A 57,671-nucleotide genomic window follows, 5' to 3' on the forward strand; every position below is an offset into this window, starting at 1 on the left:
TCGAACCCTTCCATATGGAACGCATGCAGTCAGTATGCCCACCCTGTTAGCCGGCTAACGCCTCGACCTGGAAAAAAAGGGGGTACCCGCTGCCGAGCTGGCGCTAATCGTTCGGCTTCCTTCCGGTCACGCACCAGGTTGCGACGCGGCCCGCACCCTTAACCTCGATCGTTCCGCGGGCGACGCAATCGAATTCATCGTTGACGAGATCGAAGGTACTGCGGGTGATTTGAATGACGCCGCTTTGCCCGTGCGACTCCATGCGACTGGCCATGTTTACCGTCCCGCCCCAGAGGTCGTAGATGAATTTTCGCTGGCCGATGACGCCCGCGACCACCGGGCCGGAATTGATACCGATGCGGAACGCGAGCCTTCGCCCGCCGAACGTCCGCCGGCCGACCTCGGCCTGCATGTCGAGCGCGAAATTCACCAGGGCCTGGGCGTGATCGCCACGCGGACGCGGTACGCCGGAGGCCACCATGTAGCAGTCACCGATCGTTTTGATCTTCTCCAGACCGTACTTGTCGACGAGCGCATCGAAGCACTGGAACACGTCATTGAGGAGCTCGACAAGGCTGAGCGGCACCATGGTCGCCGCCATCGGGGTGAACTCGACGATGTCGGCGAACAGGATGCTGGCGTTGTCGTAGTGGGCGGCGATCGCGCGCGGTTCCGTCTTCAGCGCCTCGGAGATCTCCTTCGGCAGGATGTTGAGCAGCAGCATCTCCGAGCGTTCCTGGAAGAAGTTGCGGCGACGGACGAAATAGTGCAGAAGGCCGAACGAGATCACGATTACCGCGCCGACGTTGAGCACGAAGAACAAGGTGACGAAGCCCTCGGGCAGATTCGCCGGGGCCAGATGCGGCTGCAGCAACGCGGTAGCGACCAGTAGCGCGACGAAGCCCGCGATCCAGACCAGTGTCCGCCTGGGCTCCTCGAGTAGGAGCGATCCCAGCGGGCATAGTGCGGCCCAAATGATGACGACGCTGGACTGCCGGAAGCCGCCCAGCGCGAGGCACACCAGCCACGGCAAGATCAGGACCAGCAGTAACTGGGTGAAACGATAGGTTGCGAGCTTGCGGGTCCACCCGAAGACGGCGGTATTCAGCACGGTGAAGACCGAATAAAACGCCGGAATCGCTGCGGCCAGCGGGACATGCGCCACCAGGTAGACGACGCTCCACAGCAACGTCAGCGGCACCGTTCCCGCGAATAGCGCGACCGCGAGCCGCTTCTGCAGAGCCATCTCGTCGGTGTCGGTCACTGCCGCACCGATGCGCCCCGCCCACGCGGTCAGACCATTGGCACCACTCGGACTCCCAGCCACCACACCCATGCGCATCGAAGTCCCTCCTAACGCCGCTCGATCGACCTGGCCGGCGACGCCGCGGCCGCAGCCAGCGCCGTGCGATCGGGTAGATCGGCGCCGGCGCGCGCGACGGTCAGCGCCGCGGACAGCGTCGCCGTCTCCAGCGCGGCGGTGAGCGCGTCAAGCCCGATGCGGTCGAGTGCGGCTCGCCGGTCGGCGCCCAACAGGTTCAGTTCCCAGAGCGTGTCGAGCAGCCCCACCATGAAGGCGTCGCCGGCGCCGACGGTGTCAACCACCCGAACGGGCCTGGCGGCCACTTGCGCCCGGCCCTGGGAGCAGAACGCCACCGCACCCCGGTCGCCCATCGTGACGGCGACGATCGCGGGTCCAGACGCCAGCCAGGTCCGGGCGGTCCATTCGGGCTCGTGCTCGGGATCGACCCAGCGCAGGTCGTCCGCACTGGCCTTGACGATGTCGCTGCGTTCGACCAGATGCACGATGCGTTCGCGGGCCAGATCCCGGTCCGCGATCAACGACGGACGGACATTGGGGTCGAACGTGACCGTGGCCGACACGCGATAGGTGTCGAGCAGCGCCGCGACCGCCAGGCAGCCCGGTTCGCGCACGGAAGCGATCGAGCCGGTGTGGACCAACAGCGGTGGCCCGACTTCGGGTGTTCCGGAAAGCCGCCATTCCAAGTCGAACGTGTAGGCCGCCGACCCGTCGTCGGCGATCGTCGCCACCGAGGTCGGCGTGCGGGAAGCCGAGGTGCTTCCCGAAACAAGGTGTGCGCCAGAGGCTTCGACGTAATCAACGATGCGCCGGCCGGCTTCGTCGTCGCCGATGTGGGTCAGGAAATCGATGCCGCGCCCGAGCCTGGCCAAGCCGACGGCGACGTTGAGCGGGCTGCCGCCGACGTGCTCGGCAGCCCCGACGGTGTCGATCAACGCCTCGCCGATCACCAGCCCGCGGGTCATCGCGCTAACGCCTGCAGCGTGGCTCGCGCCCCGTCGCGGTGCAACGAGTCCAGGGCCCAGCGGTATGCGGCCACGAACCGTGGCTCACACGCCAAATCCCCGAAGACAGCGGTGTTTTCGATGAACGCCGTCGGGTGCTCCAGCTGCAACCGTGCCAGTGGCACCAGCGATTCGGCTAGTTGGTCGACGATCTCGATCGGTTCGCCACGCTCGTCGACCGTCTCGGCGTAGCGGGCCCAGCTTGCGACCGTCGCGGCCGCCAGCCGGATCGGCCCGTCGGTGCGCAGGTTGTCGCGGATCACCGGCAGCAGCCAGGTCGGGATGCGATCCGAGGAGTAGGCGCACAACCGCGCCACGGTGTCACGCAGTCCCGGGTTGGCGAAGCGCTCGATGAGCGTTCGGGTGTAGGCACACAGGTCGATGCCGGGCACGGGTCGCAGCGTCGGAATGGCTTCGGAATCGAAGTAGGCGAGCAGGAACTCGGCGAACAACGGGTCGCGAGCCGCCTCGTGGACCATGCGGTAGCCGCAAAGCCACGCGAAATAGCACAGACACTGGTGACCGGCATTGAGCAGCCGTAGCTTCATCGACTCGTACGGTTCCACATCATCGACGAGCAGCACACCCGCCTCGTCCAACGGTGGTCTGCCGTCGGCGAAGTCGTCCTCGAGGACCCAGGCCGCGAACTCCTCGGCCACCACCGGCCACCGGTCGGCGACGCCGTAGTCGCGTTCCACCGTGGCGATGATGTCGGGTGTCGTGACCGGCGTGATGCGATCCACCATCGAACACGGGAACCGGGTCGTCTCGTCGATCCAATCGGCCAGGCCCGGCCGCAACAGTTGGGCGTGGGCCACGACGGCTCGGCGCGCGACGTCCCCGTTGGTTTCGATGTTGTCGCACGACACGATCGTCGGCGCGGCGATGCCGCGGTCGCGGCGGCGGGCCAAGGCCTCGACGATCAGCCCGAAAACCGAATCGGGGTCCCTTGCCCGGTAGCCGCCCTCGGTGATGGTCATCGAGATGACGCGGGTCGTCGGCGCGGCCAGCAGCTCGATCGTCGCCTGCGGGTCATCGGGCGCATAGCGGTAGTCGACGATCGAGCCGATCACCCGCGCGTCGCGGCTGCCGTCGGTGTGCTCCAGGATCAGCGTGTACAGGCCGTCCTGGGCGCGCAGCACGTCCCTCATCCGGCGGTCCTCCGGCAGCACCCCGATTCCGCAGATGCCCCACTCTCGTGCCAGACCCCGCCGCAGCAAGCTATCGATGTACATCGCCTGATGCGACCGGTGAAAGCCGCCGACGCCCACATGCGCGATGCCGACCTGCACGCCGTCACGGTCATAGGACGGCGTCGCGATCGACAGTTGTCCCAGGGTGGCGCTCCTCAGCGGAACCACAATGTCGACGGTACCGACCCAAGCCGCCGAAGACGTACGTTGAAACCATGGGTGCGCAGGCGCGGGTCAAGCTGACCAATGCCGACAAGGTGCTCTACCCCGCCACCGGAACCACGAAGGCCGACGTCTTCGACTACTACACCCGCATCACCGAGGTGATGCTGCCGCACATCGCCGGGCGCCCGGCAACCCGCAAGCGCTGGCCCAACGGCGTCGAGCAGGACTCGTTCTTCGAGAAACAGCTCGCATCGTCGGCGCCCGACTGGTTGCCGCGCGCCAGCGTGACGCACCGGTCCGGAACCACGACATATCCGATCATCGACAGCCCCGACGGGCTGGCGTGGATCGCGCAGCAGGCGGCGCTCGAGGTGCACGTGCCGCAGTGGCGGTTCGTCGCCGAGTGGACCCGAAGCAAGGCCGTGGGGGCACCTCCCGCTCGCGGGGGAGAGCTCAGGCCAGGCCCGGCCACACGATTGGTGTTCGACCTCGACCCGGGCGAGGGCGTGACGATGGCCCAGCTTTGCGAAGTGGCGCACGCCGTGCGGGATCTGATCGCCGACATCGGGCTCACCACGTTTCCGCTCACCAGCGGCAGCAAGGGACTGCACCTCTACACACCACTGGCCGAGCCGGTCAGCAGCAGAGGCGCCTCGGTGCTGGCCAAACGTGTTGCGCAGCAACTGGAAAAGGCGATGCCCAAGTTGGTCACGTCGACGATGACCAAGAGCCTGCGGGCCGGCAAGGTGTTCCTGGATTGGAGCCAGAACAACGGCGCGAAAACCACCATCGCGCCCTACTCGCTGCGCGGGCGCGAACATCCGACGGTCGCGGCGCCGCGCACGTGGAAGGAACTCGAGGACCCCTCGGTGGGCCAACTGCGCTACGACGAGGTGCTCGAACGCGTGGCCCGCGACGGCGATCTGCTGGAGGCCCTCGATGTCGACGCGCCCGTCGGCGACCGGCTGAGCAAATACCGCAGCATGCGGGACGCGTCGAAGACTCCCGAGCCGGTGCCGGCTGGAAAACCCGTTACCGGCCAGGGTAATTCGTTCGTCATTCAGGAGCATCACGCCCGCCGGCTGCACTACGACTTCCGGCTGGAGCGAGACGGGGTGCTGGTGTCCTGGGCGGTGCCGAAAAACCTGCCCGAGACCACGTCGGTAAACCATCTCGCCGTGCACACCGAGGATCATCCGCTGGAATACGGCTCGTTCGAGGGCAATATCCCCAAAGGCGAATACGGCGCCGGCAAGGTGGTGATCTGGGATGCCGGAACCTATGAGGCCGAGAAGTTTCTCGACGACGAGGTCATCGTCAACCTCCACGGCAACCGGATCTCCGGTCGCTACGCGCTGATTCAAACCAACGGCGACCAGTGGCTGGCGCACCGCATGAAGGACCAGAAGGTCTTCGACTTCGACGCGATCACCCCGATGCTCGCCTCGGAGGGTTCGGTGGCCGCCCGCACGGCCGGCCAGTGGGCCTTCGAAGGCAAATGGGACGGATACCGGCTGCTGGTGGAGGTAGATCACGGCGACTTGCGGATACGGTCCCGACGCGGCCGCGAAGTCACCAAGGAATATCCTGAATTACGTTCGCTTGCAGCCGATCTGGCCGATCATCACGTGGTGCTGGACGGCGAGGCCGTCATTCTGGACGAGGCCGGGGTCCCCAGCTTCCACGGGATGCAGAACCGGGGTCGTGGTTCCCGCGTCGAGTACTGGGCGTTCGACTTGCTCTACCTCGACGGCCGCTCGCTGCTGCGAGCGCGCTACCAAGACCGGCGAAAGCTGCTGGAAATCCTTGCGGGCGCGGGCAATCTGATTGTTCCCGAACTCCTGCCCGGCGACGGCGCCCAGGCCCTCGAGCACTCACGCAAGCACGGCTGGGAGGGTGTGGTCGGGAAGAAACGTGACTCCACCTATCAGCCGGGCCGGCGTTCGGCGTCGTGGATCAAGGACAAGAACTGGAACACCCAGGAAGTCGTCATCGGCGGCTGGAAGGCCGGGGAGGGCGGGCGCAGCAGCGGCATCGGCTCGCTGCTGATGGGCATCCCCGGTGACGGCGGTCTGCATTTCGCGGGCAAGGTCGGCACCGGGTTCACCGAACGCGACCTGGTGAGCCTGAAGAAGACGCTCGCGCCGTTGCATACCGGCGAATCGCCCTTTGACCCGCCGCTTCCCAGGAGCGAAGCGAGGGGCGTGACGTACGTCGAGCCGGTCCTGGTCGGCGAGGTGCGCTACAGCGAGTGGACACCGGATAACCGGCTGCGCCAATCGAGTTGGCGCGGGCTGCGGCCGGACAAGAAACCAGATGAGGTGGTACGCGAATGAAATGGGTGACGTATCGAGGTGACGACGGTGAGCGCACCGGGATCCTTTCCGGCGACGCGATCCACGCGATGCCGCCGGGCGTCACGCTGCTGGAGCTGATCGGGCGCGGCGCCGACGGGCTGCGGCAAGCCGGCGAGGACGTGCAGCGTTCACCGGCGGCGGTGGTACAACTGGCCGACGTGACCTTGGCGGCACCGATCCCGCGCCCACCCTCGATCCGCGACTCGCTGTGCTTTCTGGACCACATGCGCAACTGCCAGGCCGCGCTGGGCGCCGGCCGGGTGCTCGCCGACAGCTGGTACCGCATCCCGGCGTTTTACTTCGCCTGCCCGGCAACGGTTTTAGGTCCCTACGACGACGCACCGAGTGCGCCCGGTAGTGCTTGGCAGGACTTCGAATTGGAGATCGCCGCGGTCATCGGCACCGGCGGCAAGGACTTGACCGTCGAGCAGGCCGAACGGGCCATCATCGGCTACACCATCTTCAACGATTGGTCGGCCCGAGACCTGCAGCAGCTGGAAAGCCAGCTGGCGATCGGGCAGGGCAAGGGCAAGGACAGCGGAGTCACCCTTGGCCCCTACCTTGTGACGCCCGACGAGCTCGAGGGATACCGCCACCCCTCCTCTCCTGGCAGGCTCGATCTGCAGGTGAGCGCCCTGGTGAACGACACCGTGATCGGCTCCGGGTCCACCGCCCAAATGGATTGGAGCTTCGGTGAAGTCATCTCCTACGTGTCACGCGGGGTGACGCTGCGTCCCGGCGACGTCATCGGCTCCGGCACCGTGCCCACCTGCACACTGGTCGAACACCTCAACCCGACGGCACTGGAATCCTTCCCCGGCTGGCTGCACGACGGCGACGTGGTGACCCTGAAGGTCCAGGGGCTGGGGGAGACCCGACAAACGGTGCGTGCCAGCGGCGCACCCCACCCACTGCCCGCCCGGCCCAACCCGGACGCCAAAGCCGCACCGCGCCGGGTAAACCGGGCGCCGGCCCGGGTGCCCTACACGCGCGGGCTGCACGAGGTCGCAGAACGCGTCTGGACGTGGACCCTGCCCGACGGCGGCTACGGCTGGAGCAACGCCGGGCTGGTCGCCGGCGACGGCGCCTCATTGCTCGTCGATACCCTGTTCGATCTGGCGCTGACCCGCGAAATGCTCGACGCGATGCAGCCCATCACCGATCGAGCGCCCATCTCCGACGCCTTGATCACGCATTCCAATGGCGACCACACGCACGGCAATCAGCTGCTCGACGAATCGGTGCGGATCATCGCCGCCCGGGGCACAGCAGACGAGATCGCGCACGGGATGGCGCCCGAGATGCTGGCCATGGCGCAGACCGCCAACCTCGGCCCTATCGCGACGCCGTACACGCGAGACCGCTTCGGGCACTTCGACTTCAGCGGCATCAAGCTGCGCAACGCCGACCAGACGTTCGAGGGCGACCTGACCATCGAGGTCGGCGGCCGGGAGGTCAATCTGCTGAACCTGGGTCCGGCTCATACTGCCGCGGATTCGGTGGTGCACGTGCCCGACGCCGGGGTGCTGTTCGGTGGGGATTTGCTGTTCATCGGCTGCACCCCGATCGTGTGGGCCGGACCCATCGCCAACTGGATCAGGGCCTGCGACGTGATGATCGCGATGGACGCACCCATCGTGGTGCCCGGCCACGGGCCGGTCACCGATCCCGATGGAATCCGTGCCGTCCGTGGCTATCTCGCGCACGTCGCCCAACAGGCCGAGGCCGCCTACTGCAAGGGCATGTCGTGGTCCGAGGCCGCCGACACCATCGATCTCGGCGAGTACGCGACGTGGCTGGACGCCGAGCGCGTCGTCGTCAACGTCTATCAGCGCTACCGCGAGCTCGACCCCGACACCCCGCAGTTGGAGGTCATGGCGCTGTTGGTGATGCAGGCCGAGTGGCTCGCCAAGCGCACCTAGAACCTACCGCTAGGCCTTGACGGCCCGCATGAAGCTGAGCGTGGCCGCCGCGCCGTGCTCGGAGTCCTCCAGTTTCGGCAGGCCGGCGGCGGCGAAAAGGTCGGCGAGGGTGGCTGTGGTCGCGTCCCACCCGTCGGCGCGCAGCTGCGCGGCGACGTCGGTGTGCTCGCCCGGGTAGGTCAACGCCGCGATGTCCATGTCGAGGCCCTGCCTTCGCCAGCCCTCGGTCGCGCGCCGCGAATGCTCCTGCGCCTCCTCCGACGACCCGGCGACTTGCCCGTAATCGGCGGCGAACCTGCTGCCCGTCGCGCTGAGCCCAATGATGTTGTCGAGCAGCCGGACTTCGGCCTCGGGCGGCAGGAAACCGATGAGCACCCCCTCGGCGAGCCAGGCGGTGGGCGCGCTGGGGTCGTGGCCGGCCTGCCGCAGCGCCGCGGGCCAATCCTCCCGGAGATCGATGCCCACCGCGCGGTGCTCGGCGGTGGGAGCGGCGTTGAGCCGAGACAGCGTCGCCGCCTTGAACTCGATCACCTCGGGCTGATCGATCTCGTACACCGTCGTCCCGGCCGGCCACGCGAGCCGATAGGGCCGGGCATCCAACCCGGACGCGACGATGACGACCTGGCGCACGCCCGCCTCGCCGGCGTCGGCGAAATAGTCGTCATAGAAGCGGGCACGAGCGGCGAACGTGTCGACCATCCTCGGAAAACCAACGCCGCCTTCGGACTCGATGGCATCCATCTCGCCGGCGGCGATCCGCGTGAACACGTCGATCCCGACCGCGCGCACCAGCGGCTCGGCGAACGGGTCATCGATCACGGGACTCGGACGTTTGGTCGCGGCGGCCCGGGCGGCGGCGACCATGGTCGCGGTGGCTCCGACACTGTTGGCCAAGTCCCACGTGTCGCCTTCTGTTCGTGCCATGGCTGCTCCTTCTGTGCGACGGCGAAACCAGGGTAGGCCTCGCCGGTAAATAACCATGTCGCATACGGTTTGGATATGTCAGCAGTAGAACTGGAAACGCTCGAGGACAATATCGCCTGCATCACCCTGAACCGGCCTGAGCGGCTGAACGCCATCGACGGATCGCTGATCGACGGCGTGGACCATGCCCTGGATGTCGTCAGCGGCGGCGAATTTCGGGTCCTGATCCTCACCGGTGCCGGACGCGGATTCTGCGCCGGCGCCGATCTGAGCGGCACTGGCCAGGCGTGGACCAAGCCGGCGAGCCCGTCGACGCCCCCGTTCAAGGTCAACTACGACTCCCAGGTTCGCCTGGCCAATCTGTTCACGCGGCTATACGAGCTCGACGTCCCGGTGATCGCGGCGGTGAACGGCGTGGCCGTCGGGGGTGGGCTGGCGTTCACATTGGTCAGCGATATCCGGGTCGCTTCCGAGCAGGCACGATTCGGTTCGGTGTTCATCAAGGCCGGCTTCTCGTCGATGGACATGGGCACCAGTTACCTGCTGCCGAAAATCGTCGGCGCCGGCGTCGCGCGGGAGCTGATGCTCACCGGCCGGATCATCGACGCCGCCGAGGCCTATCGCATCAAACTGGTGCACGAAGTGGTGGCGCCCGACGCGCTGATGCCCGCGGCCCTGGAGCTGGCCCGCTCGATCGCCGCGAACAACGCTTATGGCGTGTGGCAGACCAAGATTGGGCTCAACGCGGCGCTGGACGCGCCGAGTTTGCGGCACGCCATCGAGCTGGAGAATCGAACCCAGATCCTGTCCGGTTTCACCAACAATCCGCTCGAGGCCGCCAAAGCGCACATGGAGAAGCGAGCCCCGACGTGGGATCCCCTGTGACATTTGGCGGCGGCCCGCTTCGCCCGGCTTCGCCGCGCTCGCGACCGCCGCTGTGATGGCTAGACTTTCGCGATCACGTTCTCGGCGAACATTTCCAGGTTGCGGATCTTGGTGTCCAGCGGTTCGGTGTCCTTGCCCATGATGTAGGGGATGCGGAAGCCGACGATGACGTCGGTGACGCCCTTGTCCTCGAGTCGCTTGATGCCGTCCGCGGTGTAGGCGTCGACCGAGATCACGTGAATCTCGAACGGCCCGGTCTGGCCCGCTTCTTCGCGGAACTTCTTGAGCTTCGCCAATAGATGGTCGAGTTCCTCGGGGTCGCCCCCGCCGTGCATCCAGCCGTCCAGGCGCGCCGCGCGCCGCAGCGCCGCGTCGGCGTGCCCGCCGATCAGGATCGGAATGGGTTTGGTGGGCGCCGGCGTCATCTTGGTCTTGGGGATGTCGTAAAACTCGCCGTGGAATTCGAAGTACTCACCGGTGGTGAGGCCCTGAATGATCTCGATGCACTCGTCCATTCGCTTGCCGCGCTTGGCGAATGGGACTCCCAGCAACTCATAGTCCTCGGGCCACGGGCTGGTGCCCACGCCAAAGCCCACCCGGTTGTCGGTCATTGCGGCCAGCGACCCGATTTGCTTGGCCACCAGCGCCGGTGGCCGGATCGGCAGCTTGAGGACGAAGAAGTTGAACCGCAGGGTCGACGTCACCGCGCCCAAGGCCGACGTCAGGACGAAGGTCTCGATGAACTCCTTGCCATCCAGGAACTCACGGTTGCCGTCGGGTGTGTAGGGATACTTCGAGTCGGATTCGAACGGGTACGCGATGCTGTCGGCGATCGTCATGGCGTGGTAGCCGGCCGCCTCGGCCGCCTTGGCCAGGGGGATGTAGTACCTAAAGTCCGTCATCGCCTCCGCGTAGGTAAACCGCACGTCATCCGCCTTCCATGAGAGGACCGTCACACGACACTAGAACGTGTTCTAGTTCTACCCGCGCTCGGGTCCGCGGACAAGGCGCGACGAGGCCGCCTAGAGCTGGTTCTCGGGGCCAATGACCGCCCACACCGTCTTGCCGGTGGAGGTGGGCGTGCTGCCCCACGCGCGCGACAACGCGTCGACGATGGCCAGGCCCGACACGTCGATTCCCTGGTCCGGCGACGGCAGCCGCAGGGCCGGCGTGGTGCTGTCGTCGGACACCGCGATTGTTGCCGTCGCTCCGTCGGTCTCGATCCGCATCAGCGGGACGCTGCCGGTGTGTTCAAGCACGTTTTCGATGAACACGTTGACAACCACCAACGCGACCGGGATGAGCTTGGACTGCGACCACGCGGTGAGCCATTCCCGGACCAGCCGGCGCGATTCGCGCAGGCTGGTCAGGTTCGCGGGTAGCTCGGCATCGGCGCGTCGGAGCGGGAGACGGGTGAGCCGATCGAGCGCTTTCATCGCCGCCTTCTCGGTCGAGTACACCGGCATGAAGGACGCGACCCCGCTGCGGGTGACCGCCTCGCGGGTCGCGCGATGAGCACACACCAGCACGACAGGGACCTCGGGCTGGGCCTCGAGCTGCCAGCGCGCACCGATAAAGGCCGACAGGGCCGATTCCTCGGGCACCTGAAGTGCGGTGATGTCGACGACGACGGCGGAAGGCTTGTCGAGCGTGGCCTTCGTGATGCTGTCGCGCAGCGGCGCGGAGTTGCCGGAGTCGAGAACTCCCTCGATGGTCAGCACGGCCACCGATTTCTCCGCCCGCGCAGCAACCGTCAGCGAGTTCGGAGACTCAGCTTCCGCACTCACCGCCCCCACCCCTTTCCGCGCCCGGGTCTATTTTCACTGACTGCGATCTGTGAGCAAGTCAGGTGCGAATGGGTGTGTCCCGATCGCGATCGGGTTCCCAGCGTGGTGGGGTGATCCGTCCCAGCCCAGGGCGAGGCAGCGAGGTGCACGCGAGTGGGATCCGCCCCCCGACCCCACCCGTGCGAAGCATCGCCTGCCACCACGCCAAACATTCTCTTTTGTCCCGCCGCCTGCCGCAGCACACTTCCCCGCGGAGCCGCCTATCGAGGCGGCCAAACCCCCCGTTTGGGTCAGTTCAGACTCTGCGGTTTACCCACGCGTAAAAGTTCGTAAACCCGAAGCTTGCAGCTACTGCGGGTACGGCGGAGCGCCGACCCCGGCGACTGAGTGAGTGCCCCACGGTGTCCGTTCGACGATGCGCGCGGCCGCGCTGCGCTCGCCCACCGTCACCGTCACATTTCGCGCCTTGAGCGCCTCGACCGGCAGGGATTGGGCGGGGAGACTGAAAACCGTCCCCTGCCAGTGGTAATGGCCGTCGATCGGGTCCAGGTGGCCGGTCAGGTGGACGCGGACCGGATGGCTGGTGCCGGCGATCGTCAGCGTCGCCGCGCCGTCGTAGGTCTCGTCGTCGCCGGCGCCCGATGACAGGTCGAACGCCGACATCACCGGGAAAGACGGCGCGGGTGCGAGATGGACTCGCTCGTTGAACACCTGCTGGCTGCTGCGAAGCACTTCGATGCGGGTGCTCGCGGAGTGCTTCATGAGCCGTACGCACTCGGCGACGTAGCGTGCCTGCGCGCCGGCATCGGGGCCGGCGACGAAGAAGTAGTTCGGGAAGCCGTGAATGGCGACTCCCTGGAACGGCTCCATGCCGTCGTGCCACGCCTGCCGGATGGTCAGCCCGCCGGCGCCGACCAGCGCCGTAATCGTGTTTCGGTCGGGGACCGCGAAACCGGTGCCGTAGATGATGGCGTCGGCGCGGTGTTCGGCACCGTCGACGGTCCGGACGCCCGACGGGGTGACGGCGCCGACCGCCGATTTCACCAGCGCGGGCCTGGCACGGCGACGTAGCCACCGCTTGACTCGCGTTGTCGGCCACGGCATCCCGTCGACAATCCGGCGCGGCGGGTGCGCGAAAACGGTGACCGAGGCCGCCGCTGCGATCAACTCCCCGATGCGGTGACCCGCGGTGGCGTCGGTGCCGATGACCGCGATGCGCTTGCCGCCTGGATCGAACCCGGAATCCCATTGCGCCACATGGAAAGACGTTCCCCGGAACTCGTCGCGCCCGGCGAGCTCGGGTACCCACGGGACGTATCCCGGTTCGTGGGCCGCGATGACGATGCCACCGTGGAAGATCTCGCCGCAGGTTGTTCGCAACTCCCAGGTGTGGGCGTCGTCGTCGAACACCGAACCGATGACTTCGCGGCCGGAAAGCAGCAGGCCGTCCAGGGCCGCCGGCCAGTCATGCGGTGCGTCCGGTGCGCAGTCCAGCAGCACGATGTCGGTGATTCCCGCCGCCAGCAGTTCCGTTGCGGCGCACCGGCCGCGAACTCCGGCGCCGACGACGACGACGCGCGTTCGGCTCACAGAAACTTGGTGCGCCGCCAGGCGCGGCGCGCGATCGGGCCCATCAGGCCGACCTCGGTCAAAAACGCCGCGAGCGGAGCGAACCCGGCGACCTGCATTTCGTAGCGGTGCGGGCTGCTGCGCGCGGTCGAGCGCGCCCGTTTGGCATCCAGGCCCGCCCGCGCATACGGGACCGGGTTGCTGAACAGGTAACGGAAGAAGTAGCCACCGAGCCCATTGATGTTGGCCATGAACCACTTGTTGATCCGGGGCATCTCCTGGACCCGTTTGCGTGCGCCGTCGCGCGCGAACTGAATATGCCGGGCTTCTTCGGTGACGTGAATTCGCATGAGCCGCTGGATGATTGGTTGCAGCTGCGGGTCGTCCATCATCTGCCGCTGCAGCGAGTCGAAGATTTCCTCCCCGATCAGCGCGGCCACCCACAGCATCGAGCCGCGCTGGAATGCCAGCGGCAAAGCGTTGATGACGATCCGGTGCACCCATCGCGGGCGCACCGGCCTGGCGCCGATGCGCTCGATGGCCTTGCCGAACATGACCATGTGGCGGGTCTCGTCGCCCAGCTCGGTCAGCTTGTAGTGCGTGGACCGGCTGGTCGGGTCCTCGTGCAGGATGGTGCGCAGCAGCGCCTGGTTGAGCATGTTCTCGAACCAGATCCCGGCGGACAACGTGTTGACCAATTCCTGGCGCGACAACTCGATTTGTTGTTCGCGGGTCATCTCGTCCCACATCGGCGTGCCGTACAGCGACACCAACCGGGGCGGCAGATAGAACTTGTCCGGGTCCAGCGGGGCATCCCAGTCGATGTCGACGACGGGCTCGTAGGACTTTTTGACGGAGCCCTTCAGCAATCGGTCCGAGAATTCTTCCCGACTTGGCCCGGTGGGCTTCACCGCAGTGGTCATGGCGCTGATCCCTTCGTTGGGTTTTCAGACGGTACCCATGGTACCGGGTACTCGCGGTCTCGACTAGGCCCTTCGGGTTTCGATTCGGTTGACTGGCCTCGTGGGTCGGCATCTTCACGTGATCGGCATCGGCGTCGGAAACCCGGACTACCTGACAATTCAGGCGATCGAGGCGCTCAACGACACGCAGGTGTTCTTCGCGATGGACAAGGGCGAAGCGAAAAGCGACCTGGTGGCGCTGCGGCGGCAGATCTGCACGCGGTTCATCCGCGAGCCGGGCTACCGCTTCGTCGAGCTTGCCGATCCGAAACGGTCGACCGATACCGACTACCGGGACGCGGTGTCCGAATGGCACGCGGCGCGCACCCGGATCTGGGCCACGGCCATTCGCACCGAGCTGGGACCCGACGGTGTCGGGGCCTTCCTGGCCTGGGGGGACCCGTCGCTGTATGACAGCACGCTGCGCATCCTCGGCGCGGTCGCGGCCGAGATGGACTTCACCTTCGACGTCATTCCGGGAATCACCGCGGTGCAGGCGCTGACGGCCCGGCACCGCATCCCGCTCAACGAGGTCGGCGAACCGGTTCTGATCACCACCGGAAGGCAGCTGCGCGCACACGGTTTCTCCGGCTCGGCGGTGGTGATGCTCGACGCCGACTGCTCGTTTCTGCAATGCCCGCCGAACACCGCCATCTGGTGGGGCGCCTACCTCGGCACCGGGGACGAACTGCTGGTCGCCGGCACCGTCGGTGAAGTCGGGACGCGCATCGCGGAGCTGCGGGCCGAGGCCCGCGCGCGGCACGGCTGGATCATGGACACCTATTTGCTGCGGGCCTCCGGCTGGCAGACTTGACGCGTGCCCGAACTTCCCGAGGTCGAAGCGCTCGCCGACCATCTGCGCCGCCATGCCGTCGGTTTGACGGTCGGCCGCGTCGACGTCGCTGCGTTGTCGGTGCTGAAAACCTTCGACCCGCCGACGAGCGCGCTGCACGGCCGGACCGTTGCCGGGGCCGGGCGGTGGGGCAAATACCTTGGCCTGCAGGTCGACGAGTTGTTCTTGATCACCCATCTGTCGCGCGCGGGATGGCTGCGGTGGTCCGACAAGTTGGCCGCGGCGCCGCTGCGACCGGGCAAAGGACCGATCGCGTTGCGTGTGCACCTCGGCGACCCGGGTAGCGCGCCGGGTTTCGACCTCACGGAGGCCGGGACCCAGAAGCGACTGGCCGTGTGGCTGGTTGAGGACCCGCGGCAGGTGCCGGGGATCGCCGCGCTCGGCCCGGACGCGCTGGAGCTGGGCGCCGACGACCTGGCCGGGGTGTTGGCCGGCAACACCGGCCGGATCAAAACCGTCATCACCGATCAGAAGGTGATCGCCGGCATCGGCAACGCCTACAGCGACGAAATCCTGCATGTCGCCAAGATCTCGCCGTTCGCCACCGCCGGAAAGCTCACGAGCGAGCAGCTCACCGCGTTGCACGACGCGATGGTGTCGGTCCTGACCGACGCGGTCGCCCGGTCCGTCGGCCAGGGGGCGGCCACCCTCAAGGGGGAGAAGCGGTCCGGATTGCGGGTGCACGCGCGAACCGGGTTGCCGTGTCCGGTATGCGGCGACACCGTGCGCGAAGTGTCGTTCGCGGACAAGTCCTTTCAGTACTGCCCGACCTGCCAGACCGGCGGCAAGGTGCTGGCGGACCGGCGCCTGTCACGGCTGCTCAAATAATTCTGGCCGAGCGTCGACTTGTTGTGCCAAAAACCCGCTTTTGAGCCCAACAACTCGACGCTGGGCGAACACTCGATATGCTGCGCGGGTGACTCGCCAGAAGATTCTCATCACCGGCGCCAGTTCCGGCCTGGGCGCCGGGATGGCGCGTTCCTTCGCGGCCAAGGGTCGTGACCTGGCCCTGTGCGCCCGGCGCACCGACAGGCTCGACGAGCTGAAAGACGAACTGGCCCAACAGTATCCGGGCATCAAGATCGCGGTCGCCGCGCTGGACGTCAACGACCACGAACAGGTGCCCAAGGTTTTCGCCGAACTCAGCGATGCACTCGGCGGCATCGACCGCATCATCGTCAACGCCGGCATCGGCAAGGGCGCCAAGCTCGGGTCGGGCAAGCTGTGGGCGAACAAGGCGACCATCGAGACCAACCTGGTCGCCGCGCTGGTGCAGATCGAAACGGCGCTGGAGATGTTCGCCAAGAGCGGATCGGGGCATCTGGTGCTCATCTCCTCGGTGCTGGGCAACAAGGGCGTGCCCGGCGTCAAAGCCGCCTACTGTGCGAGCAAAGCCGGGCTGACCTCGCTGGGCGAATCGCTGCGCGCCGAGTACGCCAAAGGACCGATCAAGGTCACGGCGATCGAGCCCGGCTACATCGAATCGGAGATGACGGCCAAGTCGGCGAGCACAATGCTGATGGTGGACAACGAAACTGGCGTCAGGGCACTGGTCGACGCCATCGAGCGCGAGCCGGGCCGGGCCGTCGTGCCGCGGTGGCCCTGGGCGCCGCTGGTGCAACTCATCCGGGTGCTGCCGCCCCCGCTGACCAAGCGATTCGCCTAGTCCGCGTCAGCTGGTGCGGCCCCGTTCGGTGCGATAGCGGCGGACGAGCGCATCGGTCGAGCTGTCCGACTGCGGCTCAGGGGAACCGTCGCCGGTGAGCACCGGAAGCAGAGCCTTGGCCTGCGTCTTGCCCAGCTCCACGCCCCATTGGTCGAACGAGTCGATTCCCCAGACCACGCCCTCGGTGAACACCTGATGCTCATAGAGTGCGATCAGCTGACCCAGCACCGACGGCGCGAGCCGGTCCGCCAGGATCGAAGTCGACGGCCGGTTGCCGGGCATGACCTTATGCGGCACGACGTCGGCGGGTGTGCCTTCGGCGGCGATTTCTTCGGCGGTCTTGCCGAACGCCAGCACCTGGGTCTGGGCGAAGAAGTTGCTCATCAACAGGTCGTGCATGCTTCCGGTGCCTTCGACTGTGGGGAGGTCGTCGAGCGGCTGGCTGAAGCCGATGAAGTCGGCCGGCACCAATCGGGTGCCCTGGTGCAACAGTTGATAGAAGGCATGCTGGCCGTTGGTTCCCGGTTCGCCCCAATATATTTCGCCGGTGTCGGTGGTGACCGGCGTGCCGTCGGCGCGGGTCGACTTGCCGTTGGATTCCATGGTGAGCTGTTGCAGATAGGCCGCGAAACGCGCCAGGTCGTTGGAATACGGCAGCACGGCACGCGATTGCGCGCCCATGAAGTTGGAGTACCACAAACCGATGAGGCCGAGCAGCGCCGGAGCGTTGGACTCCAGCGGGGCGGTCTTGAAATGCCGGTCCACGATGTGGAATCCGGACAGAAAATCAGCGAAACCTTGCCGGCCGATGGTGGCCATCAGCGACAGGCCGATCGCCGAATCGACCGAATAGCGGCCACCGACCCAGTCCCAGAACCCGAACATGTTGTCGGTGTTGATGCCGAAGTCGTCGACCAAGCGCTTGTTGGTGGAGACGGCCACGAAATGTTTTGACACCGCGGCGTCGCCGAGGGCGCTGGTCAGCCAGCGGCGCGCTGCGGTCGCATTGGTCAGCGTCTCCAGGGTGGAGAACGTCTTGGACGCGACGATGAAAAGTGTTGTGGCAGGGTCTAGATCGGCCAATTTCGCGATCAGGTCCGCGGGGTCGACGTTGGACACAAAGCGCGCCGAAATACCGGCGTCCACGTAGTGACGCAACGCCTGATACACCATCACCGGTCCCAGGTCCGAGCCACCGATGCCGATGTTGACGACCGTCTTGATCCGTTTCCCAGTCGCCCCGGTCCATTCGCCGCTGCGCAGCCGATCGGTGAAGTCGCCCATCGCATCCAGCACGGAGTGCACGTCCTCGACCACGTTTTGGCCGTCCACCACCAGCTCGGCGTCGCGGGGCAGCCGCAGCGCGGTGTGCAACACCGCGCGATCCTCCGAGGTGTTGATGTGTGCGCCGGAAAACATCTGGTCGCGATGCTCCTCGAGGCCCGCCGCGCGGGCCAGATCGAGCAGCAGCCGCAGCGTTTCCCGGGTGATGCGGTGCTTGCTGTAGTCGATGTAGAGGTCGCCCACCGCGACGGTGAGGTCGCGGCCGCGATCGGGATCTTCGGCGAAGAACTGGCGAAGGTGGGTCTGTCCGATTTGGTCGTGATGCCTGCGCAGGGCTTCCCACGCCGGGGTGGCGGTGATGTCGGGGATCGTTCGCAGGGAGGTCATGGCTCGACCCTAATGCGGCGTTGGGGGACCAGCCAGGTGCCCGCGTCCGCCGCTAGTGGCCGAGCCGGCCCCTACCCAGTCGCAGCAACAGCATTGCCAGATCCTTGCCGTCGGGACCGAGCTCGCTGTAGCGCTCGATGACCTTCATCTCGCGGCTGTGCACCAGCCGGGTTCCGCCGGACGCCATCCGGACCTTGCCGATCGCCTGCGACACTTCGGCACGACGCTTCACCGCAGCGAGGATCTCGGCGTCTAACCGGTCGATCTCTTCGCGCAACTCGTCGATGTTGTCGAGTTCTTCCGCTTCCAGCATGTTCATCTCTGCAAACTCCGCCTTCTCGTGATGTGGGGGTTCTGGTCTCATCCGGTATCAGGCCTCACAAAAGAGACGAGCCCCGAATCCGGAAGCGGACCACGGGGCTCTGCGACGGCAGCTAGACCACGGGCACCGCTAGCGGGTACCCATAGAAAAATCGACGACGCGCGTTGAGCACGAGACCGAGTCTAGCCAATTAGGGGCGGACCCGTTGCAAAAACCCATGTAAATGCCCTCCGCAAACCCCCGAGACGCGGGATTGGACCCCCCGGGACGCGCCCGGTTGCGGCCCGGCGAAAAAGATCGCTCGGACGGGCCGGACCGGACCGTTCACGTCGGCGGTCGGCGGTAAGTTTGGACAGACATGAGTGTGCACGCGACCGATACCAAGCCCGCCCCCGAAGCGGACCGTCTGCTCGACGACCTCAACCCACAACAGCGCCAAGCGGTGGTCCACCAGGGTGCGCCGCTGCTGATCGTGGCCGGTGCGGGTTCGGGCAAGACTGCGGTATTGACGCGGCGCATCGCGTACCTGATCGCGGCGCGCGGCGTCGGGGTGGGTCAGGTCCTGGCCATCACGTTCACCAACAAGGCGGCCGCCGAGATGCGGGAGCGCGTGGTGCGGTTGGTCGGCAACCGGGCGCGCGCGATGTGGGTATCGACGTTTCACTCGACGTGCGTGCGCATCCTGCGCAATCAGGCGTCCCTGATCAAAGGCCTCAACTCCAACTTCTCGATCTACGACGCCGACGATTCCCGGCGCCTGCTGCAGATGATCGGCCGCGACATGGGCCTCGACATCAAGCGGTATTCGCCGCGGCTGCTGGCCAATGCGATCTCCAACCTGAAGAACGAATTGATCGACCCCGATCAGGCGCTGGCCAACCTGTCGGACGAATCCGATGACCTGGCCCGCACGGTCGCATCCGTCTACGCCGAGTACCAGCGCCGCCTGCGCACGGCGAACGCGCTGGACTTCGACGACCTGATCGGGGAGACGGTGGCGGTCCTGCAGACCTTCCCGGCGATCGCGCAGTACTACCGGCGGCGATTCCGCCATGTGCTGGTCGACGAATACCAGGACACCAACCATGCGCAGTACGTGCTCGTTCGGGAGCTGGTCGGTCGCGGCGGCCCGCCGGATTCGCCTGATGACGTGCCACCGGCGGAACTTTGCGTGGTCGGCGACGCCGATCAGTCGATCTACGCGTTCCGCGGCGCCACCATCCGCAACATCGAGGACTTCGAACGCGACTACCCCGACGCGAAAACCATTCTGCTGGAACAGAATTACCGCTCCACGCAGAACATTCTGTCGGCGGCCAACTCGGTGATCGCCCGCAACTCCGGGCGCCGGGAGAAGCGGCTGTGGACGGACGCGGGGGAAGGCGAGCTGATCGTCGGCTATGTCGCCGACAACGAGCACGACGAGGCCAGGTTCGTTGCCGAAGAAATCGACGCGCTCGCCGAGCGCGGCGAGATCACCTACAACGACGTCGCCGTCTTCTACCGCACCAACAACTCGTCGCGGTCACTGGAAGAGGTGTTCATCCGCGCCGGGATTCCATACAAAGTCGTTGGGGGAGTGCGCTTTTACGAGCGCAAGGAGATCCGCGACATCGTGGCCTACCTGCGGGTGTTGGACAATCCCGGCGATGCGGTCAGCATGCGGCGCATCCTCAACACCCCGCGCCGGGGCATCGGTGATCGCGCCGAGGCGTGCGTGGCCGTGTACGCCGAGAACACCGGCGCCAGCTTCGCCGATGCGCTCGTCGCCGCGGCCGAGGGCAAGGTGCCGATGCTCAATACCCGCGCCGAGAAGGCGATCTCGGGGTTCGTCGAGATGCTGGACGACTTGCGGGGCCGCCTCGACGACGACCTCGGCGATCTGGTCGAGTCGGTGCTGGAACGCACCGGATACCGCAGGGAGCTGGAATCCTCGAGTGACCCGCAGGAACTGGCCCGGCTGGACAACCTGAACGAATTGGTAAGCGTCGCACATGAATTCAGCATCGACCAGGCCAACGCCGCCGCGCTCGACGAGTCTTTACAAACCCCCGAGGACGAAGACGTGCCGGACACCGGTGTGCTGGCGGCGTTCCTGGAGAGGGTGTCGCTGGTCTCCGACAGCGACGAGATCCCCGAAGAGGGCGCTGGCATGGTGACGATGATGACGCTGCATACCGCCAAGGGTCTGGAGTTCCCGGTGGTGTTCGTCACCGGCTGGGAGGACGGGATGTTCCCGCACATGCGGTCGCTCGACGATCCCACCGAGCTCTGCGAGGAGCGGAGGCTGGCGTACGTCGGTATCACCCGGGCCCGCCAGCGGCTGTACCTGAGCCGGGCCATCGTCCGGTCCTCCTGGGGACAGCCCATGCTCAATCCGGAGTCCCGGTTCCTGCGCGAGATCCCGCAGGAGCTCATCGACTGGCGCCGCAGCGCGCCTACGCCGTCGTTCAGCGCTCCGGTCAGCGGGGCCGGCCGGTTCGGTACTCCCCGCGCGGCGCCGACTCGCTCGGGGGCGGGCAAACGCCCGCTGCTGGTGCTGCAGCCCGGTGACCGCGTGACGCATGACAAGTACGGGCTGGGCCGGGTCGAGGAGGTCTCCGGCGTCGGCGAATCCGCCATGTCGTTGATCGATTTCGGCAGCTCAGGACGGGTGAAGCTGATGCACAACCACGCGCCGGTCAGCAAACTCTGAGCGCGCCGAGCGTGCACTGAGCGCGAAAAAACGCCGGATTTCTCGCAGTGAGTACACGTTCGGCGAAGGACGTTAGTCCTCAAGCCAGCGCTTGGTCCGCGGATGCATCACCAGAACCGCGCTGGCGATCGGCAACAGGGGGAGAGCGTGCACGATCCACGCGACCCGCGCGCCCGCGATGAACACGCCGCCGTAGGTCAGCACCGCGACCACCGCGCCGGCCACGATGAGATAGCGCCCCAAGGACCGGCGCTGCAGGAGCACGATCACGCCGGCAATGGTCGTCGATGCGAACACCAGGGCGAGAAACGCGACCGCGATGCAGAACAACCGGTCGGTCTTCCACCAGCCGGCGATCAAATCGGTGGCCACCACCGACGTGGCCCACCCGCTGACGATGGCGACGGCGCAGCCCGCGACCGCCGTCCGGCTGCTGGGCTCGCCGGCCATCGGGCCGATTGCTCCGCGCCGGGAGGCGGCGGAACCCCGGTAAGGCGGTGGTTGCGGCGGAATCTGGGTGGTCGGTGACTCCTGGACCGTCGGTATTGGTCCCGTGGGCGCACGCCGGATGATCCGGGTGCGTGATTCGGAGGGTGGCTCCGGTGGTTCGGACAGGTGCGCGGCGGGAGGCGGGTCGTTCGGCGCGGTCACCTCATCCAGCGTAGTTGCCGACGTTGATGCCGCGCTTGGCCAGCCACGGCACCGGGTCGATCCTTTCGCTGCCGCCCTGCAGCACCTCGAAATGCAGGTGTGGCCCGGTGGAATTGCCACGATTGCCCATGGTGGCGATCTGGTCACCGGCCATCACGCGCTCGCCGGCGCTGACGGTCGTCGTGTTGACGTGGCCGTAGAGCGTGACGGTGCCGTCGGCATGGCGCACCTTGACCAGCGCCCCATAGCCGGCAGCCGGCCCGGCCTCGATCACCACGCCGTCGGACACCGCATAGATCGGTGTGCCAATCGAATTGGCTAGGTCGATGCCGGCGTGCAGGACCCCCCAGCGGTAGCCGAAGTTCGACGTGAATATCCCGTGCGTGGGCATGACGTAGAGCGGCTGCTGCAGTCGGGCCTCGCGCTGGGCGCGATCGTTGGCGTACGCGACACCGTGGGCCAGTTCCGCGTTGTGCACGACGGTGTTCGCCGCCGGCTGGACCGCGATCACCTGGGCGCCGCGGGTGGCGTTGCTGCTCGACCCGCCGGTGAGCGCCGACGCGTTGGCGGTCAGCACGGCGTCGGTCTTGGGGACTTCGGCATGGCTGGTCGCGGTATGGGCCGCCGCGGCCGCCGCGCCGGCGGCCATCGCCGAGATCAGCAGCCGTCCCTTGGCCGCGCTCGTCGGCTCTTTGCGGTGCTGGCCACCCCGGCGCACCACGGAGATGACGTCGGTGATGTCCGATTGATAGGGGCGATGCACGTCGGTGTCGGGCTGGAATCGCACCGGGACCGGCACCGCCGCGGGAGCGGCAAGCAGGAGCGGGGCCAGGTCGTCCACGTCGTGCAGGTCGTCCAGCTCGGGGGCCAGCAGAACCTGGGCTTCGTTGTCGAACGTCGAGTCGTTGCTGAAGTCGAGGTCGTGCAGTTCGCCGCAATCGTCGGCGAATTCGAGGTTGTCGAAGTCGAACCCGTCGAGCGGAAGGATCTCGGTGACTTCGTTGCCGTGCGGCTCTGTCCAATGGGCTCCCGCTGCACGACTCACTCTCACAACGCCGGATGTTTCGGCAGCAGAACGAGTCAAACGGTGCTGGGACAAGCTGGAATGTCCTCGTATCGTGACCATAACGTTATCTGGACCTAAGGAAGGTATCGGTTTACGGACGGGGCTGGCAACCTCGGACTAAATTCCGGCCGGATATTGTGATCCGCATCACGTTTCGGGCTTCGCGCTGTCTCGTGAGCTGTGCCACATCGGTGGGATGCGGCGATGGCAACCGTTCGACGGGTGGATACAGTTCGTCCGTGCGTGTTGCCGGATGCGGCGCCGCCTACGTACAGGACTTGCAGTAAGCCGAGCGAAGACAGTGAGCCCATGGACCTTTTCGAGTATCAAGCCAAAGAATTATTCGCCAAGCACAACGTACCGAGTACGCCCGGCCGGGTGACCGACACCGCCGAGGGCGCTCAGGCTATCGCCGAGGAGATCGGCGCGCCGGTGATGGTCAAAGCGCAGGTCAAGATCGGCGGCCGGGGCAAGGCCGGTGGCGTCAAGTACGCCGCGACACCCCAAGACGCCTACGAACACGCCAAGAACATCCTCGGCCTGGACATCAAGGGGCACGTCGTCAAGAAGCTGTTGGTCGCCGAGGCCAGCGACATCGCCGAGGAGTACTACATCTCCTTCTTGCTCGACCGCGCCAACCGCACCTATCTGGCGATGTGCTCGGTCGAGGGCGGCATGGAGATCGAAGAAGTCGCCGCCACCAAGCCCGACCGGCTGGCCAAGGTCTCGGTCGACGCCGTCAAGGGCGTGGACCTGGCCACCGCGCGTTCCATCGCCGAGCAGGGCCACCTACCGGCCGAGGTGCTCGACGCCGCCGCGGTCACCATCTCCAAGCTGTGGGACCTCTTCGTCGGTGAGGACGCCACGCTGGTCGAGGTGAACCCGTTGGTGCGCACCCCCGACGACCGGATTCTGGCGCTGGACGGCAAGGTCACGCTGGACGCCAACGCCGACTTCCGACAGCCCGGCCACGTCGAGTTCGAGGACCGCGACGCCACCGACCCGCTGGAGCTCAAGGCCAAGGAGCACGACCTCAACTACGTCAAGCTCGACGGCGAGGTCGGCATCATCGGCAACGGCGCGGGCTTGGTGATGTCGACCCTCGACGTCGTCGCCTATGCCGGGGAAAAGCACGGCGGTGTCAAGCCGGCCAACTTCCTGGACATCGGCGGCGGCGCGTCGGCCGAGGTGATGGCAGCGGGCCTGGACGTGGTGCTGGGCGACAAGCAGGTCAAGAGCGTGTTCGTCAACGTGTTCGGCGGCATCACGGCCTGCGACGCCGTGGCGACCGGGATCGTGAAGGCCCTGGAAATCCTGGGCGACGAGGCCAACAAGCCCCTGGTGGTGCGGTTGGACGGCAACAACGTCGACGAAGGCCGGCGCATCCTCGCCGAGGCCAACCACCCGCTCGTGACGCTGGTGCCGACGATGGACGAGGCCGCCGACAAGGCCGCCGAGCTGGCGAGCGCCTGAAAGGAAGCATGACCCAATGGCTATATTTCTGACCGCCGAAAACAAGGTCGTCGTCCAGGGCATCACCGGCGCCGAGGCGACCAAGCACACCGCGCGCATGCTCAAGGCCGGCACGCACATCGTCGGCGGAGTCAACGCCCGCAAGGCCGGCACGACGGTCGCGCACAAGGACGTCAACGACAAGCCCGTCGAGCTGCCGGTGTTCGGCAGCGTCGTCGAGGCCATCGAGAAGACCGGCGCCGACGTCTCGATCGTCTTCGTCCCACCCGTGTACGCCAAGGACGCCATCATCGAGGCCATCGACGCCGAGATCCCGCTGCTGGTGGTCATCACCGAGGGAATCCCGGTGCAGGACAGCGCATATGCGTGGGCTTACAACCTGCACAAGGGTGGCAAGACCCGCATCATCGGCCCGAACTGCCCCGGCATCATCACCCCGGGCCAGGCGCTGGTGGGCATTACCCCGGCCAACATCACCGGGCCGGGCCCCGTCGGGCTGGTATCCAAGTCCGGCACGCTGACCTACCAAATGATGTACGAGCTACGCGATTTCGGCTTCTCCACATCCATCGGGATCGGCGGTGACCCGGTCATCGGCACCACCCACATCGACGCCATCGAGGCGTTCGAGAAGGATCCCGACACCAAGGTGATCGTGATGATCGGCGAGATCGGCGGCGACGCCGAGGAGCGCGCGGCCGACTACATCAAGGCGCACGTATCCAAGCCGGTCGTCGGCTACGTCGCGGGATTCACTGCGCCAGAAGGCAAGACAATGGGCCACGCGGGCGCGATCGTGTCCGGCTCGTCGGGCACCGCGGCCGCCAAGAAGGAAGCCCTGGAGGCGGCCGGGGTCAAGGTCGGCAAGACCCCCTCGGAGACGGCGGCGCTGGCCCGGGAGATTCTGCAGAGCCTGTAGCGACAGGTTTCGCACGTGACACTGGATCCGCGTACACCCGTCGTCGTCGGGGTCGGGCAGTCGGCGGAACGCATCGACGACGCCTACTACCGCGCGATGTCGGGCGTGGAATTGGCCGCCGCGGCGGCGCGCGCCGCACTGGACGACTGCGGCGCCGACGTCGCCAAGGTCGCGGCGACGATCGACACCGTCGCCGGCGTAAGGCAATTCGAGATCTCCGGGCCGGCCCAACCGCTGCTGGGCAAGTCGAACAACTATCCGCGCTCGGTGGCCAACCGGATCGGCGCGGACCCCGCCCGGGCCATCCTCGAGGTCGTCGGCGGTCAGGGCCCGCAGCACCTGATCACCGAGCTGGCCGGCGAGATCGCCGCCGGTCGCGCCGACGTCGCGCTGATTTTCGGCTCCGATGCCACGTCGACCACGCGCTATTTCGCCGGGGCAGACAACCGCCCGGACTTCTCCGAGACCGTCGACGGCTCACTCGAAGACCGGGGCTACGGCCTGGAGCGACTCGTCACGCGCTACACGGTGATCCACGGCCTGGTCGACGCGCCGACGCAGTATGCGTTGCTGGAGAATGCCCGTCGTGCCGAAACCGGGTTGGGCCCAACGGAATACCTGCGTCGGATGGGCGAGCTGTTCGCGCCGTTCACCAAGGTCGCCGCGGGCAATCCGTTTGCCGCCGCGCCGGTGGAACGCACCGTCGACGAGCTCATCACCGTGACCGAGAGCAACCGGATGATCTCGGATCCCTACCCGCGGTTGCTGGTCGCTCGCGATCAGGTCAACCAGGGCGCGGCCGCACTGGTGATGTCGGTCGAGTCCGCGCGGCGGCTGGGAGTGCGGGAAGACAACTGGGTGTACCTGCACGGCCACGCCGACCTGGAGGAACAGCCGCTGCTGGAACGCCCGGACCTCGGGCATGCGCCGTCGGCCGTCATGGCGGTGCGTGAGGCGCTGGACGTGGCCGGCATCGGTCTCGACGACGTTGCCACCTTCGACCTGTACAGCTGCTTTCCGGTGCCGGTCTTCAACATCTGCGACGGCATGGGCATCGCGCCCGACGATCCACGCGGACTGACCCTGACCGGTGGGCTGCCCTTCTTCGGTGGTGCCGGCAACAACTACTCGATGCACGGGGTCGCCGAGACGGTAGCCCGAATGCGAAGTGCGCCTGGGCAATTCGGCCTCGTCGGCGCCAACGGCGGCATCTTGAGCAAGTACTCGGTCGGCGTTTACTCCACCACGCCGACGGAATGGAAGCCGGATCGCAGCGCCGCGCTGCAGGCGCAGATCGGCAGCTCGCCCACGCGGGCGGTGACCGAGGCGGCCGACGGAGCCGCCACCATCGAGACCTACACCGTTCGGCGCGATTCCGGTCGGCTGACCGGAATCATCGTCGGCCGGCTGGACGCCGACGGCAGCCGATTCCTGTCGACCACCGAGGACGCCGAATTGATCGCACTGCTGACCGACGGCGACCCGTTGGGGAGTCCGGTTCGGGTGCGCTCGTTCGACTACGGCAACCGCTGCACGCTGAGCTGAGGGCTTCCGCGCAGCGCGACACATAAACCACGCACACGACACGCCGTAGACGGTCGCAGTGGTTTATATCTCGCGGTTTTCAGACGAGGGCGGCGAGCTTGCCGGCCAATCGCTCGACGTAGGCGGCGATTTCGTCGTCGGGACGGTCCGGAAGGCCGAACAGCACCTCGGTCACCCCGAGCTCGGCCCAGCGGGCCAGCTTCTCGGGCACCGGCTTGAAGTCCAGCGCGACGATCTGCGGGGCGCCGTCGCGACCGGCGGCCGCCCAGGTGTCCTGCAAAAGCTTCACCGGCTCGTCGATGTCGAAGTCGCGCGGGGTTGTGATCCATCCGTCGGCGCTGCGAGCGATCCACTTGAAGTTCTTCTCGGTGCCCGCGGCGCCCACCAGCACCGGAATGTGGGACTGCACCGGCTTGGGCCAGGCCCAGCTGGGACCGAACTTGACGAACTCGCCGTCGTACGCGGCTTCCTCTTCCGTCCACAGCGCGCGCATCGCTTCGATGTATTCGCGCAGCATGGTGCGGCGGCGCCCGGGGGGCACGTTGTGGTCGGCGAGTTCGTCGGTGTTCCAGCCGAAACCGACGCCGAGGCTAACCCGGCCACCGGACAGATGGTCGAGGGTGGCGATGCTTTTCGCCAGCGTGATCGGGTCGTGTTCGACGGGCAGCGCCACCGCCGTGGACAGCCGCACCCGCGAGGTGACCGCGCACGCAGCGCCCAAGCTGACCCATGGGTCTAGTGTGCGCATGTACCGATCGTCCGGCAGCGACGCGTCACCCGTCGTCGGGTGAGCCGCCTCGCGTTTGATCGGGATATGGGTGTGTTCTGGCACGTAGAACGTCTGAAAGCCGTGGTCGTCGGCAAGCTTGGCGGCCGCCGCCGGAGTGATGCCACGGTCGCTGGTGAAAAGCACAAGGCCGTAATCCATGCACAGAATTAGAACGTGTTCTACCTATGGTGGGCAAGCGGCGGTGAATCGGCGCTGCTCGCGCCGACAGGCCGGTGGCACCGGCACCGGTCCCGGAATGTGCGCTAGCGTGGTTGATCGATCGCGTCGCACCGCAAGCGCAGCAAGTCCCGGCAACTATGGCGCGCGCGCGAGCACAGCGTCGCACTGCAACGGTGGCGTGGCGCCGCTGAGGCAAAGACACTGGAAGCAACAGGAGGAGCCATGACCTACTCGCCCGGTAGTCCCGGATATCCACCAGCGCAACCCGGCGGCTCCTACCCAGGCGCCACACCGTCGTTCGCCAAGGACGAAAGCGGTGAAAGCAACCTTCCGCTTTACCTGAACATCGCGGTGGTGGTCCTCGGCCTGGGGGTGTACCTGCTGAACTTCGGGCCGACCTTCACGCTCGGCGCCGACCTCGGGCCGGGCGCCGGCGGACGCGCCGGTGACGCGGGCACCGCGGTCCTCGTCGCCGTGCTGGCCGCGTTGCTCGCCGGGCTGGGTCTGCTGCCCAAGGCAAAGAGCTACGCGGGCGTCGTCGGCGTAATCGCTTCACTGGGCGCACTACTCGCGATCGCCGAGACGATCAACACGCCGGCCGGATTCGCGATCGGCTGGGCGATGTGGCCCCTGGTGGCATGCAGCGTGTTCCAAGCGATCGCGGCCGTTGTGGTCATCCTTTTGGATGCGGGTGTTATCACCCCGCCGGCCCCGCGGCCCAAATACGACCCCTACGCGCAGTACGGCCAGTACGGGCAATACGGGTACGGCGGTCAGCAGCCCGGCGGGTATTACGGTCAGCCGGGCGCCCAGCAGCACGTTGCGCCGCAGTCGCACAACCCGCAGGCTTCCCCGTATGGGTCGCAGTACGGCGGTTATCAGCCGAGTCAGGCCCCAACCCAGAGCGCGGTCCCGACCAACCCGCCGAGCGGCGGATTCGGCGCCCAGCCGCAGGGGTCGTCCACGCCACCGACCGGCTTCCCCAGCTTCAGCCCGCCGCCGTCGGGCGCGCCGCACCAAGCCGGCGACCAGCAGCCTTCGGGCCAGGGACAGGAGCAGTCGCCTTCATCACCGGCTGGTCCGGCGCCGAGCTAACCGCGCGCCTACGCGCCTAGTCGGGCACGTTCGCCAAGAGTGAAAAGAGTGTCAGAAAGCGCGGACAACCGGGCGGCGGGCGCTCGTCAAGCGCGTGACCTCGTCAGGGTCGCGTTCGGCCCCGCCGTGGTGGCGTTGGGCATCATCGCCGCCGTCACGCTGCTGCAGTTGCTGATCGCCAACAGCGACATGACCGGAGCGCTGGGCGCCATCGCCAGCATGTGGCTCGGTGTGCACCAGGTGCCGATCTCCATCGGCGGCCGCGAACTGGGCGTCATGCCGCTGCTCCCCGTCATGTTGATGGTGTGGGCCACCGCGCGCAGCACGGCGCGGGCCACCGCCCCGTCCTCGTCGTGGCTCGTCGTCCGCTGGGTGTTCGCGTCGGCACTGGGCGGGCCGTTGCTGATGGCGGCGATCGCGCTGGCGGTGATCCACGACGCGTCGTCGGTGATCACCGAGTTGCAGACACCAAGCGCCCTGCGCGCTTTCGCCAGTGTGCTGGTGGTGCATGCCATCGGTGCCGCGATCGGTGTGTCGTCCCGGGTGGGCCGGCGGGCGCTGGGCGCTTCGCCGCTGCCCAATTGGTTGGCGGATTCGGCGCGGGCCGCGGCGGCGGGCGTGCTGGCGTTGGTCGGCCTCTCCGGCTTGGTGACGGCCGGGTCGCTGGTCGTGCACTGGGCGACGATGCAAGAGCTCTACGGGATCACCGACTCGATATTCGGCCAGTTCAGCCTCACGGTGCTGTCGGTGCTGTACGCGCCCAACGTCATCGTCGGCACCGCCGCGGTCGCGGTCGGGTCCAGCGCCCATCTGGGCTTCGCCACGTTCAGTTCCTTCACCGTGTTCGGCGGCGACATCCCCGCACTGCCGGTGCTGGCCGCCGCGCCCACGCCGCCCCTCGGCCCGGTGTGGGTGGCACTGCTCATCGTCGGCGCGGCGTCGGGAGTGGCTGTCGGGCAGCAATGCGCGCGGCGTCCGCTCCCACCGGTCCCGGCGATGGCCAAGCTCCTGGTCGCGTCGGTCGCCGGGGCGCTGGCAATGTCCTTGGTCGCCTACGGCGCGAGCGGTCGGTTGGGCAACTTCGGCGATGTCGGCGTGGACCAGGGCGCCCTGGTAGTCGGTGTGTTTTTCTGGTTCGCGGTCGTTGGCGGGGTCACGGTGGTGATGGCCGGGGGGATCCGGCGCCGGCCCAGGCGACCCAGGCGAGCCGAACCCGCCCCCGCGGCCGATGAACCCGCGGACTTCGCCGAGGTTTTCGACGAGTCGGACGTCGATGAGGCGGAAGTCGCGGAGCCGGACGTCGACGAGCCGGACCTCGCGGAGCCGGACGCCGACGGGCCCGCCGACAGGGAGCCGGACGTCGAGGAGCCGCCCCCGTCCGCGCCCGGCGAAGCCGAGCCCGATCCCAAGGACTGACCCAGTAGGCTCGCCGATGTGCAGCAACCGCTCCACGTGCCCCCGAGCGCACCGGCTCGGGTCGTGGTGCTCGCATCGGGGACCGGTTCGCTACTGAACTCGCTACTCGCCGCCGCGGTCGGCGACTATCCGGCTCGGGTGGTCGCCGTCGGCGCCGATCGCGACTGCCTGGCCCTGGAGATCGCGCAGGCGGCGTCCGTGCCGACCTTCACCGTCCGGCTCGGCGATCACCCGGACCGCGACGCCTGGGATGCCGCCATCACCGAGTCCGCCGCCGCGCACGCGCCGGATCTGATCGTGTCCGCCGGATTCATGAAACTACTTGGACCACAGTTTCTTTCGCGGTATCTCGGACGCATCCTCAATACCCATCCGGCGCTGCTGCCGGCGTTTCCCGGGGCGCACGCGGTGCCCGAAGCGCTGGCCTATGGCGTGCGCGTCACAGGCTGTACGGTGCACCTGGTGGACGCCGGCACCGACACCGGGCCGATATTGGCGCAGCAATCCGTTCCGGTGTTGGACGGCGACACCGAAGAGACACTGCACGAACGCATCAAGGTCACCGAACGGCAGCTGCTGGTCGACGTGGTGGCCGCGATCGCAACCCGCGGCGTGACCTGGATCGGACGAAAGGCGACCCTGGGATGAGCACAACATGAGTACCGACGACTCAAGAAGGCCGATTCGCCGCGCGCTGATCAGCGTCTACGACAAGACCGGGTTGGTCGAGCTGGCCCGGGGGCTGAGCGCGGCCGGCGTCGAAATCGTCTCGACCGGATCAACGGCCAAAACCATTGCCGGCGAAGGGATCCCGGTGACGCCCGTCGAGGAACTGACCGGCTTCCCCGAGGTGCTCGACGGCCGGGTCAAGACGCTGCACCCGCGGGTGCACGCCGGCCTGCTGGCCGACCTACGCAAACCCGAACACGCCGCGGCGCTCGAGCAGCTCGGCATCGCAGCCTTCGAACTGGTGGTCGTCAACCTGTATCCGTTCAGCCAGACCGTCGACTCCGGTGCCGGCATCGATGAATGCATCGAACAGATCGACATCGGCGGGCCCTCGATGGTCCGAGCAGCCGCGAAAAACCATCCCAGCGTGGCCGTTGTCACCGACCCGCTCGGGTATGACGGAGTGCTCGCCGCGGTGCGCAACGGAGGATTCAGCCTCTCCGAGCGCAAAAAGCTGGCGTCGCTGGCGTTTCAGCACACCGCGGAGTACGACATCGCCGTCGCGAGCTGGATGGAGTCGACGCTGGCGCCCGAACATCCGCCGACGGCGTTTCCCGAGTGGTTCGCTCGCGGCTGGCGCCGTTCGGCGATGCTGCGCTACGGCGAGAACCCCCACCAACAGGCGGCGCTCTACAGCGACCCCGGCGCTTGGCCGGGTCTGGCGCAGGCGGAGCAGCTGCACGGAAAAGAGATGTCCTACAACAACTTCACCGACGCCGACGCGGCGTGGCGGGCGGCCTTCGACCACGAACAGACGTGTGTGGCAATCATCAAGCACGCCAACCCATGTGGGATCGCGATCTCGTCGGTGTCGGTCGCGGATGCGCATCGCAAGGCGCATGAGTGTGATCCGCTGAGCGCGTTCGGGGGAGTTATTGCGTCGAACTCCGAAGTCAGCGTCGAGATGGCGGAATACGTGAGCACCATCTTCACCGAGGTGATCGTCGCGCCCGCGTACGCGCCGGGCGCACTCGACGTGCTGACGCGTAAGAAGAACATCCGGGTGCTGGTGGCTTCCGAGCCGCTGACCGGGGGGACCGAGCTGCGACCCGTCAGCGGGGGGCTGCTGATGCAGCAGCGCGACGAGCTGGACGCACACGGTGACAATCCCGCGAACTGGAGCCTGGCGACCGGCTCACCGGCCGACCCGGAGACGTTGACGGACTTGGTCTTTGCGTGGCGCACCTGCCGCGCGGTCAAGTCGAACGCGATCGTGATCGCGGCGGACGGCGCCACGATCGGCGTCGGGATGGGTCAAGTGAATCGGGTCGACGCGGCCCGGCTAGCCGTCGCCCGCGGCGGCGATCGGGTCCGCGGTGCGGTCGCGGCATCCGACGCTTTCTTTCCGTTCCCCGACGGGCTCGAGACGCTGGCCGCCGCTGGGGTCAGGGCGATAGTGCATCCGGGGGGATCGGTGCGCGACGACGAGGTGACCGAGGCCGCCGCCAAGGTCGGCGTCACCGTGTACCTCACCGGCGCGCGTCACTTCGCGCACTGAACTCGCGCTGTGATGCGGGTGGCCAACGCGTAACTTGGAGAGGTGGCATCACCGAGTAACCTGCCCCGCACGGTCGGCGAACTGCGTGCAACCGGCCATCGTGAACGCGGAGTCAAGCAGGAAATCCGAGAGAATCTGCTGACCGCATTGGCCGAGGGCGATGAGGTCTGGCCAGGCATCCTGGGTTTCGACGACACCGTCTTGCCGCAGGTGGAGCGGGCGCTGATCGCCGGCCACGACTTCGTCCTGCTGGGCGAACGCGGCCAGGGCAAAACCCGGTTGTTGCGGGCCCTGGCCGGGCTGCTCGACGAGTGGACGCCGGTGATCGGCGGGGCCGAATTGGGTGAGCATCCCTACACGCCGATCACGCCCGAGTCGATCCGGCGGGCCGCCACGCTCGGCGAGGACCTGCCGGTGGCCTGGAAGCACCGCAGCGAGCGCTATACAGAGAAGCTCGCTACGCCCGATACCAGCGTGGCCGACCTGGTCGGTGACATCGACCCGATCAAGGTGGCCGAGGGACGCAGCCTCGGTGACCCGGAGACCATCGCCTACGGGCTGATCCCGCGGGCCCACCGCGGCATCGTGGCGGTCAACGAACTGCCCGATCTCGCCGAGCGCATCCAGGTGTCGATGCTCAACGTCATGGAGGAGCGCGACATCCAGGTCCGCGGCTACACGCTGCGCCTGCCGCTGGACGTATTGGTGGTGGCCAGCGCGAACCCCGAGGACTACACCAACCGGGGCCGCATCATCACCCCGCTCAAGGACCGCTTCGGCGCCGAGATCCGGACGCATTACCCGCTGGAGCTCGAGGCCGAGATGGGCGTGATCACCCAGGAGGCGCACCTGAGCGCGCAGGTCCCCGACTATCTGGTGCAGGTGATGGCCCGTTTCGCCCGCTACCTGCGCGAGTCGAGTTCGGTCGATCAGCGTTCGGGGGTGTCTGCGCGATTCGCGATCGCGGCGGCCGAGACCGTCGCGGCCGCCGCCCGGCACCGCGGAGCGGTGCTGGGGGAGACCGATCCCGTGGCCCGCGTGGTCGACCTGGGCACGGTGATCGACGTGCTGCGCGGCAAGCTGGAATTCGAGTCCGGCGAGGAAGGCCGCGAACAGGCGGTGCTCGAACACCTGTTGCGCCGCGCGACCGCCGATACCGCGTCGCGAGTCCTCGGCGGCATCGACGTCGGCTCGCTGGTGGCCGCGGTCGAGGCCGGTTCGGCGGTGACGACGGGCGAGCGGGTGTCGGCCAAGGACGTGCTGGCCGCGGTGCCGGGGCTGCCGGTCGTCGACAAGATCGCGAAAAAGCTGGGCGCCGAATCCGAAGGCGAGCGCGCCGCGGCACTTGAACTCGCGCTGGAGGCGCTGTACCTGGCCAAGCGGATCGACAAGGTGTCCGGGGAGGGCCAAACCGTTTATGGCTGAAGCTTTTAAGGGCCACTCGCTACGATACTCGGCGTACACCGGCGGGCCGGACCCGCTGGCCCCGCCGGTGGACCTGCGCGAGGCGCTCGAGCAGATCGGGCAGGACGTCATGGCCGGCACGTCGCCGCGCCGCGCGCTGTCCGAGCTGCTTCGCCGCGGCACCAAGAACATGCCCGGCGCCGACCGGCTCGCGGCCGAGGCCAACCGGAGACGACGGGACTTGTTGCGCCGCAACAACTTGGACGGCACCCTACAAGAGATCAAAAAGCTACTCGACGAGGCCGTGCTGGCCGAACGCAAGGAGCTGGCCCGCGCGCTCGACGACGACGCCCGCTTCGGCGAACTGCAGCTGGACTCGCTTCCGGCCTCGCCAGCCAAAGCCGTTCAGGAGCTTTCCGACTACAACTGGCGTAGTGCCGAGGCGCGCGAAAAGTACGAGCAGATCAAGGATTTGCTTGGCCGCGAGATGCTGGACCAGCGCTTCGCGGGCATGAAACAGGCGCTGGAGGGCGCCACCGAAGAGGACCGCCAGCGCGTCACCGAGATGCTGGATGACCTCAACGATCTGCTGGACAAGCACGCCCGCGGCGAGGACACGCAACAGGACTTCGACGACTTCATGGACAAGCACGGCGAGTTCTTCCCGGAGAACCCGCGCAATGTCGAGGAGCTGCTGGACTCGCTGGCCAAGCGCGCCGCCGCCGCTCAGCGTTTCCGCAACAGCCTGAGCGCCGAGCAGCGAGCCGAGCTGGATGCCTTGGCGCAGCAGGCATTTGGCTCACCGTCCTTGATGAACGCGCTGAATCGGCTCGATGGGCATCTGCAGGCCGCTCGGCCGGGGGAGGACTGGACCGGCTCCGAGCAGTTCTCCGGTGACAACCCGTTCGGCATGGGCGAGGGGACACAGGCACTGTCCGACATCGCCGAGCTGGAGCAGCTGGCCGAGCAGCTCTCGCAGAGCTATCCGGGCGCCACGATGGATGACGTCGATCTCGACGCGCTGGCCCGTCAGCTTGGCGACGACGCCGCCGTCGACGCCCGAACGCTGGCCGAATTGGAACGCGCGTTGGTGAACCAGGGCTTCCTGGATCGTGGCTCCGACGGGCAGTGGCGGCTTTCCCCTAAGGCCATGCGCAGACTCGGCGAGACGGCGTTACGCGATGTGGCGCAACAGCTTTCCGGTCGACACGGTGAGCGTGACCATCGTCGGGCGGGGGCCGCTGGAGAGCTGACCGGCGCGACCAGGCCCTGGCAATTCGGAGACACCGAGCCGTGGAACATCTCGCGCACGCTCACCAACGCGGTGCTGCGGCAGGCGGGAACCGCGACCCTGCAGGACGGGGCCGGACCGATCCGGATAACCGTCGACGACGTCGAGGTCTCCGAGACCGAAACGCGCACGCAGGCGGCGGTGGCGCTGTTGGTGGACACCTCGTTTTCGATGGTGATGGAGAATCGCTGGCTGCCGATGAAGCAGACGGCGCTTGCGCTGAATCATCTGGTATGCACGCGGTTTCGGTCGGATGCGTTGCAGATCATCGCGTTTGGCCGCTATGCCCGGACCGTGACCGCGGCGGAACTAACCGGCCTGGAAGGCGTCTACGAGCAGGGCACCAATCTGCATCACGCACTCGCGCTGGCGGGCCGTCACCTACGGCGGCACCCCAACGCGCAGCCCGTCGTGTTGGTGGTGACCGACGGCGAGCCGACCGCACATCTGGAGGACTTCGACGGTGAGGGGTCTTCCGCGGTGTTTTTCGATTATCCGCCGCATCCGCGGACCATCGCCCACACCGTTCGCGGATTCGACGAGATGGCCCGGCTCGGCGCGCAAGTCACGATCTTCCGGCTCGGCAGCGACCCCGGCCTGGCCCGGTTTATCGACCAGGTCGCGCGGCGGGTCGAGGGACGCGTCGTGGTGCCCGATCTCGACGGGCTGGGCGCGGCCGTGGTGGGCGACTACCTGCGATCGCGGCGCCGTCGCTAGCGCTGGCTTCTTGACTATCCGCGGGACCGGCGGGCCTTGCGCTTGATGCCCACGCCGCCCCAGAACGAGAAGCCGCGGATGTTCACCTTCGGCGCGCCGGGCGTGCCCTGGCCCAGCACGGCGCGGTCGAAGCCACCCATCACACCGCGTCCGTGAATTTCGACGTTGACTTCGGGGGGCAGCACGATGTTCTGCATGCCCATGATCGAGATCGCATGAATCTCGACTTCGGTGGAGGTGAAATCGGCGTAGCGCAAATCCACCACCCCGTTGCCCCAGAAGGTGAACGTGGTCAGCTTCTTCGGGACGTTCCATCGGCCACGACGCTCGAATCCGCTCATCAGCGCCAGCAGCAGGGTGGACGGCGCCGGATTGAGCTTGCTGCCCCGGCGCGGGATCATCGTCGAACCCGGCAGGTCGGCCCGCAGCTGGTCCAGCTCCTCGTAGGTGGTTGCCGCGTATGCCCTGGTCAGCCGGTCTTCGTAGTCCTTGAGCTGCAGGCGGCCCTGTTCGGCGGCGTAGGCGAGCAACTGCGCGATCTGGATGCGATCGGTGTCGCCCGCCCGCGACGATTCGCCGCGTGTGTCGTTTGCGTCGCGTTGCGCTGGGTTGCTCATCATCCACGAGCGTACGACGTAGAAGTTTTGCTGCAAGTGGGTTGGCTAAACTGCAATCTTCCGCCGCGGCCGCGCTCGATCGTCGGGCCGTTTTTGCCGCGACGGCGGGGTAGTTAGACGTTTGCCCAACGAGGCGGACGTTTCTGCAGGAACGCGAGCATCCCTTCGCGGGCTTCGTCGGAGACGAACAGCCGCGCCGACTCCTCGCTGAGCCGCTCAGCGTCGCGATCGAACCCTTCCAGCACGGCGGCGGTGGTCAACGCTTTCGATGCCGCAAGGCCCTGTGGAGAACCGCGGCTCACGTCGGCGACCACCTTCGCTACCGCCGCGTCGACATCATCGGCCGCCATGGTGATCAAACCGATCTCCGCGGCCTCGCCGGCGTCGAACGTCTCGCCCGTCAGGTAGTAGCGGGCGGCGGCCCGCGACGACATCTTCGGCAGCAGCGTCAGCGAGATAATCGCCGGCGCCACGCCGATGCGTGCCTCGGTCAGCGCGAAGGTGCTGCGCGGACCCGCGACCGCGATGTCACACGCACCGACGAGCCCGAACCCGCCGGCACGGACGTGCCCGTTGATCGCGGCGATCACCGGCAGTGGCGATTCGACGATGGCGCGCAAGAGCGCGGTCAATTCCCGGGCCCGGGCCGCGGCCATGTCGAATGCCGATGGTGGCGACCCGCTTCGCCCGGCTGCGCCGCCCTCGCGATCGCCACGGGGGTCGCCGCCACCGGCCTCGCTCAGGTCGGCACCCGCGCAAAAGGTGCCGCCGGTGTGTCCGAGCACCACTGCCCGCACAGCGGGGTCCGCTTCGGCGTCGCGCAGCCCCTTATGCAGCTGGCTGACGAGCGCGGTCGACAGCGCGTTTCGGTTGTGCGGTGAGTTCAGCGTCAGCCGGGCGAACGGGCCGCCCGCCTGGGCCGGGCCGGCGTATTCGACGAGTGTGTCCATCAGTAGGACCGGGGCAGGCCCAGCGATGTTTGCGCGACGAAGTTCAAGACCATCTCGCGACTGATCGGGGCGATCCGGCCCAGCCGGGCGGATGTCAGCATCGCGGCGACGCCGTACTCCTGCGTCAGCCCGTTGCCGCCCATCGACTGCACCGCCTGGTCGACCGAGCGCGTGGCCGCCTCGGCCGCAGCGTATTTGGCCATATTGGCTGCCTCGGCCGCGCCCATGTCGTCGCCGCTGTCGTAGAGCGTTGCCGCCTTCTGCATCATCAGCTTGGCCAGCTGGACCTCAATGTGGCACTGCGCCAACGGATGTGACAGGCCCTGGTGCGCGCCGATCGGGGTGGACCAGACCTGCCGGGTCTTGACGTAGTCGACGGCCTTCTCCAGCGCGAACCGTCCCATGCCCACCGAGCTGGCGGCACCCATGATCCGTTCGGGGTTCAGGCCCGCGAAAAGCTGTGCGATGGCTGCGTCCTCGGCCCCGACGAGCGCATCCGACGGCAGCCGGACGTCGTCGAGGAAGACCTGGAACTGCCGTTCCGGGCTGATCAGCTCCATGTCGATGGGGGTATAGGTCAAGCCCGGAGCATCGGTGGGCACCACGAACAGCGCCGGACGCAGCTTGCCGGTCTTGGCCTCCTCGGTGCGGGCCACCACCAGCACCGCCTGCGCTTGGTCGATGCCGGAGATGAAGACCTTCTGGCCCTTGAGAATCCAGTCGCTGCCGTCGCGACGGGCGGTGGTGATGATCTTGTGCGAGTTGGATCCGGCGTCGGGTTCGGTGATGGCGAAGGCCATCGTCAACGAGCCGTCCGCGATGGCGGGAATCCAGCGCTTCTTCTGCTCCTCGGTACCGAACTTGCTGATGATCGTGCCGTTGATGGCTGGCGACACCACCATCAGCAGCAGTGCGCTGCCCGCGGCGGCCATCTCCTCCATCACCAGCGACAGTTCGTACATACCGGCGCCGCCACCGCCGTACTCCTCGGGCAGGTTCACCCCGAGAAAGCCGAGTTTGCCTGCTTCGGACCATAACTCGTCGGTGTGCTCGTGAGCGCGCGCCTTCTTCAGGTAGTACTCGGCGCCGTAGCCAGATGCCCACGCGGCCACCGACTTGCGCAGCGCCTGGCGCTCCTCGCTCTCGATGAAGCTGGTATCGGTCATTTCGGATCTCCTTCTTGCAACGGCGCCTCCACTCGCGCGAGGACTGCGCCGACTTCGACTTGCTGACCGGCCGTGACGTCGAGCTGGGTGAGCACGCCGTCGGTCGGTGCGGTGATGGTGTGCTCCATCTTCATTGCCTCCAGCCAGATCAGCGGCTGACCCGCGGTGACGGCGTCGCCGACCGCGGCACCGAGTCGGATGACGTTGCCGGGCATCGGCGCCACCAGGGATCCCTGCTCGACGGCCGAGCCGGGTTCGGGGAACCGGGGCAGCGCCAGCAGGTGAACGGGTCCGCGGGCCGAATCGACATAGACGTCGTGGCCATAGCGCGCGACCGCGAAACTGCAGGCCACACCCGCCGCGTCGGACAGCACCACCTCATCGTGGGTCGCCGAGACCAATCCCACGGCCTCGTCTCCCGCGAGCACCAATCCGCTTCTGGTGAACCGATATTCGACCCGGTGCTCGGTGTCGGCGTCGTCGCGGTAGCTCTTGACCTGGAAGCCGGACGCCAGATTGCGCCAGCCGCTCGGAATCGACGCGAACACATCGGCCGTCGCGCGATTGTGCGCGGCGTCGGCGAGCGCGGCGGCGATTACCGACAACCGGACCGTCGCGTCGTCGGCCAACGGGGCGGACAGCTCGGCCAGGCCGTGCGTGTCGAAAAACGCCGTATCGGTGGCGCCGTCGAGAAACGCCGGATGGCGAAGCACGTTCACCAGCAGCTCGCGATTGGTGCGCAGGCCGTGCAGGCGGGCGCGGGCCAGCGCGTCGGCGAGCACCAACGCGGACTGCCGGCGCGTCGGCGCGTACGAGATGACTTTGGCCAGCATCGGGTCGTAGTAGATCGACACCGTCGAGCCGGCGACGATGCCGGAGTCCAGCCGAATCCCGGTTCGCCGTCCCAGCGAGCCGAACTCGGTTGCGACCGAGGGCACGTCGATCGCATGCACCTCGCCGGCCTGCGGCTGCCAGCCGTGCGCGGGATCCTCGGCGTAGAGCCGGGCCTCGATCGAATATCCTTCGCCGGCTGGGGGTTCGGCGTCGAGGCGATCGCCGTCGGCGACCGCGAGCTGCAGCTCGACGAGATCGAGCCCGGTGGTTTCTTCGGTGACCGGGTGCTCGACCTGCAGCCGGGTGTTCATCTCCAGGAAGTAGAACTCGCCCTCGTCGTCGGCGAGGAACTCCACCGTCCCGGCGCCCGTGTAACCGATGGCGCCGGCCGCCAGCCGGGCCGCGTCGAACAGCTTGGCGCGCATGCCCGGCGTGCGCTCGACCAATGGCGACGGTGCCTCTTCGATGATCTTCTGGTGACGGCGCTGGATCGAGCACTCCCGTTCCCCGACGGCCCAGACGGTGCCGTAAGTGTCGGCGATGACCTGAACCTCCACGTGGTGCCCGGTGGGCAGGTAGCGCTCGCAGAAGACGGTGGGGTCGCCGAACGCGGATTGTGCCTCGCGCTGCGCCGCGGCGACTTCGCCTGGCAGCGACGATAATTCGCGAACCACCCGCATGCCGCGGCCGCCGCCGCCCGCGGACGCTTTGACCAGCACCGGCAGCTGGTCCTCGGTGACGGTGTCGGGATCGAGCTCGTCGAGCACCGGGACGCCGGCAGCGGCCATCAGCTTCTTCGCCTCGATCTTGGAGCCCATCGCGCGCACCGCGTCCACCGGCGGCCCGACCCAAGTCAGGCCGGCCTCCTGCACCGCGGCCGCGAATTCGGCGTTCTCGGAAAGGAATCCGTAGCCAGGGTGTACGGCGTCGGCGCCGGCGGCGCGGGCCGCGGCGATGATGGCATCGGCATTCAGGTAGTCGTTGGTCTTGGGCAGCCGTACCCGCGCGTCGGCCTCGGCGACGTGCGGGGCGGCCGCGTCGGGGTCGGTGAAGACGGCGACGGTGCCCAGGCCGAGCCGCCGGCAGGTGGCGAAGACCCGACGGGCGATCTCGCCGCGGTTGGCAACCAGCACTCGAGTGATTCCCATGAGGCTCACATCCGGAAGACGCCGAAGTTCGACGTCCCTTTGATCGGGCCATTGGCGATGGCGGACAAACACATTCCCAGTACCGTGCGGGTGTCGCGCGCGTCGATGACGCCGTCGTCGTAGAGCATCCCGGACAGCACCAACGGCAGTGACTCGGCCTCGATCTGTCCTTCGACGGCGGCCCGCATCGCCGCGTCGGCTTCCTCGTCGACCTGTTCCCCGCGGGCCTGGGCGGCCGCGCGCGCCACGATCGACAACACGCCCGAGAGCTGGGCGCCTCCCATCACCGCGGCCTTGGCGCTGGGCCAGGCGAACAGGAATCGGGGGTCGTAGGCCCGCCCGCACATGCCGTAGTGCCCGGCGCCGTATGACGCGCCGATCAGCAGCGAGATGTGCGGGACGGTCGAATTGGACACGGCGTTGATCATCATCGAGCCGTGTTTGATCATGCCGCCCTCTTCGTAGTCCTTGCCCACCATGTAGCCGGTGGTGTTGTGCAGGAACAACAGTGGCGTGTCCGAGCGGTTGGCGAGCTGGATGAACTGGGTGGCCTTCTGCGACTCCTCGCTGAACAGGATGCCGCGCGAGTTGGCCAGGATGCCGAGTGGGTAGCCGTGCAGCCGCGCCCAGCCGGTCACCAGTGATGACCCGTACAGCGGCTTGAACTCGTCGAATTCGGAGCCATCGACGATGCGGGCGATCACCTCGCGCGGGTCGAACGGAATGCGCAGATCCGGCGGAACGATGCCGATCAGCTCCTCGGCGTTGAACAGCGGCTCGATCACGGGACCGGGCGCCGGACCCTGTTTGACCCAGTTGAGCCGGGCGACGATGTGCCGCCCGATCCGCAGTGCGTCCAGCTCGTCGACGGCGAAGTAATCGGCCAAACCCGATGTGCGGGCATGCATTTCGGCACCGCCCAGAGACTCGTCGTCGGACTCCTCGCCGGTGGCCATCTTGACCAGCGGCGGACCGGCCAGGAACACCTTCGAGCGCTCCTTGATCATCACCACGTGGTCGGACATGCCGGGGACGTAGGCGCCGCCCGCGGTGGAGTTGCCGAACACCAGCGCGATGGTGGGGATGCCCGCCGCCGAGAGCCTGGTGAGATCCCGGAACATCCGCCCGCCAGGGATGAAGATTTCCTTCTGCGTCGGTAGATCGGCGCCGCCGGATTCGACGAGCGAAATGACCGGAAGCCGGTTCTCGAAGGCGATTTGGTTGGCCCGCAGTATCTTCTTCAGCGTCCACGGATTGCTGGTGCCGCCTTTGACCGTCGGGTCATTGGCGACGATCATGCATTCCACGCCGGACACAGCGCCGATCCCGGTGACCGTGCTGGCGCCGATCTGAAAGGCACTGCCGTAGGCGGCCAGCGGGCTGAGTTCCAGGAACGGGGAGTCCGGGTCGACGAGCAGCTCGATGCGCTCCCGGGCGGTCAGCTTGCCGCGGGCATGATGACGCTCGACGTACTTGGGCCCGCCGCCCCCAAGCGCTTTGGCGAACTCGGCCTCGATTTCGGTGAGCTTCGTGTTCGCCGCCGATGCCGCCTCGGCATAGGTGTCGGCCTTCGGATCGAGGGTGGACTTCAGCGTGGTCATATGGCGCCCCTCCTCTCCCCCGCAAGCGGGAGGTACCCCCACATCGCTGCGCTCCGCATCGTCGGCGGCGCGGTCATGATTGGAATCCCAGGGTCTTGGCGGCCAGTGCGGTGAGGATTTCGGTGGTTCCGCCGCCGATGCCGAGGATCCTCATGTCCCGGTATTGGCGTTCGACTTCGGATTCGGTCATGTAGCCCATGCCGCCGAACAGCTGAACGGCTTGGTTGGCAACCCATTCCCCGGCCTCTACGGCGGTGTTCTTGGCGAAGCACACGGAAGCGATCAGGTTGGTCTCGCCGGCCAATTGGCGCTCGACCACGTGGCGTGAGTAGACCCGGGCGACGTCGATGCGGCGGGCCATCTCGGCCAGCGTGTTCTGCACCGACTGGCGCGATATCAGTGGGCGGCCGAACGTCTCCCGGTCGCGGCACCACTGCACGGTCAGGTCCAGGCACCGCTGCGCGCTCGAATATGCCTGCGCGGCAAGGCCAATCCGCTCGGCGACGAAGGCCTGGGCGATCTGGGCGAATCCGCTGTGTTCGGCGCCGACCAGGTTGGCCCTGGGCACCCGCACGTCCGTGTAGGACAGCTCGGCGGTGTCGGAGGACCGCCAGCCCATCTTGTCCAGCTTGCGGGTCACCTCGAAACCGGGTGTGCCCTTCTCGACCAGGAGCAGCGAGACCCCGGCGGCGCCGGGGCCGCCGGTGCGCACCGCGGTGACGACGTAGTCGGCGCGCACCCCGGAGGTGATGTAGGTCTTCGCCCCGTTGACCAGATAGTGGTCGCCGTCCAACACCGCGCTCGTTCGCAGGTGCCCCACATCCGAACCGCCGCCGGGCTCGGTGATGGCCAGCGATCCGATCTTCTCGCCGGCCAGCGTGGGCCGGACAAATTCATCGATCAGCCGCTCGTCGCCGGATGCGATCATGTGCGGCACCGCGATTCCGCACGTGAACAGCGATGCATAGACGCCGCCGGGCGTGCCCGCCTGATGCATTTCTTCGCAGATGACCACCGCGTCGGCGCCATCCCCGCCACCGCCGCCGACCGCTTCGGGAAAGCCGGCGCCGAGCAGACCGGCCGCCCCGGCGCGGCGATGCAGGTCGCGCGGCAGGTCACCGGTGCGTTCCCACTCGTCGATGTTGGGCAGGATCTCGCGTTCTGCGAAGGAGCGCACCGTCTTTCGCAGCTGTTCGCGCTCCGGGGTGGTCCAGATGTTCACAGCAGCCCTTTCACAACAACACTGTCGGGATGTCGACGTGGCGGGCGCGCAGCCATTCGCCCAGCCCCTTGGCCTGAGGATCAAAGCGCGCGTTGTAGGCGACGCCCTGGCCCAGAATGCCGTCGACGACGAAGTTGACCGCTCGCAGGTTGGGCAGCACGTGGCGGGTGACGTCGAAGTCGGCCGTTTCTGGCAGCAGGTCCCTGAACAGTTCGACGGTCAGCGTGTTGGCCAGCCAGCGCCACTGTTCGTCGGTGCGCACCCAGACGCCGACGTTCGCCGAGCCGCCCTTGTCGCCGCTGCGCGCCCCGGCGATCCGGCCCAGCGGCACCCGCCGCGTCGGGCCGGGGGGCAACGGGTCGGGCAGCGGCGGGGGATCCGTGGGCACTAGCTCCAAAGTCTCAGTGGCGCAAGCGATGTCGGTGCGACTGCCGTCTGGGTGCACCGCGACGTGCGGCACCCGAGCCGCATCGACGTAGCCGGGCGTGAAAACGCCGTAGACCTGGCCGTCTCCCGGCGGTGCGGTCACGGTGAATCCCGGATAGCTGGCGAGCGCCAATTCCACTGCGGCCGACGAGAACTGGCGTCCGACGTTGGCGGGGTCGGGGTCGCGGACGACGCAGCGCAGCAACGCGCTGGCGGCTTCCTCGGTGTCGGCGTCGGCGTGGTCGGTGCGGGCCAGGGTCCATTCCAGTTCGGCGGGTTTGACGGTGAGCGCGGCCTCGAGCTGGCGACGCACCAAGTCGGCCTTGGCCTCGATGTCCAGTCCGGTGAGCACGAACGTCATGGCGTTGCGGAAGCCGCCGATGCTGTTCAGCGACACCTTCAGCGTGGGCGGCGGTGGCTCGCCGCGCACACCGCTGATGCGCACCCGGTCGGGCCCATCGGCGGACAGCTCGATGCTGTCCATCCGGGCCGTGACGTCGGGGTTGGCGTAGCGGGCGCCGGTGATCTCGTAGAGCAGCTGCGCGGTAACGGTGTCGACGCTCACCAGCCCGCCGGTTCCGGCGTGCTTGGTGATCACTGACGAGCCGTCGGCGTTGACCTCGGCCAGTGGGAAGCCGGCGTAGGTGAGGTCGGGTATTTCGGTGAAGAACGCGTAGTTGCCGCCGGTGGCCTGGATGCCGCATTCGATGACGTGGCCGGCCACCACGGCGCCGGCGAGTTCGTTGTAGGCGGTGCGGCCCCAGCCGAAGTGCGCGGCGGCGGCTCCGACGATCACCGAGGCGTCGGTGACCCGCCCGGTGACCACGACGTCGGCCCCGTCGGCGAGGCAATCGGCGATGCCCCACGCGCCCAGGTAGGCGTTCGCGGTCAGCGGTGTGCCCAGCCCCAGCTCGGCCGCGCGCGGCTGCAGGTCGTCGCCCTCGACGTGGGCTACCCGGGCCGCGATGCCCAGGCGCTCGGCCAGCGCGCGGATCGCGTCGGCGAGCCCGGCGGGGTTGAGGCCGCCGGCGTTGGCGACGATGCGCACCCCGCGGTCACACGCCTCGCCGAGGCAGTCCTCGAGTTGGGTCAGGAAGGTCTTCGCGTAGCCGCGTTCGGGGTGTTTCATCCGATCGCGCCCCAGGATGAGCATGGTGAGCTCGGCCAAGTAATCGCCGGTCAGGTAGTCGAGGTCGCCGCCGGTGAGCATTTCGCGCATCGCCGAAAGCCGGTCGCCGTAGAAGCCCGAGCAGTTCGCGATCCGGATGGGGCCGGCGCGAGAGACCATGCACACACTCCCTTCGATGGGATCGAGCCAACCAACCGGTAGGTCAGCATAGCCGGACGCCGACAGCAGCGTGAATACCAGCATGCTCCGGCCGCCTGGGCTCCCGAAACCCGCCGCGACACATAACCAGTTGTGACGACACGCCGAGGCAGACCGCACTGGTTTATGTTTCGGCGATGCTGGGCGTTGGCGCGGCGTCGCGCGGCGCTCGCGACGGGCGGCCATTTTGGCGCCCAGCAGGCCACCGACTATTCTGATAGGCAATCGTCGCCGCTCGGCCTAACTGCCATGCCGCGCGACGCACCCGATCCGAAGCCCCACCTCGAGGAGTAAGGCCCGCCCATGGCCACACCCAAGCGCCGGATGTCGCGCGCGAACACCCGAAGCCGCCGCGCGCAGTGGAAGGCCACCAAGACCGAGCTCGTGAGTGTGACGGTGGCAGGTCAGCAGCACAAATTGCCCCGCCGGCTGCTCAAAGCGGCCCGCCTCGGCCTGATCGACCTCGACCGGCGCTAGGGCCCGCGACCACCCTCACAGTCGCCACATCTGTACCTGTTCCAGCAGACGCACGATTTGCCCGCTTCACAGCGACAACTCCTGCGGCTAGCGCAGTTGTCGCGCTGAGGTGGGCAAAAAGGGCGTCCCCTCCCGGGCGGTTGCCGGTGTGACCTCTGTGACCAGATCGGTCTAAACCGGCGCGCCTCTCAGCCCGCTCTCAGACGCTAGGACGAAACTAGTGCCGTGCGGATTCTTGTCGTCGACGACGATCGCGCGGTGCGCGAGTCGCTGCGCAGGTCGCTTTCGTTCAATGGATACTCGGTCGAGTTGGCCCATGACGGGGTCGAAGCCCTGCACATGATCGCCAGCGACCGGCCCGACGCGCTCGTCCTGGATGTGATGATGCCGCGGCTGGACGGGCTCGAGGTCTGCCGTCAACTCCGCAGCACCGGTGACGACCTGCCGATCCTGGTGCTCACCGCGCGCGATTCGGTCTCCGAGCGCGTGGCCGGCCTCGACGCCGGCGCCGACGACTATCTGCCCAAGCCGTTCGCTCTTGAAGAACTGTTGGCGCGCATGCGGGCGCTGCTACGCCGCACCAAGCCCGACGACGCCGCCGAGTCGGTCGCCATGACGTTCTCCGATCTGACCCTGGACCCGGTGACCCGCGAGGTCACCCGCGGACAACGCCGAATCAGCCTGACCCGCACCGAATTCGCCTTGCTGGAAATGCTGATCGCCAACCCGCGCCGGGTACTCACCCGCAGCCGCATCCTCGAGGAGGTGTGGGGATTCGACTTCCCCACTTCCGGCAACGCGCTGGAGGTCTACGTCGGGTATCTGCGCCGCAAAACCGAAGCCGATGGTGAGCCGCGTCTGATCCACACGGTGCGCGGGGTTGGTTACGTCCTGCGGGAGACGCCCCCCTGATGGTCCGGTTCCACCACCGCCGGGGCGCACCGCTACGAGCAACCAGCTCGTTGTCCTTGCGTTGGCGAGTAATGCTGCTGGCGATGGCGATGGTGGCGATGGTCGTCGTGCTGATGGCATGCGCCGTCTACGCGGTGATCTCGGCGGCGCTCTACAGCGATATCGACAACCAATTGGAGAGCCGCGCACAGCTGCTGATCACCAGCGGATCGCTGGCCGCCGACCCCGGCAAGGCCATCGAGGGCACCGCCTATTCCGATGTCAACGCGATGCTGGTGAACCCGGGCCACTCGATCTACACCGCCAACCAGCCCGGCCAGACGCTGCCGGTCGGCACGGCCGAGAAGGCCGTGATCCGCGGTGACTTGTTCATGTCGCGGCGCACCGCCTCCGACCAACGGATCCTGGCCATTCACCTGCCCAACGGCAGTTCGCTGCTGATCTCCAAGAGCCTCAAGCCGACCGAAGCGGTCATGACCAAATTGCGGTGGGTGCTGCTGATCGTCGGGGGGATCGGTGTCGCCGTCGCCGCGGTGGCCGGGGGAATGGTCACCCGCGCCGGGCTGCGCCCGGTGGCCCGGCTGACCGAGGCGGCCGAGCGGGTGGCCCGCACCGACGACCTGCGTCCCATCCCGGTGTTCGGCAGCGACGAATTGGCAAGGCTCACTGAGGCATTCAACTTGATGCTGCGGGCATTGGCCGAGTCGCGGGAACGCCAGGCGCGGTTGGTCACCGACGCCGGGCACGAATTGCGCACCCCGCTGACCTCGCTGCGCACCAACGTCGAGCTGCTGATGGCCGCGATGGAACCGGGGGCGCCGCGGCTGCCGGAACAGGAGATGGTCGATCTGCGGGCCGATGTGCTCGCGCAGATCGAGGAATTGTCCACTCTGGTAGGCGATTTGGTGGACCTGACCCGGGACGACGCCGGCCAGGTGGTGCACGAAACCGTCGACATGTCCGAGGTCATCGATCGCAGCCTTGAACGAGTCAGGCGGCGGCGCAACGACATTCACTTCGACGTCGATGTGATCGGATGGCAGGTCTACGGCGACGCCGCCGGGCTGTCGCGGGCGGCGTTGAACCTCATGGACAACGCGGCCAAGTGGAGCCCGCCCGGCGGTCATGTCGGTGTCACGATGCGCCAACTCGACCCCTCACACGCCGAGCTGGTGGTCTCCGACCGTGGGCCGGGGATCCCGCCGCACGAGCGTCGGCTGGTGTTCGAGCGGTTCTACCGGTCGACGACGGCGCGGGCGATGCCCGGTTCGGGATTGGGGCTGGCGATCGTCAAGAAGGTGGTCCTCAACCACGGCGGGCTACTGCGTGTCGAAGACACGGTTTCGGGAGGACAGCCGCCGGGAACATCGATTTACGTGCTGCTCCCTGGCCGGCCGATGCCGGTTTCGACGGAACCCACGCCCGCTTCCGACGCTACGACCGACTCCGTCGTGACGGTGCCCGGAGACGGAGCGAACTCTCGGGGTTCGGCGAACGTTATCTCAGTGGACTCTCAGTCGGCGCGGGCAAGGTAGTTGCAGTTACTGTTGGAAATCGAGCCAAGTCGAGCCGACAAACGCCCAATTAGAGGAAGAGCGACTTAGCGACATGACGAATGACCCGAGGTATTCGCCACCGCCGCAGCAGCCGGGATACCGCCCGCCTAATCAGCCGGTGCCCCCCGCTTATGCCCAGGGGCAGCAGCCGCCGTACAACCAGCAGTTGGATTGGCGCTATCAGCCGTCGCAGCCCTCGCAGCCGACGCAGACCACGCAGTTCCGTCAGCCCTACGAGCCATTCGGCGGTACCGGGCCGGGCCCCATACCCGGAGGCACCGGGCCGGGTCGGATACCCGGGGGGACGGGTCCGGGCCCGATTCCCGGCGGCACCGGTCCGATCGGGATGCTGCCCCCGATGCCGCCCCCACCCCAAAAGCGTTCGCGCGCTGGCCTATTGACGGTCGGGGCGGTCGCGATCGCGGTGGTGTCGGCCGGCATCGGCGGCGCCGCCGCAACGGTCGTCGAGCTGGGCACGCATTCCACGAGCGGCGGCGGCACCGGGCTGATCCCGGGGGCCGCGCCCAGCATCCCGGCCGCGAACATGCCGCCCGGCAGCGTCGAACAGGTCGCCGCCAAGGTGGTGCCCAGCGTCGTCATGTTGGAGACGGACATGGGCCGCGCCTCCGAAGAGGGCTCCGGCATCGTCCTGTCGGCCGATGGGCTGATCCTGACGAACAACCACGTCGTCGCCGCTGCAGCCAAGCCGCCGAACGCCCCCGGCGGGCCGAGTGCACCGGCTGGTCCGCCACCCAAGACGACGGTGACCTTCTCCGACGGCCGCACCGCGCCGTTTACGGTGCTCGGCGCCGATCCCACCAGCGACATCGCCGTGATCCGGGTGCAAGGCACGTCGGGGCTCACACCGATCTCGATGGGCTCCTCGTCGGATCTGCGCGTGGGCCAGCCGGTGGTGGCGATCGGCTCACCGTTGGGCCTGTCGGGCACGGTGACCACCGGAATCATCAGCGCGATGAACCGACCGGTATCGACGACCGGCGAGTCGGGCAATCAGAACACGGTGCTGGATGCGATTCAGACCGACGCCGCGATCAACCCGGGGAACTCCGGCGGTGCGCTGGTCAACATGCAGGGTCAGCTGGTCGGCGTCAACTCGGCGATCGCCACCCTGGGCGCCGATTCGCCCGACGCCCAGAGCGGATCGATCGGCTTGGGCTTCGCGATTCCGGTCGACCAGGCCAAGCGCATCGCCGACGAGTTGATCAGCACCGGCAAGGCCACACATGCCTCGCTCGGCGTCCAGGTGACCAGTGACAAGGCCACCCCGGGCGCCAAGGTGGTCGATGTCGTGCAGGGCGGCGCCGCCGCGACCGCCGGAGTGCCCAAGGGCGTGACCGTGACCAAGGTGGACGATCGCCCGATCAACAATGCCGACGCGTTGGTCGCCGCCGTGCGGTCCAAGGCGCCCGGCGACAAGGTGTCGCTGACCTTCCAGGATCCCGGCGGTGGCAGCCGCACCGTGCCGGTCACGCTCGGCAAGGCGGATCAGTGATGAGAGTGGATGAACCGCTGTCGGAGCTCGGATATACGGTGGCACCCATGGAAACGGGTGCGGAGTTGGTAGTCGGCCGGGCTCTGGTCGTGGTGGTCGACGATCGCACCGCCCACGGGGACGAGGATCACAGCGGTCCGCTGGTCACCGAGCTGCTGACCGAGGCGGGATTCGTCGTCGACGGTGTGGTGGCGGTCGCGGCCGACGAGGTCGAGATCCGCAACGCGCTGAACACGGCGGTGATCGGCGGGGTGGACCTGGTGGTCTCGGTCGGCGGGACGGGTGTCACGCCGCGCGACGTCGCGCCGGAGGCCACCCGCGACATCCTGGATCGCGAGATCCTGGGCATCGCCGAGGCCATTCGCGCCTCGGGGCTCGCCGCGGGAATCATCGACGCCGGCTTGTCACGCGGGCTCGCCGGCGTGTCCGGAAGCACGCTGGTGGTCAATCTCGCCGGTTCCCGTTATGCGGTCCGCGATGGGATGGCGACGCTGAATCCGCTTGCCGCGCAGATCATCGGGCAGCTGTCGAGCCTGGAGATCTAACCGGTTGTCTCAAGGTTCCGCTGCGAGCCGACCCTCCGGTCATGACCGGCAGGGGGACGGCTCGGTCTTCGGCGCCGAATCGGCTCAGAGGTCAACCGACGGGCCGGACTCGGACGTCGACGAGCACGAGCAGTGGTTGCGTGAGAACGTGCCCCCACACCACGGTTGAGCAGAAGATTCGACCGAGGTTTTATGTTTGCCGGCATCACGGCGCGGTCAACCTTTGATGACCAATCGTCCGGGAAATGTGTGACAGCGCCTAAATGAACGTACCGTCTTCTCGGGCGGCGTCACGTTGCTCCGCAATGGGCAATACGGGAGGTGTGCACGTGTTAAAGGGATTCAAGAGTTTTGTGATGCGCGGTGACGTGATCACCGTGGCCATAGGTCTGGTCGTGGCCCTGGCCTTCTCGAACCTCGTAAAGGCCTTCACCGACAGCGTGATCAATCCGCTGGTCGCCGCCGCGCAGCCCGGTACCAAGTTCGGATTGGGCTGGCAGCTCGGCGATGCAGGCAACAAGGCGACTTTCCTCGACATCGGATCGTTCATCTCGGCGATCATCTACTTCGTCGTCTTCATGACGGCCGTCTACTTCATGATCGTGGTGCCCTACAGGCACATCCAGGCCCGCCGTGGGGTCACGGTGTTCGGGGAGGAACCGGCGACCAAGGCATGTCAGGAGTGCATGTCCGACATCCCCGACGCCGCGCACAAGTGCAAATACTGTGCCAGCCCCCAGGACTCGGCCGCCTGATCCAGAGGCAGTGACAGTCAATGCAGGGTGAGGGTTACCGCTTGACCCAACGCGGAGCCTGCCACCGTGTTCGCCACGCGAGCCGGCAGTGCAACCAACACCACGCGGTCGCTGTCCGCAGCCTGGACCTTCTGCTTGGCAGAAACGAGCACGACGACGGCGTCAGTTGCTACCACTTTGGTCACGGCCGGAGTCCCCGCCGGTGTGTCGGTGGCCGGGGCGGTCAGCACGTCGACGACGTCGCCCACGCGCAGGAGGTCGATCAGGGCGCTGTCCGCCAGGTGCAGCGGCACGATGCGGGCGCCGGGCCCGGCGATCGAATCGGCTAGCCGGCTGCCCAGCACCCGAACGTCCGTGAGTACCTCGCCCCGCCGCGTCGGGCTGGCCAGCATCGCGCCAACCACGGCGCCGAGGTTCGCTTGGGATCCGTCGGGAACCGTTGCGGCCAAACGCTTTTCGATCCGGAGGTCGTCGGGGGTCAAGGCGGCGCCGGGGGTGAGGTCGCGGGCGGCGACGACGACGTCGACGCGGTCACCGTCGGGGTTCGACCGCAGCGCCGCGACGCCGGCCAGCGCCACGAGTCCGCCCGCGGCGACGCGGCGGGCGACCACCGTCCGGGTCCAGTCCGGTCGCAACGACGCCGACAATCGGTGCCATAGCGTCGGATTCAGCGATGAGTGGCCCACGCGGCAACGCTAGGCGCAGCGCTGCGGGCGCGATGGCGCCGGCGAAACCCGGCTGTGGATAACCCGTTAGGTCGAGGCGGCGGCGGTGGACGGAGTGGAGCTCGCGCTGGATTTCTCGCTGGAGCCGTTCTTCTCGCTCGGCGCCGAACTCGACCCGTTCTTGTCGCCCGAGGCCGAACTCGAGTCGCTGGTCGACGAGCCGTTGGTCGACGTCTTCGCCTTCTGGCCGGTCTCGCGGCTGTCGGTGCGATAGAAGCCGCTGCCCTTGAACACGATGCCGACGGAGTTGAACAGCTTGCGCAGCCGTCCGGAGCACTGCTCGCATGTCGTCAGCGTGTCGTCGGTGAAGGCCTGCACGATGTCGAAGCGGTTGCCGCACTCGGTGCATTCATAGCTGTAGGTCGGCACTTATAACCTCCGTGAATGTAAGCCTCGTTAGCACTCTACATGCTCAAGTGCTAGAACCACCCTGTGAACTGTCTCATTCCCTGGTGGGAGGCAGCGCGACGAGACCACCCCCCGGCGTGAGTACGTGGGTCATCGGCACGTCGTGCGGCTCGGCGGGCAACTCGTCGACGAACTCCGTGTCGCGGACCATCGCGATCAGCCGCGCTTGCGGGTTCCGGCCGTCCAGCGACCGGTCATAGAAGCCGCGGCCGCGGCCCAGCCGCGCGCCCCGACGGTCGGCGGCAAGGGCCGGGACGATCACCAGGGCGGCCTCGGCCAGCGCCGACTCCGGCAGCCACGGCTCGGGCGGCTCGAGTAGGCCCCAGCGGCCGGAAACCAGTGCGCCCGGACGATATTCGGCCCACCGCAGCCGCATCGGGGTGCCGTCGGCGGTGGTGCGCGCGATCGGCAGCAGCACCCGTACTCCCCGGCGCAGCATCGTGTCCAGCATGTCGATCGAGCCGGGTTCGGTGTCCACCGGTACGTACGCGCAGACGGTGCTGCCGTCGCTCACCACGAGCTCCAGCCGCTGGGTAAGCAGTCGGGCCTCGGCGACCCGAACCTCGTCGGCAACACGTCCCCTGGCCGCCAGCAGCTGTTGCCGCAATGCGGCCTTGCCTGGGGTCGCCATGGCTCAACGATGACAGCCCGGCCTGTCGCGCCGCCACACCGAGGCCGCACACCCCGTGGGGACTATGGTGTGAACGATGTCACGCCCAGAAAACCCGGTCCCGTTCACGGCGATCGTCCCCGCGGCCGGCCTGGGCACGCGCTTCCTGCCGGCGACCAAGACGGTGCCCAAGGAGCTGCTGCCCGTCGTCGACACGCCCGGCATCGAGCTGGTCGCGGCCGAGGCGGCCGGTGCCGGCGCCGAGCGCTTGGTGATCATCACCTCCGAGGGCAAGGACGGCGTCGTCGCGCACTTCGTCGAGGACCTGGTGCTCGAGGGCACGCTCGAGGCGCGCGGCAAAAAAGCCATGCTGGACAAGGTGCGCCGGGCGCCGCAGCTGATCAAGGTCGACTCCGTGGTGCAGGCCGAGCCGCTTGGATTGGGACACGCGATCAGCTGCGTGGAGCCCACGCTGACGGCCGACGAGGACGCCGTCATGGTGCTGCTGCCCGACGACCTGGTGCTGCCGACCGGCGTGCTGGAGATCATGTCGAAGGTGCGCGCCGACTACGGCGGCACGGTGTTGTGCGCCATCGAGGTGACGCCCGAAGAGATCAGTGCCTACGGGGTTTTCGACGTCGAGCCGGGCCCCGGCGACAACCCGGACGTGTTGAAGGTCAACGGGATGGTCGAGAAGCCTAAGCCCGAAGACGCGCCGTCGATGTATGCCGCGGCGGGCCGCTACGTGCTCGACCGCGCCGTCTTCGACGCGCTGCGCCGCATCGACCGCGGGGCCGGCGGTGAAGTGCAACTGACCGACGCGATCGCGCTGTTGATCAAAGAGGGCCATCCCGTCCATGTCGTCGTGCATCGCGGATCTCGACACGACTTGGGAAATCCCGGCGGCTACCTCAAGGCTGCGGTTGACTTTGCATTGGATCGTGACGACTACGGCCCGGAATTGCGGCGGTGGTTGGTGGCGCGATTGGGCCTGACCGAGCAGTAGCGGGCCCGGCGACGCACGGTCCCGTCAGGCTTGAGGGCAGAGAGGCGCGCTTGTGCGTTCTGTGGAGGAGCAGCTGGCCCGGATAACGGCGGCCGCGGTGGCCCCGCGGCCGATACGGGTCGCTATCGCCGAGGCGCAGGGGTTGATGTGCGCCGAAGAAGTGGTCACCGAAAGGCCGCTGCCGGGGTTCGATCAGGCCGCGATCGACGGCTACGCGGTGCGCAGCGTCGACGTGCTGGGCGTCGGCGAGGTGGGTATCGAGGGATCCCTTGACGAATCGGGCGAGCCGCTGGCCGACGAGGAGGCGCGCGACGGGCTGGTCCTGCCGGTGATGGGAACCATCGAAGCCGGCGCCCGTACCCCCAGCCGGCTGCAGCCCCGGCAGGCCGTCCGGGTGCACACCGGCGCCCCGCTGCCCACGCTGGCCGACGCGGTCCTGCCGCTGCGGTGGACCGACGGCGGAACCTCGCGGGTGCGGATTCTGCGCGGCGCGCCGTCGGGCGCCTATGTGCGCCGCGCCGGGGACGACGTGCAGCCCGGCGACGTCGCCGTGCGCGCCGGAACGATCATCGGCGCGGCCCAGGTGGGGCTGCTGGCCGCGGTGGGCCGGGACCGGGTGCTGGTGCACCCGCGCCCGCGGTTGTCGGTGATGGCCGTCGGCGGCGAGCTGGTCGATATCACACGGACGCCGGGCAACGGGCAGGTCTACGACGTCAACTCCTACGCGCTGGCGGCCGCGGGCCGTGATGCCGGCGCGGAGGTCAACCGCGTCGGCATCGTCAGCAACGACCCCAAGGAGCTTGGGGAGGTCGTCGAGGGTCAGATCAACCGCGCCGAGATAGTCGTGATCGCCGGCGGGGTCGGCGGCGCGGCGGCCGAGGCGGTGCGCTCGGTGCTGGCCGAGCTCGGCGAGATGGAAGTGGTCCGGGTCGGCATGCACCCCGGATCCGTCCAGGGCTTCGGGCAGCTGGGCCGCGAGGGCGTGCCGACGTTTCTGCTGCCGGCCAATCCGGTCAGCGCATTGGTGGTCTTCGAGGTGATGGTCCGGCCGTTGATCCGGCTGTCGCTGGGCAAGCGGCAGCCGATGCGCCGCATCGTGCAGGCGCGCACGCTGTCGCCGATCACGTCGGTGGCCGGGCGCAAGGGCTATCTTCGCGGTCAGCTGATGCGGGATCAGGACACCGGCGAGTACCTCGTGCAGGCGCTGGGCGGGGCCCCGGGCACGTCACATTTGTTGGCGACGCTCGCCGAAGCCAATTGTCTGGTTGTGGTTCCCAGCGGGGCCGAGCAGATTCGTACGGGTGAGATCGTCGACGTCGCCTTCCTGGCTCAGCGCGGCTGAGTGCAACGTCTGCCCCCGCCCGTGAATCTCTTGCGTACCAATGCCCGGCATCCCGGTTGGCCCTTGGACGTTGGGCCGCTGCGGGTAGCTGCGGGCGTGGTCCGGTTGCGGGCCGTGCGGATGCGCGACGGCGTGCAGTGGAGCCGCATCCGGTTGGCCGATCGCGCGCACCTGGAGCCGTGGGAGCCCAGCGCCGACGGCGATTGGGCGACCCGGCATGCGGTATCGGCATGGCCCGCGTTGTGTTCCGGCCTGCGTTCGGAGGCCCGCAAGGGGCGCATGTTGCCGTACGTGATCGAGCTGGACGGGCGGTTCTGCGGGCAGCTGACCATCGGCAACGTCACCCACGGGGCGTTGCGTTCGGCGTGGATCGGCTACTGGGTACCGCGGTCGGCGACCGGCGGCGGGGTGGCCACCGCGGCGTTGGCGTTGGGTCTCGACCACTGCTTCGGTCCGGTCATGTTGCATCGCGTGGAGGCCACCGTGCGTCCGGAGAATGCCGCGAGCCGGGCCGTGCTGGCGAAGGTCGGCTTCCGGGAAGAGGGATTGCTGCGCCGCTACCTGGAGGTAGACCGCGCCTGGCGGGACCACTTGCTGATGGCTATCACTATCGAAGAGGTGTACGGGTCGGTGGCCTCGACCCTGGTCCGATCGGGGCACGCGAGTTGGGCGTAAGCGGGGGTTCGCGGGTGTGGCTAGCGCGACACGAGTGACGTTTGGTGCTTGTAGGGTGCAAATTACAGGTGTGTAATTGTGCTGGTCGCTGCGACCCGGCCGCGCAGGCCGCCGATGAGCCTCGCGGGGGATCCAGGCCAGAAGGAGCAGGTCATCATGCCAAGCATCCCGCAATCGTTGTTGTGGATCTCGCTCGTGGTGCTGTGGCTGTTCGTTTTGGTTCCGATGCTCATCAGCAAACGCGACGCTGTGCGCCGCACCAGCGACGTCGCGTTGGCGACGCGGGTGCTCAACGGCGGCCGTTCTCGTCTGCTCAAGCGTGCTGGTCCGGCCGCGGGTCACCGCAGTGACCCCGATTGGAAGCCGGAGGAAGACGTCGCTGACGAGGACTTCGCCGACGACGACGAGGACGCCGAGACCGAGGAGTTCCCGGATGCACGCCCGGTGGTCCTGAAGGTCGAGGTCGCCGAGGAGACCGAGCCCGACTACCTGGATGTCGACGTCATCGAGGATTCGGGCGCCCTTCCGGCCGGCGTCAGCGCCGAGGTCGCCGATCCCGTCGACGAGACCGACGCCGAGGATGAAGAGGGCGACGACGACGAGCAGGACGACTTGGACGACCGGTATGAATACGTCGAGGACTCTTCTGGATTGGAGCCGGAAGAGGATCCCGAAGACGACGCGGAAGCGCGGGCGGCCGTCGCATCCCCGGGCTTACGGCGGCAGCGTCGATACGACTCCAAGACCGCCGCAGCAGTCAGCGCCCGCAAATACGCCTTCCGCAAGCGGGTGCTGATGGTGATGGCCGTCGTCTTGGTCGGATCGGCGACCGCCGCATTCAAAGTGTCGCCGGTCGCGTGGTGGGTGTGCGGCAGCGCCACCGCGGTGACAGTGCTCTACCTCGGGTATTTGCGCCGGCAAACCCGCATCGAGGAGAAGGTGCGTCGCCGCCGGATGCAGCGGATGGCCCGTGCGCGGCTCGGCGTGGAGAACGCATACGAGCGCGAGTACGACGTGGTGCCATCGCGGTTGCGGCGCCCGGGCGCGGTGGTGCTGGAGATCGACGACGAGGACCCGATCTTCGAGCACCTCGACTACGCGATGCCCATGCGGAACTACGGGTGGCCCAGGGACTTGCCGCGAGCCGTCGGCGAGTAGTCCCTGGCGATGCTGGTGCCGCCCCGGAACTGGTAGCCTGCTAGCGATCAGGGGCTATGGCGCAGTTGGTAGCGCGACTCGTTCGCATCGAGTAGGTCAGGGGTTCGAATCCCCTTAGCTCCACAACGTTTGGCCAGTTCAGGGCGTTAGAGCCGCATCACGGGTCCGCAAGGCCTTTCAGATTCTCGTCGAAAATCACCAGACGAAGTGTGCGCTGGACATCGGCGTGCAAAGGGGCCACCAGTCTCGCTGCTCTGTGATTGAGGTCGTGGGTAATGGACTCTGCAGGGGATCGAAGATGGCAGGATGTCGCTTTCACGGAAGTGCGGGATGAGTCGGTGGAGAAGTTGACGAGTTGGTCGCCGAAGAGGCGTTTCGTCTGGGCGTTGACCTGCATGCTGCTCATCGTCTGTGGGGCGGCAGCCGCTGTCTGGGTGGTGCGGCAGAACCATTCGCACAACGATTGTGCTGCAGTCGAACAGCTTGGGCATCAGTGGATCGCGATGGCGAAATCAGTTACTGCGTTAGAAAACGGTGGGGCAGAACACGAGGACCTGATTGCCATTGCCGACAAAGAATCGTCAATGAGTGAGGCTATCCGCGCAGCAGCGGGTTCGGTTGCCAGCCAAGCATTGAAGGATCAACTGGA

Annotated in this window: 52 protein-coding genes, 1 tRNA gene and 1 pseudogene (2 of these 54 running past the window's edge); 29 read left to right on the top strand and 25 right to left on the bottom strand. The window is 67.4% G+C overall.

The genetic code is table 11. The annotated features are described in order from the left end of the window. The 4 genes from ACQI5H_RS15570 to ACQI5H_RS15585 all read right to left on the bottom strand — a co-directional run. On the bottom strand, positions 1-25 hold the 5' portion of the coding sequence (locus ACQI5H_RS15570) for a Ku protein (RefSeq protein WP_427080248.1). Its footprint begins 911 nt before the window's first position; the window shows 25 of its 936 coding nt (coding positions 1-25); the start codon lies at positions 23-25; its stop codon lies off the left edge, out of view. 78 nt (positions 26-103) lie between these two features. Further along, the gene (locus ACQI5H_RS15575; protein WP_427080249.1) at positions 104-1,264 is read right to left on the bottom strand and encodes an adenylate/guanylate cyclase domain-containing protein; all 1,161 of its coding nucleotides are present in this window, start codon (positions 1,262-1,264) and stop codon (positions 104-106) included. Between the two features lie 89 nt (positions 1,265-1,353). After that, a complete protein-coding gene (locus tag ACQI5H_RS15580) occupies positions 1,354-2,286 on the bottom strand; it encodes a carbohydrate kinase family protein (protein ID WP_427080250.1) in 933 nt (310 codons plus the stop codon). Then, complete coding sequence (locus ACQI5H_RS15585) at positions 2,283-3,686, bottom strand: mannitol dehydrogenase family protein (RefSeq protein WP_427080251.1); 1,404 nt, start codon at positions 3,684-3,686, stop codon at positions 2,283-2,285. Before ACQI5H_RS15585 ends, ACQI5H_RS15580 begins: the two co-directional genes overlap by 4 nt. Positions 3,687-3,733: 47 nt before the next feature. Here ACQI5H_RS15585 and ACQI5H_RS15590 point away from each other — a divergent pair, with 47 nt between their 5' ends. After that, positions 3,734-6,019: an ATP-dependent DNA ligase gene (locus ACQI5H_RS15590; protein ID WP_427080252.1), complete on the top strand. Its 2,286-nt coding sequence runs from the start codon at positions 3,734-3,736 to the stop codon at positions 6,017-6,019. After that, positions 6,016-7,962, top strand: coding sequence for a fumarylacetoacetate hydrolase family protein (locus tag ACQI5H_RS15595; protein ID WP_427080253.1), 1,947 nt, complete (start codon positions 6,016-6,018; stop codon positions 7,960-7,962). The genes ACQI5H_RS15590 and ACQI5H_RS15595 overlap by 4 nt, the downstream gene beginning before the upstream one ends. Before the next feature lie 9 nt (positions 7,963-7,971). Here ACQI5H_RS15595 and ACQI5H_RS15600 read toward each other — a convergent pair whose 3' ends face one another. Beyond that, a complete protein-coding gene (locus ACQI5H_RS15600) occupies positions 7,972-8,886 on the bottom strand; it encodes an SAM-dependent methyltransferase (protein ID WP_427080254.1) in 915 nt (304 codons plus the stop codon). A 75-nt stretch (positions 8,887-8,961) separates the two neighbouring features. On the opposite strand from ACQI5H_RS15600, the gene ACQI5H_RS15605 reads away from it, so the two are divergent. Then, the gene (locus ACQI5H_RS15605; RefSeq protein WP_427080255.1) at positions 8,962-9,771 is read left to right on the top strand and encodes an enoyl-CoA hydratase/isomerase family protein; all 810 of its coding nucleotides are present in this window, start codon (positions 8,962-8,964) and stop codon (positions 9,769-9,771) included. Positions 9,772-9,830: 59 nt separating this feature from the next. Here ACQI5H_RS15605 and ACQI5H_RS15610 read toward each other — a convergent pair whose 3' ends face one another. From ACQI5H_RS15610 to ACQI5H_RS15625, 4 genes are all read right to left on the bottom strand, one after another. Continuing rightward, entirely contained in the window at positions 9,831-10,697 is an 867-nt protein-coding gene (locus ACQI5H_RS15610; RefSeq protein WP_427080256.1) for an LLM class flavin-dependent oxidoreductase, read from the bottom strand. 96 nt (positions 10,698-10,793) lie between these two features. Beyond that, positions 10,794-11,567 (bottom strand): STAS domain-containing protein, encoded by a 774-nt coding sequence (locus ACQI5H_RS15615; protein WP_427080257.1) that lies wholly within the window; start codon positions 11,565-11,567, stop codon positions 10,794-10,796. 339 nt (positions 11,568-11,906) lie between these two features. After that, positions 11,907-13,148, bottom strand: a complete 1,242-nt coding sequence (locus ACQI5H_RS15620) for a DUF4873 domain-containing protein (protein WP_427080258.1) — start codon at positions 13,146-13,148, stop codon at positions 11,907-11,909. Then, positions 13,145-14,050, bottom strand: a complete 906-nt coding sequence (locus ACQI5H_RS15625; protein ID WP_427080259.1) for an AurF N-oxygenase family protein — start codon at positions 14,048-14,050, stop codon at positions 13,145-13,147. Before ACQI5H_RS15625 ends, ACQI5H_RS15620 begins: the two co-directional genes overlap by 4 nt. 100 nt (positions 14,051-14,150) lie before the next feature. On the opposite strand from ACQI5H_RS15625, the gene cobF reads away from it, so the two are divergent. The 4 genes and pseudogenes from cobF to ACQI5H_RS15645 all read left to right on the top strand — a co-directional run bounded on the left by cobF (position 14,151) and on the right by ACQI5H_RS15645 (position 16,608). Further along, positions 14,151-14,903 (top strand): precorrin-6A synthase (deacetylating), encoded by a 753-nt coding sequence (gene cobF / locus ACQI5H_RS15630; RefSeq protein WP_427080260.1) that lies wholly within the window; start codon positions 14,151-14,153, stop codon positions 14,901-14,903. Between the two features lie 3 nt (positions 14,904-14,906). Then, positions 14,907-15,149: pseudogene (locus tag ACQI5H_RS15635) on the top strand (DNA-formamidopyrimidine glycosylase family protein); the annotation flags it as partial. Positions 15,150-15,302: 153 nt separating this feature from the next. Continuing rightward, entirely contained in the window at positions 15,303-15,770 is a 468-nt protein-coding gene (locus ACQI5H_RS15640; RefSeq protein ID WP_240562919.1) for a zinc finger domain-containing protein, read from the top strand. 88 nt (positions 15,771-15,858) lie between these two features. Continuing rightward, entirely contained in the window at positions 15,859-16,608 is a 750-nt protein-coding gene (locus tag ACQI5H_RS15645) for an SDR family oxidoreductase (protein WP_427080261.1), read from the top strand. A 6-nt stretch (positions 16,609-16,614) separates the two neighbouring features. On the opposite strand, the gene pgi is transcribed toward ACQI5H_RS15645, so the two are convergent. Both pgi and ACQI5H_RS15655 read right to left on the bottom strand, forming a co-directional pair. Further along, the gene (gene pgi / locus ACQI5H_RS15650) at positions 16,615-18,279 is read right to left on the bottom strand and encodes a glucose-6-phosphate isomerase (protein ID WP_427080262.1); all 1,665 of its coding nucleotides are present in this window, start codon (positions 18,277-18,279) and stop codon (positions 16,615-16,617) included. A gap of 52 nt (positions 18,280-18,331) precedes the next feature. Continuing rightward, positions 18,332-18,643 (bottom strand): chorismate mutase, encoded by a 312-nt coding sequence (locus tag ACQI5H_RS15655; protein ID WP_427080263.1) that lies wholly within the window; start codon positions 18,641-18,643, stop codon positions 18,332-18,334. 316 nt (positions 18,644-18,959) lie between these two features. Here ACQI5H_RS15655 and pcrA point away from each other — a divergent pair, with 316 nt between their 5' ends. Further along, positions 18,960-21,296 (top strand): DNA helicase PcrA, encoded by a 2,337-nt coding sequence (gene pcrA / locus ACQI5H_RS15660; protein WP_427080264.1) that lies wholly within the window; start codon positions 18,960-18,962, stop codon positions 21,294-21,296. Positions 21,297-21,368: 72 nt separating this feature from the next. On the opposite strand, the gene ACQI5H_RS15665 is transcribed toward pcrA, so the two are convergent. Together ACQI5H_RS15665 and ACQI5H_RS15670 are read right to left on the bottom strand one after the other, a co-directional pair. After that, the gene (locus ACQI5H_RS15665) at positions 21,369-21,947 is read right to left on the bottom strand and encodes a hypothetical protein (RefSeq protein ID WP_427080265.1); all 579 of its coding nucleotides are present in this window, start codon (positions 21,945-21,947) and stop codon (positions 21,369-21,371) included. A 1-nt stretch (position 21,948) separates the two neighbouring features. After that, complete coding sequence (locus tag ACQI5H_RS15670) at positions 21,949-22,998, bottom strand: M23 family metallopeptidase (protein ID WP_427080266.1); 1,050 nt, start codon at positions 22,996-22,998, stop codon at positions 21,949-21,951. 324 nt (positions 22,999-23,322) lie between these two features. Here ACQI5H_RS15670 and sucC point away from each other — a divergent pair, with 324 nt between their 5' ends. From sucC to ACQI5H_RS15685, 3 genes are read left to right on the top strand one after another with little or no spacing between them, the layout of a single operon-like run. Next, positions 23,323-24,486 (top strand): ADP-forming succinate--CoA ligase subunit beta, encoded by a 1,164-nt coding sequence (sucC, locus tag ACQI5H_RS15675; protein ID WP_427080267.1) that lies wholly within the window; start codon positions 23,323-23,325, stop codon positions 24,484-24,486. Positions 24,487-24,502: 16 nt separating this feature from the next. After that, positions 24,503-25,405 (top strand): succinate--CoA ligase subunit alpha, encoded by a 903-nt coding sequence (sucD, locus tag ACQI5H_RS15680; protein ID WP_076128936.1) that lies wholly within the window; start codon positions 24,503-24,505, stop codon positions 25,403-25,405. A gap of 15 nt (positions 25,406-25,420) precedes the next feature. Continuing rightward, positions 25,421-26,950, top strand: a complete 1,530-nt coding sequence (locus tag ACQI5H_RS15685; protein WP_427080268.1) for an acetyl-CoA acetyltransferase — start codon at positions 25,421-25,423, stop codon at positions 26,948-26,950. Between the two features lie 79 nt (positions 26,951-27,029). Here ACQI5H_RS15685 and ACQI5H_RS15690 read toward each other — a convergent pair whose 3' ends face one another. After that, positions 27,030-27,878 carry an LLM class F420-dependent oxidoreductase gene (locus tag ACQI5H_RS15690; RefSeq protein WP_427080269.1) on the bottom strand — a complete coding sequence of 283 codons (849 nt, stop codon included), beginning with the start codon at positions 27,876-27,878 and terminating at the stop codon, positions 27,030-27,032. A gap of 243 nt (positions 27,879-28,121) precedes the next feature. Here ACQI5H_RS15690 and ACQI5H_RS15695 point away from each other — a divergent pair, with 243 nt between their 5' ends. The 6 genes from ACQI5H_RS15695 to ACQI5H_RS15720 are packed head-to-tail and all read left to right on the top strand — an operon-like array spanning position 28,122 to position 36,049. Then, positions 28,122-28,994: a DUF5336 domain-containing protein gene (locus ACQI5H_RS15695; protein ID WP_427080270.1), complete on the top strand. Its 873-nt coding sequence runs from the start codon at positions 28,122-28,124 to the stop codon at positions 28,992-28,994. 39 nt (positions 28,995-29,033) lie between these two features. After that, on the top strand, positions 29,034-30,410 hold the full coding sequence (locus tag ACQI5H_RS15700) for a DUF6350 family protein (protein ID WP_427080271.1): 1,377 nt from the start codon (positions 29,034-29,036) through the stop codon (positions 30,408-30,410). Between the two features lie 18 nt (positions 30,411-30,428). Then, positions 30,429-31,058 (top strand): phosphoribosylglycinamide formyltransferase, encoded by a 630-nt coding sequence (purN, locus tag ACQI5H_RS15705; RefSeq protein WP_427080272.1) that lies wholly within the window; start codon positions 30,429-30,431, stop codon positions 31,056-31,058. A 7-nt stretch (positions 31,059-31,065) separates the two neighbouring features. Continuing rightward, positions 31,066-32,637, top strand: a complete 1,572-nt coding sequence (purH, locus tag ACQI5H_RS15710; RefSeq protein WP_427080273.1) for a bifunctional phosphoribosylaminoimidazolecarboxamide formyltransferase/IMP cyclohydrolase — start codon at positions 31,066-31,068, stop codon at positions 32,635-32,637. 42 nt (positions 32,638-32,679) lie between these two features. Further along, a complete protein-coding gene (locus ACQI5H_RS15715; RefSeq protein WP_427080274.1) occupies positions 32,680-34,062 on the top strand; it encodes a sigma 54-interacting transcriptional regulator in 1,383 nt (460 codons plus the stop codon). Further along, positions 34,055-36,049 carry a vWA domain-containing protein gene (locus ACQI5H_RS15720; protein ID WP_427080275.1) on the top strand — a complete coding sequence of 665 codons (1,995 nt, stop codon included), beginning with the start codon at positions 34,055-34,057 and terminating at the stop codon, positions 36,047-36,049. Before ACQI5H_RS15715 ends, ACQI5H_RS15720 begins: the two co-directional genes overlap by 8 nt. Before the next feature lie 14 nt (positions 36,050-36,063). Here the strand turns inward: ACQI5H_RS15720 and ACQI5H_RS15725 are convergent, their stop codons facing one another. From ACQI5H_RS15725 to ACQI5H_RS15755, 7 genes are all read right to left on the bottom strand, one after another. Beyond that, complete coding sequence (locus tag ACQI5H_RS15725; RefSeq protein ID WP_427080276.1) at positions 36,064-36,666, bottom strand: DUF1707 SHOCT-like domain-containing protein; 603 nt, start codon at positions 36,664-36,666, stop codon at positions 36,064-36,066. Positions 36,667-36,779: 113 nt separating this feature from the next. Then, positions 36,780-37,616 (bottom strand): enoyl-CoA hydratase family protein, encoded by an 837-nt coding sequence (locus ACQI5H_RS15730; protein ID WP_427080277.1) that lies wholly within the window; start codon positions 37,614-37,616, stop codon positions 36,780-36,782. Next, positions 37,616-38,782: an acyl-CoA dehydrogenase family protein gene (locus tag ACQI5H_RS15735; RefSeq protein WP_427080278.1), complete on the bottom strand. Its 1,167-nt coding sequence runs from the start codon at positions 38,780-38,782 to the stop codon at positions 37,616-37,618. The genes ACQI5H_RS15730 and ACQI5H_RS15735 overlap by 1 nt, the downstream gene beginning before the upstream one ends. Further along, positions 38,779-40,764, bottom strand: a complete 1,986-nt coding sequence (locus ACQI5H_RS15740; RefSeq protein ID WP_427080279.1) for an acetyl/propionyl/methylcrotonyl-CoA carboxylase subunit alpha — start codon at positions 40,762-40,764, stop codon at positions 38,779-38,781. Before ACQI5H_RS15740 ends, ACQI5H_RS15735 begins: the two co-directional genes overlap by 4 nt. A gap of 5 nt (positions 40,765-40,769) precedes the next feature. Next, positions 40,770-42,365: an acyl-CoA carboxylase subunit beta gene (locus tag ACQI5H_RS15745; RefSeq protein ID WP_427080280.1), complete on the bottom strand. Its 1,596-nt coding sequence runs from the start codon at positions 42,363-42,365 to the stop codon at positions 40,770-40,772. Between the two features lie 73 nt (positions 42,366-42,438). Continuing rightward, positions 42,439-43,587 carry an acyl-CoA dehydrogenase family protein gene (locus tag ACQI5H_RS15750; protein WP_427080281.1) on the bottom strand — a complete coding sequence of 383 codons (1,149 nt, stop codon included), beginning with the start codon at positions 43,585-43,587 and terminating at the stop codon, positions 42,439-42,441. 10 nt (positions 43,588-43,597) lie between these two features. Beyond that, a complete protein-coding gene (locus ACQI5H_RS15755; protein WP_427080320.1) occupies positions 43,598-45,280 on the bottom strand; it encodes an acyclic terpene utilization AtuA family protein in 1,683 nt (560 codons plus the stop codon). Between the two features lie 363 nt (positions 45,281-45,643). Between ACQI5H_RS15755 and rpmF the strand changes: the two genes are divergently transcribed. The 6 genes from rpmF (at position 45,644) to ACQI5H_RS15785 (ending at position 51,098) form a co-directional block, all read left to right on the top strand. Next, positions 45,644-45,817 (top strand): 50S ribosomal protein L32, encoded by a 174-nt coding sequence (gene rpmF, locus ACQI5H_RS15760; RefSeq protein ID WP_076057591.1) that lies wholly within the window; start codon positions 45,644-45,646, stop codon positions 45,815-45,817. A gap of 225 nt (positions 45,818-46,042) precedes the next feature. Beyond that, a complete protein-coding gene (gene mprA, locus ACQI5H_RS15765) occupies positions 46,043-46,729 on the top strand; it encodes a two-component system response regulator MprA (RefSeq protein ID WP_427080282.1) in 687 nt (228 codons plus the stop codon). Beyond that, positions 46,729-48,264, top strand: coding sequence for an ATP-binding protein (locus tag ACQI5H_RS15770; protein ID WP_427080283.1), 1,536 nt, complete (start codon positions 46,729-46,731; stop codon positions 48,262-48,264). The genes mprA and ACQI5H_RS15770 overlap by 1 nt, the downstream gene beginning before the upstream one ends. 73 nt (positions 48,265-48,337) lie before the next feature. Beyond that, positions 48,338-49,798, top strand: coding sequence for a trypsin-like peptidase domain-containing protein (locus ACQI5H_RS15775; RefSeq protein WP_427080284.1), 1,461 nt, complete (start codon positions 48,338-48,340; stop codon positions 49,796-49,798). Beyond that, a complete protein-coding gene (locus ACQI5H_RS15780; RefSeq protein WP_076057587.1) occupies positions 49,798-50,343 on the top strand; it encodes a MogA/MoaB family molybdenum cofactor biosynthesis protein in 546 nt (181 codons plus the stop codon). Before ACQI5H_RS15775 ends, ACQI5H_RS15780 begins: the two co-directional genes overlap by 1 nt. 329 nt (positions 50,344-50,672) lie before the next feature. After that, on the top strand, positions 50,673-51,098 hold the full coding sequence (locus ACQI5H_RS15785; RefSeq protein WP_427080285.1) for an MscL family protein: 426 nt from the start codon (positions 50,673-50,675) through the stop codon (positions 51,096-51,098). 17 nt (positions 51,099-51,115) lie between these two features. On the opposite strand, the gene ACQI5H_RS15790 is transcribed toward ACQI5H_RS15785, so the two are convergent. The 3 genes from ACQI5H_RS15790 to ACQI5H_RS15800 form a co-directional block, all read right to left on the bottom strand. After that, complete coding sequence (locus tag ACQI5H_RS15790; RefSeq protein ID WP_427080286.1) at positions 51,116-51,784, bottom strand: SAF domain-containing protein; 669 nt, start codon at positions 51,782-51,784, stop codon at positions 51,116-51,118. Between the two features lie 66 nt (positions 51,785-51,850). Next, positions 51,851-52,192 carry an FmdB family zinc ribbon protein gene (locus ACQI5H_RS15795; RefSeq protein ID WP_427080287.1) on the bottom strand — a complete coding sequence of 114 codons (342 nt, stop codon included), beginning with the start codon at positions 52,190-52,192 and terminating at the stop codon, positions 51,851-51,853. Between the two features lie 73 nt (positions 52,193-52,265). Then, on the bottom strand, positions 52,266-52,862 hold the full coding sequence (locus ACQI5H_RS15800) for a 5-formyltetrahydrofolate cyclo-ligase (RefSeq protein WP_427080288.1): 597 nt from the start codon (positions 52,860-52,862) through the stop codon (positions 52,266-52,268). A gap of 76 nt (positions 52,863-52,938) precedes the next feature. Here ACQI5H_RS15800 and ACQI5H_RS15805 point away from each other — a divergent pair, with 76 nt between their 5' ends. From ACQI5H_RS15805 to ACQI5H_RS15825, 5 genes are all read left to right on the top strand, one after another. Next, positions 52,939-53,847 carry a UTP--glucose-1-phosphate uridylyltransferase gene (locus ACQI5H_RS15805; RefSeq protein WP_427080289.1) on the top strand — a complete coding sequence of 303 codons (909 nt, stop codon included), beginning with the start codon at positions 52,939-52,941 and terminating at the stop codon, positions 53,845-53,847. Positions 53,848-53,899: 52 nt separating this feature from the next. Further along, a complete protein-coding gene (gene glp, locus ACQI5H_RS15810) occupies positions 53,900-55,189 on the top strand; it encodes a gephyrin-like molybdotransferase Glp (RefSeq protein ID WP_427080290.1) in 1,290 nt (429 codons plus the stop codon). Positions 55,190-55,210: 21 nt separating this feature from the next. Continuing rightward, positions 55,211-55,864, top strand: coding sequence for a GNAT family N-acetyltransferase (locus ACQI5H_RS15815; RefSeq protein ID WP_076246148.1), 654 nt, complete (start codon positions 55,211-55,213; stop codon positions 55,862-55,864). 156 nt (positions 55,865-56,020) lie between these two features. Next, positions 56,021-57,022 carry a divisome protein SepX/GlpR gene (sepX, locus tag ACQI5H_RS15820; RefSeq protein ID WP_427080321.1) on the top strand — a complete coding sequence of 334 codons (1,002 nt, stop codon included), beginning with the start codon at positions 56,021-56,023 and terminating at the stop codon, positions 57,020-57,022. Between the two features lie 50 nt (positions 57,023-57,072). Beyond that, a tRNA-Ala gene (locus ACQI5H_RS15825) sits at positions 57,073-57,145 on the top strand. A gap of 34 nt (positions 57,146-57,179) precedes the next feature. Here the strand turns inward: ACQI5H_RS15825 and ACQI5H_RS15830 are convergent. Further along, positions 57,180-57,419 (bottom strand): hypothetical protein, encoded by a 240-nt coding sequence (locus tag ACQI5H_RS15830; RefSeq protein ID WP_427080291.1) that lies wholly within the window; start codon positions 57,417-57,419, stop codon positions 57,180-57,182. Here ACQI5H_RS15830 and ACQI5H_RS15835 point away from each other — a divergent pair. Beyond that, on the top strand, positions 57,418-57,671 hold the 5' portion of the coding sequence (locus ACQI5H_RS15835) for a hypothetical protein (protein WP_427080292.1). The gene runs 184 nt beyond the window's last position; only the first 254 of its 438 coding nucleotides appear in the window; its start codon is at positions 57,418-57,420; its stop codon lies beyond the right edge, outside the window. The two genes, ACQI5H_RS15830 and ACQI5H_RS15835, sit on opposite strands and share 2 nt — an antisense overlap.

The organism is Mycobacterium heidelbergense (genome assembly GCF_050205645.1).
In the GTDB taxonomy this organism is placed as follows: domain Bacteria; phylum Actinomycetota; class Actinomycetes; order Mycobacteriales; family Mycobacteriaceae; genus Mycobacterium; species Mycobacterium heidelbergense_A.

Bases quoted from the DNA above. Each gene is read 5' to 3' on its own strand.
- ACQI5H_RS15580 (WP_427080250.1), bottom strand. From the start codon at position 2,286: ATGACCCGCGGGCTGGTGATCGGCGAGGCGTTGATCGACACCGTCGGG.
- ACQI5H_RS15590 (WP_427080252.1), top strand. From the start codon at position 3,734: ATGGGTGCGCAGGCGCGGGTCAAGCTGACCAATGCCGACAAGGTGCTC.
- ACQI5H_RS15595 (WP_427080253.1), top strand. From the start codon at position 6,016: ATGAAATGGGTGACGTATCGAGGTGACGACGGTGAGCGCACCGGGATC.
- ACQI5H_RS15600 (WP_427080254.1), bottom strand. From the start codon at position 8,886: ATGGCACGAACAGAAGGCGACACGTGGGACTTGGCCAACAGTGTCGGA.
- ACQI5H_RS15605 (WP_427080255.1), top strand. From the start codon at position 8,962: ATGTCAGCAGTAGAACTGGAAACGCTCGAGGACAATATCGCCTGCATC.
- ACQI5H_RS15625 (WP_427080259.1), bottom strand. From the start codon at position 14,050: ATGACCACTGCGGTGAAGCCCACCGGGCCAAGTCGGGAAGAATTCTCG.
- pgi (WP_427080262.1), bottom strand. From the start codon at position 18,279: ATGACCTCCCTGCGAACGATCCCCGACATCACCGCCACCCCGGCGTGG.
- ACQI5H_RS15655 (WP_427080263.1), bottom strand. From the start codon at position 18,643: ATGAGACCAGAACCCCCACATCACGAGAAGGCGGAGTTTGCAGAGATG.
- pcrA (WP_427080264.1), top strand. From the start codon at position 18,960: ATGAGTGTGCACGCGACCGATACCAAGCCCGCCCCCGAAGCGGACCGT.
- sucC (WP_427080267.1), top strand. From the start codon at position 23,323: ATGGACCTTTTCGAGTATCAAGCCAAAGAATTATTCGCCAAGCACAAC.
- sucD (WP_076128936.1), top strand. From the start codon at position 24,503: ATGGCTATATTTCTGACCGCCGAAAACAAGGTCGTCGTCCAGGGCATC.
- ACQI5H_RS15690 (WP_427080269.1), bottom strand. From the start codon at position 27,878: ATGGATTACGGCCTTGTGCTTTTCACCAGCGACCGTGGCATCACTCCG.
- ACQI5H_RS15695 (WP_427080270.1), top strand. From the start codon at position 28,122: ATGACCTACTCGCCCGGTAGTCCCGGATATCCACCAGCGCAACCCGGC.
- purH (WP_427080273.1), top strand. From the start codon at position 31,066: ATGAGTACCGACGACTCAAGAAGGCCGATTCGCCGCGCGCTGATCAGC.
- ACQI5H_RS15720 (WP_427080275.1), top strand. From the start codon at position 34,055: ATGGCTGAAGCTTTTAAGGGCCACTCGCTACGATACTCGGCGTACACC.
- ACQI5H_RS15725 (WP_427080276.1), bottom strand. From the start codon at position 36,666: ATGAGCAACCCAGCGCAACGCGACGCAAACGACACACGCGGCGAATCG.
- ACQI5H_RS15730 (WP_427080277.1), bottom strand. From the start codon at position 37,616: ATGGACACACTCGTCGAATACGCCGGCCCGGCCCAGGCGGGCGGCCCG.
- ACQI5H_RS15735 (WP_427080278.1), bottom strand. From the start codon at position 38,782: ATGACCGATACCAGCTTCATCGAGAGCGAGGAGCGCCAGGCGCTGCGC.
- ACQI5H_RS15740 (WP_427080279.1), bottom strand. From the start codon at position 40,764: ATGGGAATCACTCGAGTGCTGGTTGCCAACCGCGGCGAGATCGCCCGT.
- ACQI5H_RS15745 (WP_427080280.1), bottom strand. From the start codon at position 42,365: ATGACCACGCTGAAGTCCACCCTCGATCCGAAGGCCGACACCTATGCC.
- rpmF (WP_076057591.1), top strand. From the start codon at position 45,644: ATGGCCACACCCAAGCGCCGGATGTCGCGCGCGAACACCCGAAGCCGC.
- ACQI5H_RS15770 (WP_427080283.1), top strand. From the start codon at position 46,729: ATGGTCCGGTTCCACCACCGCCGGGGCGCACCGCTACGAGCAACCAGC.
- ACQI5H_RS15775 (WP_427080284.1), top strand. From the start codon at position 48,338: ATGACGAATGACCCGAGGTATTCGCCACCGCCGCAGCAGCCGGGATAC.
- ACQI5H_RS15780 (WP_076057587.1), top strand. From the start codon at position 49,798: ATGAGAGTGGATGAACCGCTGTCGGAGCTCGGATATACGGTGGCACCC.
- ACQI5H_RS15800 (WP_427080288.1), bottom strand. From the start codon at position 52,862: ATGGCGACCCCAGGCAAGGCCGCATTGCGGCAACAGCTGCTGGCGGCC.
- ACQI5H_RS15805 (WP_427080289.1), top strand. From the start codon at position 52,939: ATGTCACGCCCAGAAAACCCGGTCCCGTTCACGGCGATCGTCCCCGCG.
- sepX (WP_427080321.1), top strand. From the start codon at position 56,021: ATGCCAAGCATCCCGCAATCGTTGTTGTGGATCTCGCTCGTGGTGCTG.
- ACQI5H_RS15830 (WP_427080291.1), bottom strand. From the start codon at position 57,419: ATGCAGGTCAACGCCCAGACGAAACGCCTCTTCGGCGACCAACTCGTC.